This is a genomic window from Microbacterium telephonicum (assembly GCF_003651225.1).
Classification (GTDB): Bacteria; Actinomycetota; Actinomycetes; order Actinomycetales; family Microbacteriaceae; genus Microbacterium; species Microbacterium telephonicum.
In genome coordinates this window covers 801,255-858,925 of sequence record NZ_RCDB01000002.1, presented here as the reverse complement: position 1 = coordinate 858,925, position 57,671 = coordinate 801,255, and the positions used below count along the sequence as shown (strand labels likewise).

General features: G+C 70.4%; 52 protein-coding genes and 1 pseudogene (2 of these 53 cut by a window edge). 43 read left to right on the top strand and 10 right to left on the bottom strand.

Going from position 1 to position 57,671, the window contains the following annotated elements; genetic code table 11:
* The 17 genes and pseudogenes from C7474_RS09035 to C7474_RS08955 form a co-directional block, all read left to right on the top strand.
* On the top strand, nucleotides 1-1,680 hold the 3' portion of the coding sequence (locus C7474_RS09035; protein ID WP_121059083.1) for a peptidoglycan D,D-transpeptidase FtsI family protein. 132 nt of this gene lie to the left of the window's left edge; only the last 1,680 of its 1,812 coding nucleotides appear in the window; its start codon lies off the left edge, out of view; it ends in the stop codon at nucleotides 1,678-1,680.
* Nucleotides 1,681-1,708: 28 nt separating this feature from the next.
* On the top strand, nucleotides 1,709-3,121 hold the full coding sequence (locus tag C7474_RS09030; protein ID WP_121059080.1) for a UDP-N-acetylmuramoyl-tripeptide--D-alanyl-D-alanine ligase: 1,413 nt from the start codon (nucleotides 1,709-1,711) through the stop codon (nucleotides 3,119-3,121).
* Nucleotides 3,118-4,227 carry a phospho-N-acetylmuramoyl-pentapeptide-transferase gene (gene mraY / locus C7474_RS09025; RefSeq protein ID WP_121059078.1) on the top strand — a complete coding sequence of 370 codons (1,110 nt, stop codon included), beginning with the start codon at nucleotides 3,118-3,120 and terminating at the stop codon, nucleotides 4,225-4,227. The genes C7474_RS09030 and mraY overlap by 4 nt, the downstream gene beginning before the upstream one ends.
* Nucleotides 4,209-5,774 (top strand): UDP-N-acetylmuramoyl-L-alanine--D-glutamate ligase, encoded by a 1,566-nt coding sequence (murD, locus tag C7474_RS09020; protein ID WP_241965170.1) that lies wholly within the window; start codon nucleotides 4,209-4,211, stop codon nucleotides 5,772-5,774. The genes mraY and murD overlap by 19 nt, the downstream gene beginning before the upstream one ends.
* The gene (gene ftsW / locus C7474_RS09015) at nucleotides 5,734-7,008 is read left to right on the top strand and encodes a putative lipid II flippase FtsW (RefSeq protein WP_121059074.1); all 1,275 of its coding nucleotides are present in this window, start codon (nucleotides 5,734-5,736) and stop codon (nucleotides 7,006-7,008) included. The genes murD and ftsW overlap by 41 nt, the downstream gene beginning before the upstream one ends.
* Before the next feature lie 10 nt (nucleotides 7,009-7,018).
* Complete coding sequence (locus C7474_RS09010; RefSeq protein WP_121059072.1) at nucleotides 7,019-8,089, top strand: UDP-N-acetylglucosamine--N-acetylmuramyl-(pentapeptide) pyrophosphoryl-undecaprenol N-acetylglucosamine transferase; 1,071 nt, start codon at nucleotides 7,019-7,021, stop codon at nucleotides 8,087-8,089.
* 66 nt (nucleotides 8,090-8,155) lie between these two features.
* Nucleotides 8,156-9,574, top strand: a complete 1,419-nt coding sequence (murC, locus tag C7474_RS09005) for a UDP-N-acetylmuramate--L-alanine ligase (protein WP_121059070.1) — start codon at nucleotides 8,156-8,158, stop codon at nucleotides 9,572-9,574.
* A gap of 2 nt (nucleotides 9,575-9,576) precedes the next feature.
* Nucleotides 9,577-10,587 (top strand): cell division protein FtsQ/DivIB, encoded by a 1,011-nt coding sequence (locus tag C7474_RS09000; RefSeq protein WP_121059068.1) that lies wholly within the window; start codon nucleotides 9,577-9,579, stop codon nucleotides 10,585-10,587.
* A gap of 177 nt (nucleotides 10,588-10,764) precedes the next feature.
* A complete protein-coding gene (ftsZ, locus tag C7474_RS08995) occupies nucleotides 10,765-11,922 on the top strand; it encodes a cell division protein FtsZ (protein ID WP_121059066.1) in 1,158 nt (385 codons plus the stop codon).
* Between the two features lie 22 nt (nucleotides 11,923-11,944).
* Nucleotides 11,945-12,628 carry a YggS family pyridoxal phosphate-dependent enzyme gene (locus C7474_RS08990; protein ID WP_121059064.1) on the top strand — a complete coding sequence of 228 codons (684 nt, stop codon included), beginning with the start codon at nucleotides 11,945-11,947 and terminating at the stop codon, nucleotides 12,626-12,628.
* A 35-nt stretch (nucleotides 12,629-12,663) separates the two neighbouring features.
* A complete protein-coding gene (locus C7474_RS08985; RefSeq protein ID WP_121059062.1) occupies nucleotides 12,664-13,128 on the top strand; it encodes a cell division protein SepF in 465 nt (154 codons plus the stop codon).
* A 2-nt stretch (nucleotides 13,129-13,130) separates the two neighbouring features.
* Nucleotides 13,131-13,433 (top strand): YggT family protein, encoded by a 303-nt coding sequence (locus tag C7474_RS08980; protein ID WP_121059060.1) that lies wholly within the window; start codon nucleotides 13,131-13,133, stop codon nucleotides 13,431-13,433.
* A gap of 120 nt (nucleotides 13,434-13,553) precedes the next feature.
* The gene (locus tag C7474_RS08975; RefSeq protein WP_121059058.1) at nucleotides 13,554-14,171 is read left to right on the top strand and encodes a DivIVA domain-containing protein; all 618 of its coding nucleotides are present in this window, start codon (nucleotides 13,554-13,556) and stop codon (nucleotides 14,169-14,171) included.
* Nucleotides 14,172-14,173: 2 nt separating this feature from the next.
* Nucleotides 14,174-14,827, top strand: coding sequence for a signal peptidase II (lspA, locus tag C7474_RS08970; protein ID WP_199692406.1), 654 nt, complete (start codon nucleotides 14,174-14,176; stop codon nucleotides 14,825-14,827).
* Between the two features lies 1 nt (nucleotide 14,828).
* Nucleotides 14,829-15,749: an RluA family pseudouridine synthase gene (locus C7474_RS08965; RefSeq protein ID WP_121059056.1), complete on the top strand. Its 921-nt coding sequence runs from the start codon at nucleotides 14,829-14,831 to the stop codon at nucleotides 15,747-15,749.
* 51 nt (nucleotides 15,750-15,800) lie between these two features.
* A pseudogene (locus C7474_RS08960) lies at nucleotides 15,801-16,405 on the top strand (N-acetyltransferase family protein).
* Nucleotides 16,406-16,429: 24 nt separating this feature from the next.
* Nucleotides 16,430-18,166: a long-chain-fatty-acid--CoA ligase gene (locus C7474_RS08955; RefSeq protein ID WP_121059054.1), complete on the top strand. Its 1,737-nt coding sequence runs from the start codon at nucleotides 16,430-16,432 to the stop codon at nucleotides 18,164-18,166.
* Nucleotides 18,167-18,181: 15 nt separating this feature from the next.
* On the opposite strand, the gene C7474_RS08950 is transcribed toward C7474_RS08955, so the two are convergent.
* Nucleotides 18,182-18,655, bottom strand: a complete 474-nt coding sequence (locus C7474_RS08950; RefSeq protein ID WP_121059052.1) for an NUDIX hydrolase — start codon at nucleotides 18,653-18,655, stop codon at nucleotides 18,182-18,184.
* 57 nt (nucleotides 18,656-18,712) lie between these two features.
* On the opposite strand from C7474_RS08950, the gene dnaE reads away from it, so the two are divergent.
* From dnaE to C7474_RS08925, 5 genes are read left to right on the top strand one after another with little or no spacing between them, the layout of a single operon-like run.
* Nucleotides 18,713-22,231, top strand: coding sequence for a DNA polymerase III subunit alpha (dnaE, locus tag C7474_RS08945; RefSeq protein WP_121059050.1), 3,519 nt, complete (start codon nucleotides 18,713-18,715; stop codon nucleotides 22,229-22,231).
* 60 nt (nucleotides 22,232-22,291) lie between these two features.
* Nucleotides 22,292-23,356 carry a hypothetical protein gene (locus tag C7474_RS08940; protein ID WP_199692405.1) on the top strand — a complete coding sequence of 355 codons (1,065 nt, stop codon included), beginning with the start codon at nucleotides 22,292-22,294 and terminating at the stop codon, nucleotides 23,354-23,356.
* Nucleotides 23,357-23,361: 5 nt separating this feature from the next.
* Complete coding sequence (hisD, locus tag C7474_RS08935; RefSeq protein ID WP_121059048.1) at nucleotides 23,362-24,669, top strand: histidinol dehydrogenase; 1,308 nt, start codon at nucleotides 23,362-23,364, stop codon at nucleotides 24,667-24,669.
* Between the two features lies 1 nt (nucleotide 24,670).
* Nucleotides 24,671-25,150 carry a transcriptional regulator NrdR gene (gene nrdR, locus C7474_RS08930; RefSeq protein ID WP_121059046.1) on the top strand — a complete coding sequence of 160 codons (480 nt, stop codon included), beginning with the start codon at nucleotides 24,671-24,673 and terminating at the stop codon, nucleotides 25,148-25,150.
* Complete coding sequence (locus C7474_RS08925; protein WP_121059044.1) at nucleotides 25,150-26,175, top strand: quinone-dependent dihydroorotate dehydrogenase; 1,026 nt, start codon at nucleotides 25,150-25,152, stop codon at nucleotides 26,173-26,175. Before nrdR ends, C7474_RS08925 begins: the two co-directional genes overlap by 1 nt.
* Before the next feature lie 182 nt (nucleotides 26,176-26,357).
* Here the strand turns inward: C7474_RS08925 and C7474_RS08920 are convergent, their stop codons facing one another.
* A complete protein-coding gene (locus tag C7474_RS08920; protein WP_121059042.1) occupies nucleotides 26,358-26,924 on the bottom strand; it encodes a DUF3043 domain-containing protein in 567 nt (188 codons plus the stop codon).
* 47 nt (nucleotides 26,925-26,971) lie between these two features.
* Here C7474_RS08920 and C7474_RS08915 point away from each other — a divergent pair, with 47 nt between their 5' ends.
* From C7474_RS08915 to C7474_RS08890, 6 genes are all read left to right on the top strand, one after another.
* A complete protein-coding gene (locus C7474_RS08915) occupies nucleotides 26,972-28,366 on the top strand; it encodes a dipeptidase (protein ID WP_121059040.1) in 1,395 nt (464 codons plus the stop codon).
* Between the two features lie 55 nt (nucleotides 28,367-28,421).
* Nucleotides 28,422-28,781 (top strand): iron-sulfur cluster insertion protein ErpA, encoded by a 360-nt coding sequence (gene erpA, locus C7474_RS08910; protein ID WP_121059038.1) that lies wholly within the window; start codon nucleotides 28,422-28,424, stop codon nucleotides 28,779-28,781.
* A gap of 125 nt (nucleotides 28,782-28,906) precedes the next feature.
* Nucleotides 28,907-29,815, top strand: a complete 909-nt coding sequence (ctaC, locus tag C7474_RS08905) for an aa3-type cytochrome oxidase subunit II (RefSeq protein ID WP_121059036.1) — start codon at nucleotides 28,907-28,909, stop codon at nucleotides 29,813-29,815.
* Between the two features lie 53 nt (nucleotides 29,816-29,868).
* Complete coding sequence (gene ctaD / locus C7474_RS08900; protein ID WP_121059399.1) at nucleotides 29,869-31,557, top strand: aa3-type cytochrome oxidase subunit I; 1,689 nt, start codon at nucleotides 29,869-29,871, stop codon at nucleotides 31,555-31,557.
* Nucleotides 31,558-31,992, top strand: coding sequence for a cytochrome c oxidase subunit 4 (locus tag C7474_RS08895; protein WP_121059034.1), 435 nt, complete (start codon nucleotides 31,558-31,560; stop codon nucleotides 31,990-31,992). It begins immediately after the preceding gene.
* Between the two features lie 5 nt (nucleotides 31,993-31,997).
* A complete protein-coding gene (locus tag C7474_RS08890) occupies nucleotides 31,998-32,801 on the top strand; it encodes a PP2C family protein-serine/threonine phosphatase (protein ID WP_121059032.1) in 804 nt (267 codons plus the stop codon).
* A 77-nt stretch (nucleotides 32,802-32,878) separates the two neighbouring features.
* Here C7474_RS08890 and C7474_RS08885 read toward each other — a convergent pair whose 3' ends face one another.
* The 5 genes from C7474_RS08885 to ctaE form a co-directional block, all read right to left on the bottom strand.
* Entirely contained in the window at nucleotides 32,879-33,286 is a 408-nt protein-coding gene (locus C7474_RS08885) for a rhodanese-like domain-containing protein (RefSeq protein WP_121059030.1), read from the bottom strand.
* A gap of 88 nt (nucleotides 33,287-33,374) precedes the next feature.
* Entirely contained in the window at nucleotides 33,375-35,195 is a 1,821-nt protein-coding gene (qcrB, locus tag C7474_RS08880; RefSeq protein WP_121059028.1) for a cytochrome bc1 complex cytochrome b subunit, read from the bottom strand.
* A complete protein-coding gene (qcrA, locus tag C7474_RS08875; protein ID WP_121059026.1) occupies nucleotides 35,192-36,271 on the bottom strand; it encodes a cytochrome bc1 complex Rieske iron-sulfur subunit in 1,080 nt (359 codons plus the stop codon). The genes qcrB and qcrA overlap by 4 nt, the downstream gene beginning before the upstream one ends.
* A 39-nt stretch (nucleotides 36,272-36,310) precedes the next feature.
* Nucleotides 36,311-37,111 carry a cytochrome bc1 complex diheme cytochrome c subunit gene (gene qcrC, locus C7474_RS08870; protein ID WP_121059024.1) on the bottom strand — a complete coding sequence of 267 codons (801 nt, stop codon included), beginning with the start codon at nucleotides 37,109-37,111 and terminating at the stop codon, nucleotides 36,311-36,313.
* Nucleotides 37,112-37,134: 23 nt separating this feature from the next.
* The gene (gene ctaE, locus C7474_RS08865) at nucleotides 37,135-37,770 is read right to left on the bottom strand and encodes an aa3-type cytochrome oxidase subunit III (protein WP_121059022.1); all 636 of its coding nucleotides are present in this window, start codon (nucleotides 37,768-37,770) and stop codon (nucleotides 37,135-37,137) included.
* Between the two features lie 130 nt (nucleotides 37,771-37,900).
* Between ctaE and trpD the strand changes: the two genes are divergently transcribed.
* From trpD to C7474_RS08850, 3 genes are all read left to right on the top strand, one after another.
* Nucleotides 37,901-38,962, top strand: a complete 1,062-nt coding sequence (trpD, locus tag C7474_RS08860; RefSeq protein WP_121059021.1) for an anthranilate phosphoribosyltransferase — start codon at nucleotides 37,901-37,903, stop codon at nucleotides 38,960-38,962.
* Nucleotides 38,963-39,077: 115 nt separating this feature from the next.
* Nucleotides 39,078-39,569, top strand: a complete 492-nt coding sequence (locus C7474_RS08855; RefSeq protein WP_121059019.1) for an aromatic ring-opening dioxygenase LigA — start codon at nucleotides 39,078-39,080, stop codon at nucleotides 39,567-39,569.
* A 58-nt stretch (nucleotides 39,570-39,627) separates the two neighbouring features.
* The gene (locus C7474_RS08850; protein WP_121059017.1) at nucleotides 39,628-40,614 is read left to right on the top strand and encodes a PHP domain-containing protein; all 987 of its coding nucleotides are present in this window, start codon (nucleotides 39,628-39,630) and stop codon (nucleotides 40,612-40,614) included.
* 34 nt (nucleotides 40,615-40,648) lie between these two features.
* Here the strand turns inward: C7474_RS08850 and C7474_RS08845 are convergent, their stop codons facing one another.
* Nucleotides 40,649-41,563 carry a 5'-3' exonuclease gene (locus tag C7474_RS08845; RefSeq protein WP_121059015.1) on the bottom strand — a complete coding sequence of 305 codons (915 nt, stop codon included), beginning with the start codon at nucleotides 41,561-41,563 and terminating at the stop codon, nucleotides 40,649-40,651.
* Between the two features lie 59 nt (nucleotides 41,564-41,622).
* On the opposite strand from C7474_RS08845, the gene C7474_RS08840 reads away from it, so the two are divergent.
* From C7474_RS08840 to C7474_RS08815, 6 genes are all read left to right on the top strand, one after another.
* The gene (locus C7474_RS08840; RefSeq protein WP_121059013.1) at nucleotides 41,623-41,973 is read left to right on the top strand and encodes a TraR/DksA family transcriptional regulator; all 351 of its coding nucleotides are present in this window, start codon (nucleotides 41,623-41,625) and stop codon (nucleotides 41,971-41,973) included.
* On the top strand, nucleotides 41,970-42,374 hold the full coding sequence (locus C7474_RS08835) for a YchJ family protein (RefSeq protein WP_121059397.1): 405 nt from the start codon (nucleotides 41,970-41,972) through the stop codon (nucleotides 42,372-42,374). The genes C7474_RS08840 and C7474_RS08835 overlap by 4 nt, the downstream gene beginning before the upstream one ends.
* 49 nt (nucleotides 42,375-42,423) lie before the next feature.
* Entirely contained in the window at nucleotides 42,424-43,419 is a 996-nt protein-coding gene (locus C7474_RS08830) for a cation diffusion facilitator family transporter (RefSeq protein ID WP_121059011.1), read from the top strand.
* Between the two features lie 177 nt (nucleotides 43,420-43,596).
* On the top strand, nucleotides 43,597-45,048 hold the full coding sequence (rpsA, locus tag C7474_RS08825; protein ID WP_121059009.1) for a 30S ribosomal protein S1: 1,452 nt from the start codon (nucleotides 43,597-43,599) through the stop codon (nucleotides 45,046-45,048).
* Between the two features lie 107 nt (nucleotides 45,049-45,155).
* A complete protein-coding gene (locus C7474_RS08820; protein ID WP_121059008.1) occupies nucleotides 45,156-46,814 on the top strand; it encodes a sensor histidine kinase in 1,659 nt (552 codons plus the stop codon).
* On the top strand, nucleotides 46,811-47,974 hold the full coding sequence (locus C7474_RS08815; RefSeq protein ID WP_121059005.1) for a diguanylate cyclase: 1,164 nt from the start codon (nucleotides 46,811-46,813) through the stop codon (nucleotides 47,972-47,974). The genes C7474_RS08820 and C7474_RS08815 overlap by 4 nt, the downstream gene beginning before the upstream one ends.
* Before the next feature lie 7 nt (nucleotides 47,975-47,981).
* Here the strand turns inward: C7474_RS08815 and C7474_RS08810 are convergent, their stop codons facing one another.
* Nucleotides 47,982-48,680, bottom strand: a complete 699-nt coding sequence (locus C7474_RS08810; RefSeq protein WP_121059003.1) for a response regulator transcription factor — start codon at nucleotides 48,678-48,680, stop codon at nucleotides 47,982-47,984.
* Between the two features lie 61 nt (nucleotides 48,681-48,741).
* Here C7474_RS08810 and coaE point away from each other — a divergent pair, with 61 nt between their 5' ends.
* Nucleotides 48,742-49,347: a dephospho-CoA kinase gene (gene coaE, locus C7474_RS08805; RefSeq protein WP_121059001.1), complete on the top strand. Its 606-nt coding sequence runs from the start codon at nucleotides 48,742-48,744 to the stop codon at nucleotides 49,345-49,347.
* Nucleotides 49,348-49,391: 44 nt separating this feature from the next.
* Nucleotides 49,392-51,473 carry an excinuclease ABC subunit UvrB gene (uvrB, locus tag C7474_RS08800; RefSeq protein ID WP_121059000.1) on the top strand — a complete coding sequence of 694 codons (2,082 nt, stop codon included), beginning with the start codon at nucleotides 49,392-49,394 and terminating at the stop codon, nucleotides 51,471-51,473.
* 23 nt (nucleotides 51,474-51,496) lie between these two features.
* On the opposite strand, the gene C7474_RS08795 is transcribed toward uvrB, so the two are convergent.
* Nucleotides 51,497-51,730: a hypothetical protein gene (locus tag C7474_RS08795; RefSeq protein ID WP_199692403.1), complete on the bottom strand. Its 234-nt coding sequence runs from the start codon at nucleotides 51,728-51,730 to the stop codon at nucleotides 51,497-51,499.
* 47 nt (nucleotides 51,731-51,777) lie between these two features.
* Between C7474_RS08795 and C7474_RS08790 the strand changes: the two genes are divergently transcribed.
* The 4 genes in view from C7474_RS08790 to rapZ are tightly spaced (at most 49 nt apart) and all read left to right on the top strand, a layout consistent with a single transcriptional unit that may run on beyond the window.
* Nucleotides 51,778-52,254: a MarR family winged helix-turn-helix transcriptional regulator gene (locus C7474_RS08790; protein WP_241965169.1), complete on the top strand. Its 477-nt coding sequence runs from the start codon at nucleotides 51,778-51,780 to the stop codon at nucleotides 52,252-52,254.
* A gap of 43 nt (nucleotides 52,255-52,297) precedes the next feature.
* On the top strand, nucleotides 52,298-55,195 hold the full coding sequence (gene uvrA / locus C7474_RS08785) for an excinuclease ABC subunit UvrA (protein ID WP_121058996.1): 2,898 nt from the start codon (nucleotides 52,298-52,300) through the stop codon (nucleotides 55,193-55,195).
* 4 nt (nucleotides 55,196-55,199) lie between these two features.
* A complete protein-coding gene (gene uvrC / locus C7474_RS08780) occupies nucleotides 55,200-57,095 on the top strand; it encodes an excinuclease ABC subunit UvrC (RefSeq protein WP_121058994.1) in 1,896 nt (631 codons plus the stop codon).
* Nucleotides 57,096-57,144: 49 nt separating this feature from the next.
* On the top strand, nucleotides 57,145-57,671 hold the 5' portion of the coding sequence (rapZ, locus tag C7474_RS08775; RefSeq protein WP_277870593.1) for an RNase adapter RapZ. 385 nt of this gene lie beyond the right edge of the window; the window shows 527 of its 912 coding nt (coding positions 1-527); it begins with the start codon at nucleotides 57,145-57,147; the stop codon falls past the right edge of the window.

Below are 57,671 nucleotides of genomic sequence, written 5' to 3'. Positions count from 1 at the left end.
GAGTCGCAGCGCTACGCCACCGGCGCGAAGGTCGCGCTGCAGGGAATGCGCGGCGAGATCACCGACGCCGACGGCACCGTGCTCGCCTCCTCGACCGTGCTGTACGACGTCGAGATCTCGCCGATGCTGGCCGTGCAGGGCGTCAAGAAGCGCGACGCCGCCGGCGACACCGTGCTCGACGAGAACGGCGATCCGGTGATGCTGCCGTGGCCCGAGCTCGCCGCGAAGATCGCCGAGATCACCGGCCAGACCGCCGACGAGGTCACCGCGATCGCCGACGACGCCGTCGCGAAGGACCCCAGCTCGCAGTTCGCCTACGTGAAGCGGTACGTCTCCACGGAGATGTACCGGCAGCTCGCCACTCTCGGCTACCCGTTCCTGAACTTCCGCCCCACCTCCACCCGCGTGTACCCCGACGGCGCCGTCGCCGGCAACGTGCTCGGCTTCGTCGGCTCGGACGGCAAGCCGCTCGAGGGCGTCGAATCGCTGCAGAACCAGTGCCTCGAGCCCTCGGACGGGGAGCTCACCTACCAGCGCGGCGCCGACGGGGTCATCATCCCGGGCACCGAGGTCGAAGACCCCGCGGAGAACGGCGGCACGCTGAAGCTGACGATCGACGGCGACCTGCAGTGGTACATGCAGCAACTCATCGCCGAGGAGACCGCGCACTACCAGGCCGACTGGGGCGGGATCGTCGTCATGGAGGCCAAGACGGGCAAGATCCGCGCCCTCGCCGAGACGCCCACCGTCGACCCCAACGACCCGGGGGCTTCGCCGGCGGAGGACCGCGCCTCGCGTCTGCTGCGCTACTCGTACGAGCCGGGCTCGACCTTCAAACCGGTGACCGCGGCGACCGCCATCGAGCAGGGCGGCGCGACGCCGACCTCCACGGCGTGGACGCCCGACCGCATGGAGTTCCCCAACGGCGCCGTCATCAACGACTCCGAGAACCACGCCGCCGAGAACATGACCCTCACCGGCGGCCTCGTGAACTCGTCGAACGTCGCGATGTCGCAGTTCGGCGCACTCGTCGACCCGCAGACGCGCTACGACTACCTGCGCAAGTTCGGGGTCGGCGACGGCAGCGCGCTGAACTGGTCGGGTGAGCCGAAGGGCGACATCCACGATCCCGCGACGTGGGACAACCAGACGTACTACACGACCACGTTCGGTCAGGCCTTCACCGTCACCCCCGTGCAGACCACGAGCGTCTTCCAGACGATCGCCAACGGCGGGGTGCGGATGCCGGCCCAGCTCGTCGAGTCGTGCACGAAGGCCGACGGCACGGTCGTCACGCCCGACGTGCCCGACCCGGTCAAGGTCATCGAGCCGGAGACCGCGGCCGAGGTGTCGCAGATGCTCGAGAACGTCTATGCGCAGGGCACGCTGAAGGACGACATCAAGATCCCCGGGTACCGCCTGGCCGTCAAGACCGGCACGGCGCAGATCCCCGACGGCACCGGCGGATACAAGGCGGGACTGTATTTCACCAGCCTCGCCGGGTTCGCCCCCGCCGACGATCCGCAGTACGTTGTTCTGACGGTCTTCGACGAGCCCAAGACGAATCGGATGTCGTCGGCGAACCGCTCCGTCTTCAAGAAGGCGATGACCCAGGTGCTCGCGCACTATCGCATCATGCCGTCCGGCCAGGAGACGCCCCTGCTTCCCGTCACTCAGTGACGCCCGCCCGCCGAAGGAGCATTCCCGCATGATCTCGATGACGTTGGCGGACATCGCCGCGACGGTCTCGGGCGAACTCGTCCCGGCCGCCGGTGACGGTCCCGACACGGTCGTGGCGGGCACCGTCGACACCGATTCGCGGGCGATGACCGGCGGCGACATCTTCGTCGCCAAGCCCGGTGCCGTCACCGACGGACACAACTTCGTCGATACCGCCGCGGCGGCCGGCGCGCGCCTGGCGATCGTGGAGCACACCGTCGAGGCCCCCGTCTCGCAGATCGTCGTCACCGACGCGGTCGCCGCCCTCGCCGACCTCGCACGCGAGGTGGTCGCCCGCGTGCGCGCCCGCGGCGAGCTGAAGATCGTGGGCATCACCGGCTCCAACGGCAAGACGACCACCAAGAACATGCTCGCCCGCATCCTCGAGGGGGAGGGGGCGACCGTCGCGCCGCGCAACTCCTTCAACAACGAGGTCGGCGCTCCCGTGACGATGTTGCGCGTCGACGAGGACACCCGCTACCTCGTCAGCGAGTTCGGCGCGGACCGCATCGGCAGCATCGCGCGCCTGGCGGGTCTCGTGACCCCCGATCTCGGCATCGTGCTGATGGTGGGCCTGGCCCACGCCGGCGGCTTCGGCGGCGTCGAGGCCACCCAGCGCGCCAAGACGGAACTCGTCGAGGCGGTGCGCCCCGGCGGCGTCGCCGTGCTCAACGCCGACGACCCGCGCGTGGCCGCGATGGCCGCCGTCGCCGCCGACCGCGGCGTCGCGGTGCGCTGGTTCGGCCGCTCCACGGCGGCCGAGATCCGCGCCGACGACGTCGAGGTGACCGCCGCCGGCACCACCTGCACCGTCGTCGTGGGCGACGAGCGCCTGCCGCTACGCCTGCAGGTGCTCGGCGAGCACCACGTCATGAACGCCCTCGCCGCGATCACCGCGGCGCGCGAACTCGGCGTCGCGCCCGCGGTCGCCATCGCGCGGCTGGAAACCCTCGAGATCGCCGAGCGCTGGCGGATGCAGCCCCTCGGCTCCGAGCGGGTGCGCATCATCAACGACGCCTACAACGCCAGCCCCGACTCGATGGCCGCCGCGCTGCGCACGCTCGCGCAGATCGCCGAGCCCGGCCAGCGCAAGGTCGCCGTCCTCGGCGCGATGAGCGAACTCGGCGAGTCGGCCGGAGAGGAGCACGACCGCGTCGGGCTGCTCGCGGTGCGCCTGCGCTACGAGCGCATCGTCGTCGTGGGCGCCGAGGCGCGTCGCCTCTTCCTCGCCGCCGTCGGCGAGGGGTCGTGGGACGGCGAGGCCGTGTTCTTCGCGTCGGCCGACGAGGCGTTCGACTACCTGCGCGGCGAGCTCCGCGACGGCGACCGCGTGCTCGTGAAGTCCTCCAACTCGGCCGGGCTCCGGCATCTGGGCGATCGTCTGGGAGAATCGTTCTCGTGAGATCCCTGCTCGCCGCCGCCACGATCTCGCTGACGTTCACCCTCGTCCTGACGCCGCTGTTCATCCGGCTGTTCGCACGGATCGGGTGGGGTCAGGTGATCCGCACGCCCGAAGACGGCCACAACCCGGGTCATCAGGCCAAGCGCGGCACGCCGACCATGGGCGGCATCGTCTTCATCCTCGGCACGCTCGTCGGCTATCTGTCGGGCACCCTGTTCGGTGGCAGCCCACCCACGATCTCGGGCATCCTCGTGCTCTGGATGATGGTGGGACTGGGCCTGGTCGGCTTCATCGACGACTTCATGAAGGTGCGCCAGCAGCGCAGCCTCGGTCTGTCGGGCTGGCGCAAGATCATCGGCCAGGTGCTCGTCGCCGTGCCGTTCGCGCTCGTGGCGCTGAATCTGCCCAACCGCTGGGGCGAGACCCCGGCCGCCGCCTACATCTCCTTCGTCCGCGACATCCCGGCGCTGTCGTTCATGGCCCTCGGCGGCGTCGTCGGCACGATCCTCTACCTCGTGTGGATCTCGTTCCAGGCCGTCGCATGGTCCAACGCCACCAACCTCACCGACGGACTCGACGGCCTCGCGACCGGCGCCGGGATCTTCACGATCTCGGCCTACAGCCTCGTGACGTTCTGGCAGTTCCAGCAGCGGTGCCACAGCGAGGCGCTCGTCGCCGCGTACGCGAACGCCTGCTACCCGACCCGCGATCCCATGGACCTCACGATCGTCGCCGCCTCGTTCGTCGGCGCGCTCGTCGGCTTCCTGTGGTGGAACGCGCCCAAGGCGAAGGTGTTCATGGGCGACGTCGGGTCGATGGCCATCGGCGGCGTCGTCGTCGCGATGGCCGTGCTCTCGCGCACCGAGATCCTCGCCGTCATCATCGCCGGCGTCTTCATCATCGGCCCCGGGTCGGTCATCCTGCAGCGTTACTACTTCAAGGCCACCGGCGGCAAACGCCTGTTCCTCATGAGTCCGTTCCACCACCATCTCGAGATGCGCGGCTGGCCCGAGATCACGATCGTCGTGCGTCTGTGGATCGTCGCCGGCATGCTCGCCGTCACCGGCGTCGGCATCTTCTACGTCGCGTGGCTGGCGGCCCTGTGAGCGTCGCCGGCGCCGCACGCCTCGACGCGCTGACGAGCTGGCACGCCGACTGGAGCGGGCTGCGGGTCGCCGTGCTCGGACTGTCGGTGACCGGGTTCTCGGTCGCCGACACGCTCGCCGAGCTCGGCGCGGAGGTGCTCGTCGTGGCGGAGTCCGCGTCCGACGAGTACGCGCGCCTGATCCCCGTCATCGGTGCGCGGCTGTGGACCGGCTCCCTCGCCGACGTCCCCGACGAGCTGCGCGCCTTCGCCGCCGACGTCGTGGTCGCCTCGCCGGGCTTCCCGCCGCACCACCCCGTGATCCGGTGGGCGCAGGAAGAGGGCATCGCCCTGTGGGGTGACATCGAGCTGGCCTGGCGCGTGCGCGACAAGGTGACCCGGCCGGGCGGCACGCCGGCCGACTGGATCCTCATCACCGGCACCAACGGCAAGACGACGACGACGCAGCTCACGGCGGCGATGCTCGTCGCCGGCGGCCTGCGCGCCGCCCCCGTGGGCAACATCGGCGTGCCCGTGCTCGACGCCGTCCGCGACCCGGCCGGCTTCGACGCGCTCGTCGTCGAGCTCTCCAGCCACCAGCTCTGGTACCTCGGGCTGCAGAGTGGCCCCGACCACCTGTCGCCGCACGCGGCCGTGTGCCTCAACCTCGCGGACGACCACCTCGAATGGCACGGCTCGTTCGCGGCGTACCGCGATGCCAAAGCCCTCGTCTACGAGAACACCCGGGTCGCCTGCGTCTACAACAAGTCGGATGCCGCCACGCGGGAGATGGTCGAGGAAGCCGACGTCGTCGAGGGATGCCGGGCGATCGGCTTCGACCTGGGTATGCCCGGCCCGAGCGACGTCGGCGTCGTCGACGGCATCCTGGTCGACCGCGCGTTCCTCGCCGAGCGGCACACGAGCGCGCTCGAGCTCACGACCGTCGACGATCTCGCCGCTCGCGGGCTCGCCGCGCCCCATGTGGTCGCCAACATCCTGGCCGCCTCGGCACTCGCGCGCTCGCTCGGAGTCGAGCCGGCCGCCATCCGCGCCGCGCTGCAGGACTTCCGTCTCGACCCGCACCGCATCGAGGTCGTCGCGGTCGCCGGCGGGATCACGTGGGTCGACGACTCGAAGGCGACCAACCCGCACGCTGCCGCATCCTCCCTCGCCGCTTATCCCGGCGCGGTCTGGGTCGTCGGCGGGCTGCTGAAGGGCGTCGACATCGCCGAGCTCGTCGCCGCACGCGGCGCCGGGGCGAAGGCCGCGATCGTCATCGGCGTCGAACGCGCCGACATCACGGCGGCGTTCGCGCGACACGCGCCCGCAGTGCCGGTGTTCGAGGTCGACCACACCGAGACTGAAGACGTCATGGCGCAGGTCGTCGACCTGGCGGCGGGCATCGCACGCGACGGAGACGTGGTTCTCCTGGCACCGGCGGCGGCGTCCTTCGACCAGTTCGCGTCCTACGCGGATCGGGGCCACCGGTTCGCGGCCGCAGTGCACGAGCGGATCGGAGGCGGACCCGATGGCCACACCGACGATCGCCCGCACTCCCCGCGGCTCTGACGGCGACGGCACCGACGGCACCGGCCCGTCCCGCGGCTTCGCCGCGCGCGTGTCGCTGGGACGCGCGTTCGCCCCAGTGCCGAGCGAGTTCCTGCTCATCGCCTCGACGGCGCTGATCCTCACAATCTTCGGTCTCGTGATGGTGCTGTCGGCGACGATGGCGACCTCGCTCGCGGCGGGGGAGAGCCCCTTCGAGGTCGTGCTGAAGCAGTCGGTGTTCGCCCTCATCGGCGTGCCGCTCATGTTCGTGGTCAGCCGGTTCCCGCTGCGGTTCTGGAAGCGCATCGCGTGGCCCGCCCTCATCGGCGCAATCGCGCTGCAGCTGCTCATCTTCATCCCCGGGCTCGGTATCACCAACGACGGCAACTCGAACTGGATCCGCATCGCCGGGTTCCAGCTGCAGCCGTCCGAGTTCCTCAAGCTCGCCTTCATCCTGTGGCTGGGCTACGTGCTCTATCGCAAGCACACCCTGCTGGGCACCTGGAAGCACGTGTTCATCCCGGTCGTGCCGGTCGGCATCCTCGTCATCGGCCTCGTCGGCGTCGGCAGCCACGACCTCGGCACCGCCATGATCCTCGCGCTCATCATGCTCGGCTGCCTGTTCTTCTCGGGCGTGAAGCTGCGCCTGTTCCTCATCCCGCTGATCATGCTGGCCGCCGGCGTCGCCTACCTCGCGATCTCGAGCCCCAACCGCATGCGCCGCATCATGAGCCTCTTCGACGTCGACACGCTCTCGTGCTACTCGACGACGTGCTACCAGCCGGTGCACGGCGTGTGGGGGCTCGCGAACGGCGGCATCTTCGGATTGGGACTGGGTAACTCGCGCGAGAAGTACCAGTGGCTGCCGGCCGCCTCCAACGACTACATCTTCGCGATCGTCGGCGAGGAGGTGGGGCTCATCGGCTGCGTCGTCGTGCTGGCGCTGCTGACGCTCTTCGCCGTCGGCGCCTTCCACATCGTGCGAAAGACCCGCGACCCGTTCGTCCGCATCGCCGCGGGCGGCATCACGGTGTGGATCGTGGGTCAGGCCCTCATCAACATCGGCGTCGTGCTGCGGCTGTTCCCCGTGCTCGGCGTGCCGCTGCCGTTCATGTCGCAGGGTGGCACGTCGCTGCTGTCGGTGCTGCTCGCCTGCGGTGTGCTGCTCTCGTTCGCGCGCACGCTCCCCGAGCAGCAGCTCGCCCCGCCCGTCGCGCAGCCGCGCCCCCGGGGAGCGTCCGCACCCGCCCGGTAGGCTCGATCCGGTGACCACGTACCTGCTCGCGGGCGGCGGAACCGCCGGCCACGTGAACCCGCTGCTCGCCGTCGCCGACGCCCTGCGCGAGCGCGACCCCGCCGCGGAGGTGCTCGTGCTCGGCACCCGCGAAGGGCTCGAAGCACGCCTGGTCCCCGAGCGCGGTTACGAGCTGCTGTTCGTCGACAAGGTGCCCTTCCCCCGCCGACCGGATGCCGCGGCCCTCCGCTTCCCGGTGCGCTTCCGCCGCGCGATCGCCCAGGTGCGCGCGCACCTGCGGGACCGTCATGTCGACGTCGTCGCCGGATTCGGCGGCTACGCCTCGGCGCCGGCGTACGTGGCCGCACGACGCGAGCGCGTCCCGTTCGTCGTGCACGAGGCCAACGCCCGCCCGGGACTGGCGAACGTGCTCGGCGCCCGCCGCGCCGCGGGGACGGGGGTCGTCTTCGAGGGCACGCCGCTGAAGGGGGCGAGCGTGGTGGGGATGCCGCTGCGCCGCGAGATCGTGGAGCTCGACCGAGACGCCCGGCGCGCCGAAGCCGCCGAGTTCTTCGGCCTCGATCCCGCCCGTCCCGTCCTGCTCGTCTTCGGCGGATCGCTCGGGGCCCGCCGGCTCAACGACACTCTCGCCGGCGCGTGGGCCGACGTCACCGCGACCGGGTGGCAGATCCTCCACGCCGCGGGGGAGCGCAACGACCCCGTCGACCCGGGCGATCCCGCCTACCGGCTCGTGCCGTACCTCGACCGCATGGACCTCGCCTTCGCCCTCGCCGACGTCGTCGTCTCGCGCGCCGGATCGGCGACCGTGAGCGAGATCAGCGCGCTCGGCATCCCCGCGGTGTACGTGCCGTACGCCGTCGGCAACGGCGAGCAGGCGCTCAACGCGGCCTCGGCGGTGCGCGCCGGCGCCGCGCGGCTGATCCCCGACGCCGAGTTCACCCCCGACCGGGTGCGGTCCGAGGTCGTCCCGCTCCTGCAGGACGCCGACGCGCTGGGGCGCATGCGCGCCGCCGCAGGCCGCGTCGGCACCCGCACCGGCACCGGGAACGTCGTCGCGATGCTCGACGCAGCCCTGGGCTGAACGGCGGCCGCCGGACCCGCGCGCCGGGCGAGCGCACAGCGAGCCGCGACCTAGACTTGTCGGGCCATGATTCGACCCGACCTCACCCTCCCGATCCCCGACGAGATCACCGCCGCACACTTCATCGGCATCGGGGGATCCGGCATGTCGGGGCTGGCCGGGATGTTCCTGGATGCCGGCATCCGCGTGTCGGGTTCCGACCGCGCCGACAGCGCGGCCCTGCGCGCCCTCGCCGCCCGCGGCGCCGACGTGCACGTGGGGCACGACGCCGCGAACCTTCCGGACGACGTCGATACGGTCGTGCACACCGGCGCCATCTGGCCCGAGAATCCCGAGTTCCTCCTCGCGAAGGAGCGCGGCCTGCACGTCATCCACCGCTCGCAGGCCCTGCACTGGCTCATCCGCGGCAGGCGCCTCGTCTCGGTCGCCGGCGCGCACGGCAAGACGACCTCCACCGGCATGATCGTCACCGCGATGAAGGCGCTCGGCGACGACCCGACCTTCGTCAACGGCGGCGTCATCGCGGCGCTCGGCGTCTCCAGCGGCACCGGCTCCGACGACCTCGTCGTCATCGAGGCCGACGAGTCCGACGGCACCTTCCTGCTCTACGACACCGCCGTCGCGCTCATCACGAACGTCGACCCCGACCACCTCGACCACTGGGGCAGCGGCGACGCCTTTTATGCGGGGTTCGCCCGGTTCGCCGACGCCGCGACGGAGGCCGTCGTCATCTCCTCCGACGACGCCGGGGCGCAGCGCGTGCGGGCCGGCCTCACCCACGCGAACGTCGTCACGTTCGGCGAGGCGGCCGACGCCGACGTGCGCGTGCACGACATCGTCGCCGACGGCCCGGTGTCCTTCTCCCTCACCCACGACGGCGTGACCGTGTCGGGGCGCCTCACCGTGCCGGGCGCGCACAACGCGGTCAACGCGGCGGGCGCCGTCGCGGTGCTGCTCACGCTCGGGCACGGGCTGGATGCCGCCGTGCGCGCCGTCGAGGACTTCGGCGGCACCGTGCGCCGGTTCGAACTGCACGGCACGCAGCGCGGGGTCAGCGTCTACGACGACTACGCGCACCATCCGACCGAGGTCGCGGCCGCCCTGGCCGCGGCACGCACGGTCGTCGGCGACGGCCGCATCATCGCGGTGCACCAGCCGCACACGTACTCGCGTACACAGGCCATGCACCGCGAATTCGCCGAGGTGCTCGAGTCACACGCCGACCACACCGTCGTCCTCGACGTCTACGGAGCGCGCGAAGACCCGGTCCCCGGCGTCACCGGGGCCCTCGTGAGCGAGTCGTTCGACGACGCCGACAAGGTGCACTTCGTCGCCGACTGGCAGGAAGCCGCCGACTACACCGCGAGCGTCGCCCGCGACGGCGACTACGTCATCACGCTCGGCTGCGGCAACGTGTACCTCATCATCCCGCAGGTGCTCGAAGCCCTCGCGGCGTCCGCCGAGACCGCCGGGCCCCGGGGCTGAGCGTGCGTCGGCCGACGCCGCTGCCGCAGGCACCGCGGGCCGACGCGTCCGCGGCGCCGCCGCGTCGCTCCCGCGACGAGGTCGCCTTCGGCGACGACGGCGACGTCGACGAGACCGCGGTCGAGCCGGACGCCCTTCCCATCGCGGCCGCGTTCGCGGCGCCGTCCGCCGCAGCGCCGTCGCCCGGCGAGGATGTGGCGACCGGCCCCGACGACGCGGATCCGTTCGTCGACGCGTCCGCACAGGGGCCCGGTCCGCTCCGCGCGCGCGACGTCTGGGCGGCGGCCCGCGCCCGTCGCAAGGCGCTGCGCGCGGAGGTGCGCCGCTTCACGGCGCGGCAGCGGCGCCGCCGCATGATGTGGCTCGGCGCCCTCGGCGCCGTCGTGCTCCTCGTGCTCGGCACCCTCGCCGCCGCGTACGGCCCGCTGTTCGCCGTCGAGCGCGTCGAGGTGGTCGGCACCGCCACCCTCGATCCCGCCGCCGTGGAGCAGGCGCTCGCGGGGCAGATCGGCACGCCCCTCCCGCTCGTGGACTCGAGTGCGGTCAAGGCGGCGCTCGTGGCGTTCCCGCTCGTGGAGTCGTACACCCTCGAAGCCCGGCCGCCGCACGACCTCGTGGTGCGCATCGTCGAGCGCACGCCGGTCGGGGTGTTCGAGAACGCCGCGGGTTTCACGCTCGTCGACGCCGCCGGCGTCGCCCTCTCGACGACACCCGACCGCCCCGAGGGGGTGCCGCTGATCGCCGTCGACGGCGGCCCGCGGTCGGCGGCCTTCGAGGCCGCCGGGCACGTCTACCGCTCCCTCCCGGACGACGTGCGGGCGCGCGTCAGCGACATCTCCGCCACATCGCCCAACGACGTCACGCTGACCCTCGGCGACACCGGGGCGCAGGTCGTATGGGGCAACGCCGACGACTCCGCCGAGAAGGCCGTGCGCCTCGGCAAGATCATGGCCGCGCGTCCCGACGCGAGCCTGTACGACGTGTCCTCGCCCGACGCGATCGTCGTACGCTGACGCCGCGACGCCGACTTGCGGATGCGGATCGGCGACACGCCCGCGCGCCTTCCGGCGGGGGAGCGGCATCCGCTTACCTTCGAGTTCAGGAAATGCATACTCGGCATTTCTTTAAACCTCTGGTTGAGGTTGAAGGTTTAGACAAGACGCGGTTCGGGACGAAAGACGGAGGCCGGCATGAGCCAGAACCAGAACTACCTCGCGGTGATCAAGGTCGTCGGCGTGGGTGGCGGCGGCGTGAACGCCGTCAATCGGATGATCGAGCTCGGCCTGCGCGGCGTCGAGTTCATCGCCGTGAACACCGACGCGCAGGCGCTGCTGATGAGCGACGCCGACGTCAAGCTCGACGTGGGGCGCGAGCTCACCCGTGGGCTCGGCGCGGGAGCCGACCCCGAGGTCGGCCGCCGCGCGGCGGAGGACCACGCCGAGGAGATCGAGGAAGCCCTCACCGGCGCCGACATGGTCTTCGTCACCGCCGGCGAGGGCGGCGGCACGGGCACCGGCGGTGCACCGGTGGTCGCGCGCATCGCGAAGTCCATCGGCGCCCTGACGATCGGTGTCGTCACCAAGCCGTTCTCCTTCGAGGGCCGCCGCCGCCAGCAGCAGGCCGAGCTGGGCGTCGCCAAGCTCAAGGAAGAGGTCGACACCCTCATCGTCGTCCCCAACGACCGCCTGCTCGAGATCAGCGACCGCGGCATCTCGATGATCGAGGCGTTCGCCACGGCCGACCAGGTGCTCCTGGCCGGTGTGCAGGGCATCACCGACCTCATCACGACGCCCGGTCTGATCAACCTCGACTTCGCCGACGTCAAGTCGGTCATGCAGGGAGCAGGTTCCGCCCTCATGGGCATCGGCTCGGCCCGCGGCGCCGACCGCGCCATCAAGGCCGCCGAGCTCGCCGTCGAATCGCCCCTGCTCGAAGCCTCGATCGAGGGTGCGCACGGCGTGCTCCTGTCGATCCAGGGTGGATCGAACCTCGGCATCTTCGAGATCAACGACGCCGCCCAGCTGGTCAAGGAGGCGGCGCACCCCGAGGCGAACATCATCTTCGGCACGGTCATCGACGACACGCTCGGCGACGAGGTGCGCGTGACGGTCATCGCGGCGGGCTTCGACGGCGGCGAGCCGCAGGCGCGCATCGAGCCGATCACGGCCCAGCGCACCGTGCCGGCCGCGCCCGCCCTGCCCGAGCTCAGCGCCGAGGACGCGGCGTCGCCGCGCGCCGAGCGCGAGGTCGAAGAGAAGAAGGAGTCGGTGTCGGTCTCGGTCGCCAGCGACTCGTACGACTCGGTGTTCGGGGACGACGACCTCGACATCCCCGACTTCCTGAAGTGACGGGCGCCACCGCCCACAGCGCATGGATCTGACGGCACGGCTCGCCGACCTCGACGCCCGCATCGCGGATGCGGCGGGGACGGCGGGCCGTGACCCGTCGGAGATCACGCGCATCGTGGTCACCAAGTTCCACCCCGCCTCACTCGTGACCGACCTGCACGCCCTCGGCGTGCGCGACGTCGGCGAGAACCGGCAGCAGGAGCTGAGCGCGAAGCACGCCGAGCTCGCGGCGCTGCCGGGGCTCACCTGGCATTTCATCGGCCAGCTGCAGACGAAGAAGGCGCGGGCGGTGCGCGTCGCCGCCCAGGCGGTGCACTCCGTCGACCGGGACCGCGTCGCCGATGCCCTGCACGCCGCCGACCCCGACGGCGACCCGCTCGACGTCCTGCTGCAGCTGAACCTCACCGACGACCCGGGTCGCGGCGGCGTCGCCCCCGGCCGGCTCGAGGCCCTGGCGACCCACGTGCTGCAGGCGTGCCCCTCGCTGCGGGTGCGTGGCGTCATGGCCGTCGCGCCGCTCGAGGAGAGCCCGGCCGCCGCCTTCGCGCGGGTGGCCGCGGCATCCGACGACCTGCGGCGGCTGATCCCCGACGCGCGCTGGATCTCGGCGGGCATGTCGGGCGACTTCGTCGACGCGATCGCGGCGGGCGCGACACACCTGCGGATCGGCACCGCAATCACGGGACCGCGGCCGGACCGCGGATAACCTGCCAGAAGACGAGCACACACACGGAGGATGCGATGTCGAACCCGCTCAAGAAGACCATGGTGTACCTGGGCCTCGCCGATGAGGAAGAGGCCTACGAACAGGAGCAGGCCGTCGCCGCGCCGCGCCGCGAGAAGCCGCAGCCGGTCGAGAAGCCGGCCGCGCCCGTGACGCCGCTGCACCGCCCCGCCGTCGTGCGCCAGCCGACCGCCGGCACCGTGAGCGAGATCCTCACCGTCCACCCCAAGCAGTACCGTGACGCGCAGGTCATCGCCGAGAACTTCCGCGACGGCATCCCCGTGATCATCAATCTGTCGCAGATGAGCGACGCCGACGCGCGCCGCCTCATCGACTTCGCCAGTGGACTCTCGCTGGGCCTCTACGGTCGCATCGAGCGTGTCACGAGCAAGGTCTTCCTGCTCTCGCCCGAGAACGTCGCCGTGTCCGGTGACGGCTCCGTCGCCCAGGCCGATGCCGAGGGCGCGGCCTTCGTCCAGTAGTCGTGGAGATCGTGCGGATCATCGCGTCCATCGCGAACATCCTGCTCCTGCTGTACATCCTGCTGCTGTTCGGGCGGCTGATCCTCGAGTACATCCCGATGTTCAATCGGGAATGGCGTCCCCGTGGGACGGGCCTGGTCGTGGCTGAAACCGTGTTCACCGTGACCGACCCGCCGCTGAAGCTGTTCCGCCGACTCATCCCGCCGCTGCGTCTGGGACCGGTCGCGATCGACCTCGGTTTCCCGCTGACGATGCTGCTGTGCTTCGTGCTGCTGTCGGTGGTGCGTGCCGTCATGCTGATGTGACGCACGCACGCATCGTTCTCGCGCCCCCCGGTGACGCGGACTATGCTGTGGAGACGGCCCGCCTCCGGGCGGCCCCATCCGATCGGCCCGCGTCGTGAGCCCTGAAAGAGGATTGACACCATGGCTTTGACCCCCGAAGACGTCGTCACCAAGCAGTTCCAGCACGTCCGCTTCAAGGAGGGTTTCGACCCGGACGAGGTCGACGACTTCCTGGACGAGATCGTCGTCGAATGGCGCAAGACGATCGCCGAGAACGATGAGCTGAAGGCGAAGCTCGCGGCCTACGAGTCGGGATCCGCCCCCGTGGCCGCCGCGCCCGCCGAGGTGGAAGAGCCCGCCGTCGTCGACGAGGTCCCCGCGGCCGAGCCCGAGCCGGAGCCCGTCGCCGCCGCCCCGACGCCGGCCGCCGACGCGACCGCCCCGGCGCTCGCCACCGCCGGCATCATCGAGCTCGCCCAGCGCCTGCACGACGAGCACGTCGCCGAGGGTCAGGCCCAGAAGGACAAGCTCATCTCCGAGGCCGAGCTGAAGGCCTCGCAGATCATCGCCGACGCCGAGCAGAAGAGCCGCGAAGAGCTGTCGCGCCTCGACAGCGAGCGTTCGACCCTCGAGAACCGCATCAGCGAGCTGCGCCAGTTCGAGCGTGACTACCGCACGCAGCTGCGCGGCTTCATCGAGGACAAGCTCCGCGACCTCGACGTCGCGGGCACGGGCGCATCGCCCGTCTCGGCCTCCTGATCTTGGCGGCCCGAAAGCCACTGCGTCCTGCGGCGGCCGGCACCCTCGTCGCGGTCCTCGCGATCCTGGTGCTGGCCGCCGACCAGTTCGCGAAGCATTTCGCCCTCGAGAATCTGCCGTATCAGGAGCCGGTCGCCGTCTGGGGCGACTTCCTGCAGTTCTACCTCACCCGCAACCCCGGTGCCGCGTTCTCGCTCGGCGAGGGCGTCACGTGGGTGTTCACGCTGATCCTCGCGGCCGCGGCGGTCACGATCGTCGTGCTGGCGGCGGGCCGCATCCGCTCCCGCGCCTGGGCGATCATCCTGGGACTGCTGCTGGGCGGCATCCTCGGCAACCTCACCGATCGCCTCATCCGCGAGCCCGGATTCCTCATCGGTCATGTCATCGACTTCATCAACACACCGTGGATGTGGACGTGGCTGGGCATGAACCCCGCGATCTACAACATCGCCGACATGTTCATCGTCACGATGATGATCGGCGTCGCGGTGCTCGTGCTGGTGGGACTCCGCTTCGACGGCACCCGTGAGCTGCGCCAGACGGATGCCGACGCCGAAGCGGCCGGCACCGACCCGGCCGTGGCGGGCACCGTCGAGGGCGCCCCGGGCGGGTCCACCGCGACCGACGCCGCCGACGGCATCCCGCCCCGAGGCTGACGTGGACTCGCGATCTCTCGTCGTCCCCGACGGCCTCGACGGCGTGCGCGTCGACGCGGCCCTCGCGAAGATGCTCGGGTTCTCGCGCACGTTCGCGGCCGAGGTCGCCGAGGCCGGCGGCGTGCGGCAGGACGGGCGCACCCTCGCCAAGAGCGACAAGCTGCGGGGCGGCGCGTTCCTCGATGTCGAGTGGCAGGCGCGGCGGGAACCGGAGATCGTGCCGATCGCGGTACCCGACCTCGGCATCGCCTACGACGACGACGACATCGTGGTCGTGGACAAGCCCGCCGGCGTCGCCGCCCACCCGTCCGTGGGGTGGGAGGGGCCGACGGTCGTCGGCGCCCTCGCCGCCGCGGGCTTCCGCATCGCCACCAGCGGCGCCGCCGAGCGTCAGGGGGTCGTGCACCGGCTCGACGTCGGCACGAGCGGCCTGATGGTCGTCGCCAAGACCGAGCGTGCCTACTCCGCTCTCAAGCGGGCCTTCAAGGAGCGCGAGGTCGAGAAGATCTACCACGCCGTCGTGCAGGGACATCCCGATCCGCTCTCCGGCACGATCGACGCGCCGATCGGCCGGCACCCGTCGCACTCGTGGAAGTTCGCCGTCACGCCCGATGGCAAAGACTCCGTCACCCACTACGAGACGATCGAGGCGTTCCCGGGCGCCTCGCTCCTGGAGATCCATCTCGAGACCGGTCGCACGCACCAGATCCGCGTCCACATGGCCGCGCACCGGCATCCGTGCGTCGGAGACCCGCTGTACGGTGGGGACCCGACGCTGTCGGCACGGCTCGGGCTCACCCGGCAGTGGCTGCACGCGCACGAGCTGACGTTCGCGCACCCGGTGACGACCGACCCGGTGACCGTGACGAGCGACTACCCGGCCGACCTCGCCCACGCCCTCGAGGTGCTGCGCGGCGACTGACCGTCGCGCCGCGCCTTGCCGATGTCGGATGCCGGTGGCATCGTGACAGGCATGGCGGGCAAGGGGGCGTCCTCGACCGGCGAGACTCCGATCGAGGTGCGACCGGCGACCTCGTTCGACGACGTCGCGACGATGGTGGGGCCGAAGTCCCGCAGCGCGAACGTGTGCTGGTGCCTGAGCTACCGCCTCACGCGCAGCGCGGAGAACCGCGAGCTGCGGGGGGAGGCGCGGGGCGCGAAGGTGCGCGAGCTGATGGCGTCGGGCCCGCCCGGCGTGCTCGCATACGACGGCGACGAGGTCGTCGGCTGGGCCGCCGTCCACCCGCGCGCCGACACGAGCTTCGCCACGAACCGGCGCATCCCGCACGTCGGCGACGACGAGGGCGTCTGGAGCGTGTGGTGCATCCGGGTGCGACCGGGCCACCGCGGGCAGGGCATCTCGCATGCGCTCCTCGACGGGGCGGTCGCCTTCGCGCGCGACGGCGGCGCGACCGTGGTCGAGGGCTACCCGGTCGACAACAGGGGGAGAAGGTCGACCTCACGATGGCCTACGTCGGCACGCGGAGGCTGTTCCAACGCGCGGGCTTCCGCAAGGCCGCCGACACCGATTCGGTGCTCAACGGCTTCCCGCGGGTGCTGATGCGCAAGAAGCTCTGACGGCGCCGGGAGAGAGTCCGGCGCATGCGGCGACGCGTACATGCCGGTACATACGCTGATCCGGTGAACCCCCTCGCCTCACGTCCCTGGCTCGCGTCCTACGCCGACGGGGTGCCGCACGACATCGCCGCCTCCGACGAGACGCTCGTCGACATGCTGGATGCGGCCGTCGCTGCCCACGGGAAGCGTCCCGCGCTCGACTTCTTCGGGGCGGTGACGACCTACCGTGACCTGGGGGAGCAGGTCGACCGCGCCGCGGAGGCGCTGCGCCGCCTCGGGGTCGGCGCCGGCGATCGGGTGGCCCTCGTCCTCCCCAACTGCCCGCAGCACATCGTCGCCTTCTACGCGGTTCAGCGACTCGGCGCGATCGTCGTCGAGCACAACCCGCGCTACACGGCGCCGGAGCTGCGCCATCTCTTCGAGGTGCACGGGGCGCGCGTCGCGATCGTCTGGGACGCCGTCGCCGACGCGATCGCCGACCTCCCGGCCGACGTCCGTCCCGCGCAGATCGTCGCCGTGCGCATGCCGGACGCGCTGCCCTGGCACCTGCGTGTCGGGTTGCGGCTTCCGCTCCCGTCGGCGCGGCGATCGCGGGCCGCGATGACGGCGGCTCCGACGGCGGCGGGCGTGCTCGACTGGGCGAGGCTCGTGCGTGCGCGGCGGATCTCGCGCCGCGTTCCGCGGCCCGTCGCCGACGACGTCGCGGTGCTCCAGTTCACCAGCGGCACGACCGGCCGTCCGAAGGCCGCCGTGCTGACGCACCGCAACCTGCGCGCCAATGCCGCGCAGTCCGCCGCGTGGGTGCCCGACCTCGTCCCCGGCAGAGAGGTGTTCTACGGCATCCTCCCGCTCTTCCACGCGTACGGACTGACCCTCTGCGTGACGACGGCGGTCTCACTGGGCGCGCGCATCGTGCTGTTCCCGCTCTTCGACGTGCCGATGACGCTCACGGCCCTGCGGCGCACGCAGCCCACCTTCCTCCCCGCCGTCCCGCCGATCTACGACGCACTGGCACGGGCCGCCGGGCGTGCCCGAGTGAACCTCTCCGGCATCCGCCACGCGATCTCCGGGGCGATGGCGCTGCCGGCGGCCACGGTGCGCCGCTGGGAGGAGGCCACCGGCGGCATCCTCGTCGAGGGCTACGGCATGACCGAGTCGTCGCCGATCGCGATCGGCAACCCGATGGGCCCGCAGCGTCGCGCGGGCACCGTGGGGATCCCGTTCCCCAGCACCGACATCCGCGTCGTCGATCCGGACGACCCTGCACGCGACCGGGCCGTCGGCGAACCGGGCGAGCTGCTGTTGCGGGGGCCGCAGGTGTTCCGGGGCTACTGGAACCAGCCCGAGGAGACCGCGCAGGCGCTGACGCCGGACGGGTGGCTGCGCACCGGCGACATCGTCACGGCGGACGCCGACGGATTCGTGGCGATCGTCGACCGCATCAAGGAACTCATCATCACGGGTGGGTTCAACGTGAGCCCGAGCGAAGTGGAGCAGGTCCTCCTCATGCACCCCGACGTGGCCGATGCCGCCGTCGTGGGCGTGCCGCGCGCCGACGGCGGCGAATCCGTCGTCGCGGCCGTCGTCGTCCGCGAGGGGCGCGAGTTCGACGCCGCGGCGATCCGCGCCGCGGCGCGCGAGGGCCTGGCCGCCTACAAGGTGCCGCGCACGGTCGTGCGGTTCGACACGCTGCCGCGCTCGCTCATCGGCAAGGTCCTGCGGCGCGAGGTGCGCGAGGAGATCGTGCGCCGACAGGCCTGAGACGTCCGCCGGAAGTCAGCGCCCGCCGGCGAACGACGTCGGGTCGTCCTCGGCGATCGCGAGCGCGATTTTGCGCACGTGGAACTGCTCGACCTCGACGAGCTCGCCCAGGCCGTACCAGCCGACCTCGGTCAGTTCGCCGTCGGCCGGATGCGGGTCGCCCGCGACCCAGTCGCAGCGGAAGACGAGGTCGAGGTAGTCCACCTCGTCGCCGTTGGCATACGTGATGCGGGGGAGCTGCTGCACGAGGGCGAGGCGGGTCGCCCGCACCTCGACGCCGGCCTCCTCGCGGCACTCGCGCACCGCGGCATCCGCGGGCTCCTCACCCGGATCGACGATGCCCGAGACACACTGCCACGCGCCGTTGTCGGCGCGCTTGCCCAGCAGCACCTTCTCGTCCTTGAAGACGACGGCGGTCACCCCCACCAGCGGCAGCGGTGCATGCCCGATCTTCTCGCGCAGCGACAGGACGAACTCCGGAGTGGCCATGCGACCAGCCTAAGCGCGCGCCGACCCGGCGTCGGAGGCCGCACGTAGACTCGATCCGTGGCATCCGACTCCTTCGTTCACCTGCACGTGCACAGCGAGTACTCCATGCTCGACGGAGCCGCGAAGATCGGCGCGATGACACAGGCGGCCGCCGAATACGGCATGCCGGCGATCGCCGTCACCGACCACGGCAACACGTTCGCGGCGTTCGAGTTCTACCGCGCCGCGCAGGCGGCCGGGGTCAAGCCGATCATCGGCCTCGAGGCCTACGTCACCCCCGGCACGCACCGCAGCGACAAGTCGCGCGTCGCGTGGGGCACGCCCGAGCAGAAGAGCGACGACGTGTCGGGCTCGGGCGCCTACACCCACATGACGTTGTGGAGCCAGAGCACGCAGGGCATGCACAACCTGTTCCGGCTGAGTTCCCTCTCGAGCATGGAGGGCTACTACTTCAAGCCCCGGATGGACCGCGACCTGCTGCAGACCTACGGCAAGGGGCTCATCGCGACGACCGGATGCCCCTCCGGCGAGGTCCAGACCCGGCTGCGCCTCGGCCAGTACGACGCGGCGCGGGCCGCGGCGGCGGAGTTCCAGGACATCTTCGGCAAGGAGAACTACTTCGCCGAGATCATGGACCACGGCCTGTCGATCGAGCGCCGCGTCATGACCGATCTCATCCGGATCGCCAAAGACCTCGACATCCCGCTCGTCGCCACCAACGACTCCCACTACACGCACCAGCACGAGGCCGACGCGCACGCGGCTCTGCTGTGCGTGCAGTCGGGCTCGACCCTCGACGACCCGAACCGCTTCAAGTTCGACGGCGACGGCTACTACATCAAGACCGCCGCCGAGATGCGGCAGATGTTCCGCGACCACCCCGAGGCGTGCGACAACACACTGCTCATCGCCGAGCGCTGCGAGGTCGAGTTCAACACCTCCGCCAACTACATGCCGCGCTTCCCGGTGCCGGACGGCGAGACCGAGGACAGCTGGCTCATCAAAGAGGTCGAGAAGGGCCTCCACTACCGCTACCCCGGCGGCATCCCCGACAAGGTGCGGGCGCAGGCCGAGTACGAGACCGGCATCATCCTGCAGATGGGGTTCCCGGGCTACTTCCTCGTCGTCGCCGACTTCATCAACTGGGCCAAGGACAACGGCATCCGCGTCGGCCCCGGCCGCGGTTCGGGTGCCGGCTCGATGGTCGCCTACGCGATGAAGATCACCGACCTCGACCCCCTCGAGCACGGCCTCATCTTCGAGCGCTTCCTCAACCCCGACCGCGTCTCCATGCCCGACTTCGACGTCGACTTCGACGACCGGCGCCGCGGCGAGGTGATCGACTACGTCACCGAGAAGTACGGCTCCGAGCGCGTCGCCCAGATCGTCACCTACGGCACGATCAAGTCCAAGCAGGCCCTCAAGGACGCCGGTCGCGTGCTCGGGTTCCCGTTCAGCATGGGCGAGAAGCTCACGAAGGCCATGCCGCCCGCCGTGATGGGCAAGGACATGGAGCTCGGGGGCATGTTCGACCCCGAGCACAAGCGGTACAAAGAGGCCAGCGAGTTCCGCGCGCTCATCGAGAGCGACCCCGAGGCCAAGACCGTCTTCGACCGCGCACTCGGCCTCGAGGGACTCAAGCGCCAGTGGGGCGTGCACGCGGCGGGCGTCATCATGTCCAGCGAGCCTCTGCTGGACATCATCCCGATCATGCGCCGCGAGCAGGACGGTCAGATCGTCACGCAGTTCGACTATCCGTCGTGCGAGACCCTCGGCCTCATCAAGATGGATTTCCTGGGGCTGCGCAACCTCACGATCATCTCCGACGCCCTCGACAACATCCGCATGAACCGGGGGCAGGAGCTCGACCTCGAGCACCTCGCCCTCGACGACCGTGCCGCCTACGACCTGCTCACCCGAGGCGACACCCTCGGCGTCTTCCAGCTCGACGGCGGCCCGATGCGCTCGCTCCTGCGCCTCATGAAGCCCGACAACTTCGAAGACGTCTCGGCCGTCATCGCGCTGTACCGTCCCGGGCCCATGGGCGCGAACTCGCACATCAACTACGCGCTGCGCAAGAACGGGCAGCAGGAGGTCACCCCCATCCACCCCGAGCTCGAGGAGCCGCTCAAGGACATCCTCGACATCAGCTACGGCCTGATCATCTATCAGGAGCAGGTCATGGCGATCGCGCAGAAGGTGGCCGGGTTCTCGCTCGGTCAGGCCGACATCCTGCGCCGCGCGATGGGAAAGAAGAAGAAGTCCGAGCTCGACAAGCAGTACGAGGGCTTTTCCGGAGGGATGAAGGAGCGCGGATTCGGTGACGGCGCCATCCAGGCGCTCTGGGACATCCTGCTGCCCTTCTCCGACTACGCCTTCAACAAGGCCCACTCGGCGGCGTACGGTCTGGTGTCGTACTGGACCGCGTACCTCAAGGCCCACTATCCCGCCGAGTACATGGCCGCGCTGCTGACGAGCGTCGGCGACTCGAAGGACAAGATGGCGGTCTACCTCAACGAGTGCCGCCGCATGGGCATCAAGGTGCTCCCGCCCGACGTGAGCGAGTCGATCCGCTACTTCGCCGCCGTCGGCGAGGACATCCGCTTCGGTCTCGGCGCCGTGCGCAACGTGGGCGCGAACGTCGTCGACGGCATCGTGCAGGCGCGCACCGACAGGCCGTACACGTCGTTCCACGACTTCCTCGACAGAGTGCCGATGCACGTCGCCAACAAGCGCACCGTGGAATCGCTCATCAAGGCGGGGGCGTTCGACTCGCTCGGCGACACCCGCCGCGCGCTGCTGGAGATCCACGAGGACGCCACCGAGGCCTCCGTCGACCGCAAGCGCAACGAGGCGCAGGGGGCCATCGGGTTCGACTTCGACAGCCTGTACGACGCGGCCGAAGAGGTGGTGCCGCCGAAGGTGCCGGCGCGCCCGGAGTGGACGAAGAAGGACAAGCTCGCCTTCGAGCGCGAGATGCTGGGACTCTATGTCTCGGACCATCCGCTCGCAGGGCTCGAGATCCCGCTCGCCAAGCACGCGTCGACGTCGATCCACGACCTGCTCGCCTCGGAGACGGTCGACGACGGCGACCAGGTCACCGTCGCGGGCCTCGTCACGAGCGTGCAGCACCGCGTCGCGAAGCAGAGCGGCAACCCGTACGGCATGATCACCGTCGAGGACTTCGACGGCGAGGTGACGGTCATGTTCATGGGCAAGACCTACACCGAGTTCCAGTCGATGCTGCAGCAGGACGCCATCCTCGTCGTGCGCGGCCGGGTTTCGCGGCGCGACGACGGCCTGAACCTGCACGGTCAGTCCGCCTTCGCCCCCGACCTCGGGACGGTCGACGCGTCTGGCGCCCTCGTGCTGCTCATGCCGGAGCACCGCGCGACCGAGACGACGATCGAGCGACTCGCCGAGACGCTGCGCCGTCATCCGGGTGACACCGAAGTGACCCTGCGCCTTCACAAGGGCGGCATGGCGAAGGTGTTCGAGGTGCCGCTCCCGGTGTCGGTGACCGTCGACCTGTACGGCGAGCTGAAGGGGCTGCTCGGGCCGGGGTGCCTCGGCTGAGCGCGGGGGCGGACAGGTAGGATCGTGACCACGGCCTACCGAGATCCGAGAGGAACCATCGTGAGCGACGACACCCGCGATAACGCCACGCCCACCGGGGATGAGACCGGAGACGACCTCGGTCAGAGCACCGACCGCTTCGACCGCGAGACCCTCGCGGCGGCCGCATCCTCCGACGAAGTCGCCGCGGATGAGTACGCGGCCGAGCACACGGCGCCGGAGTCCGCATCCGCCACGGTCGACGCCGACGGCGAGCCGACGCTCGGTCCCGCCGCGCAGCCGTCCGTCGCCGAGCCGGGGGAGGCGTCGGTGCAGTACGGCGTCGGCCCGTTCTCGATCCGCGAGGTCGCACTCCTCGGAGTGTGGGCGGTCGCCTTCGTCGTCTCGTTCTTCTCGATCTACGGCGACGCGCGCTTCATGCAGGCGCTCGGCGTGGGCGGCACGGTGTGGACCTCCGGCATCTCGTGGATCCTCACGATCGGCGCACCCACGGTGGCCGTGGGGCTCCTCGTGCTGCGCCGGTTCTCGCCGGACGGCATCCGTCGCGTCGGGTCGCTCGGCATCGACCAGTTCGCCTCCGTGGCGTTCTCGGTCGCGACGCTGGTGTGGCTTGGCATCCTCTGGGAAGAGATCGCCCGCGCCGCCCAGGGCGGACTGTGGCTGCACAGCTGGGTGATCTGGGTAGAGTTCTTCCTCATGCTCGCCGGTGTGCTCCTCACGGTCTTCGCGCCGTTCATCGCCCCGTTCGACCAGGACTTCCGCGGACGTCCGCAGGTCACCGCGCATGCGCTGGCCAGCCCCGCACGTCCCGTGACCGCGCGTCCCGCCACCGTTCCGGTCTCCCGTCCCGCGGCGGACGACGATGCCGACCCGTGGGCCGCGCCCGCCGCGCAGACCGCCGCGGCCGAGGAGCCCGTCACGACGGCCCCCGCCGCGAGCCAGGCGTTCTGGGCGCTCGCGCCCGTCGAGCGCGACGTCGTCGACGAGAGCGGCGCGCCGCTGTTCACGGTCGGCCCGACCGCGTGGGCCCTCGTCATCGAGGACCGCGGTGACACGTTCGTGGTGCGTCACGAGGACGGCCGGATCGGCTACCTGCACGACGTCTCCGGCGTGACCCGCGGCTGACCCGGATGCGCACCATCGACCTGCGCGGGCGCACGCTCACGCCGGCGGAGCTGCTCGCGGCCGTGCCACGGGCCACCGCCGCCCGCGACGAGGCGCTGGCGACCGCCGCGCGCATCGTCGACGACGTCGCGACCCGTGGTGAGGTCGCCCTGCGCGAGCAGGCCGCCCGCTTCGACGGAGCCGAGGGGCACGCCGTGCGCGTCCCGCGCGCCCACCTCGACGAGGCCCTCGCGACGCTCGACCCCGCGGTGCGCCGCGCGCTGGAGGAGGCCATCCGCCGCGTGCGTGCGGCATCCGCGGCGCAGGTGCCCGACCCTCGGGTGACTGAGCTGGAACCCGGCGCGCGCGTCGAGCAGCGCTGGCGCCCGGTGCGGCGCGTCGGTGTGTACGTGCCGGGCGGCAAGGCCGTCTACCCGTCGAGCGTCGTCATGAACGTGGTACCCGCCCAGGTCGCCGGGGTCGGGCAGGTCGCCCTCGCCTCGCCGCCGCAGCGTGACCACGACGGCCGCGTGCACCCGGTGATCCTCGCCGCCGCGGCCCTCCTCGGCATCGACGAGGTGTACGCGATGGGCGGCGCCGGCGCGATCGGCGCCTACGCCCACGGCGTCGAGTCGCTGGGCCTCGACCCGGTCGACGTCATCTCGGGCCCGGGCAACAACTTCGTCGCCCTCGCCAAGCGCGTCGTCGCCGGCATCGTCGGCACCGACTCCGAGGCCGGTGCGACCGAGATCCTCGTCGTCGCCGATGCGAGCGCCGACCCCGACCTCGTCGCCGCCGACCTGGTCAGCCAGGCCGAACACGACGAGCAGGCCGGCGCCGTGCTCGTCACGCCCTCCGCAGCGCTCGCGGATGCCGTGGCCGCCGCTGTCGAGGCGCGCGCGTCCGCGACGCTGCACGCCGACCGCGTGGCGGTGGCCCTGGCGGGGCCGCAGTCGGCCATCGTGCTCGTCGACGATCTCGACGCGGCGACGGCGTTCAGCAACGCGTACGCGCCGGAGCACCTCGAACTGCACCTGGAGGATCCCCGCGTCGACGACTTCGTCAACGCGGGCGCCGTCTTCGTGGGGCCGTGGTCGCCGGTGAGTCTCGGCGACTACCTCGCCGGAAGCAACCACGTGCTGCCCACCGGAGGTCAGGCCCGGTACGCGGCGGGTCTGTCGGCCTCGACGTTCCTGCGCCCGCAGCAGGTCATCGTCTACGACCGCGACGCCCTCGCCGCGGTGCACGACGACATCGTCGCGCTGTCCAGTGCCGAGGTGCTGCCCGCCCACGGCGAAGCGGTCACCGCGCGCTTCGCGGACCGGGAGGCCTGACGTGCACTGCCCGTTCTGCCGCCACGCCGACTCGCGCGTCATCGACTCCCGCACGAGCGACGACGGCCTCAGCATCCGCCGCCGCCGGCAGTGCCCCCAGTGTGGCGGCCGCTTCTCGACGATCGAGACGGCGAGCCTCAACGTGATCAAGCGCTCCGGCGTCACCGAGCCGTTCAGCCGCGAGAAGGTCATGTCGGGCGTGCGCAAGGCGTGCCAGGGCCGCCCCGTGACCGAGGGCGACCTCGCACTGCTCGCGCAGGAGGTCGAGGAAGCGGTGCGCCAGACCGGCACGTCGCAGATCGACACGAACGAGATCGGCCTCGCCATCCTCGAGCCGCTGCGCACCCTCGACGAGATCGCGTACCTGCGGTTCGCGAGCGTCTACCAGGCCTTCGACACCCTCGACGACTTCGAGGCGGCGATCGGGCAGCTGCGCGCCGACCACGCGGCGGCGGCCGCTGCCGCGACGGACGAGGTGTGATGTACCCCTTCATCTTCCGAACGGTGTTCGCGCGCATGGACGCCGAGCGTGCGCACCACCTCGTCGTGCCGGTCATCCGGCTGCTGGGCGTGCGCCCGTTCGCGGCGATCGTCCGCGCCGTCACGAAGCCGGATCCGTCGCTGCGCACCGAGGCGCTCGGGCTGGTGTTCGACTCCCCGTTCGGGGTCGCCGCCGGGTTCGACAAGAACGTGCGGATGACGGCGGGCCTCCACGCCCTCGGCTTCGGACACGTCGAGGTCGGGACCGTCACCGCGATCGCGCAGGACGGCAATCCGAAGCCGCGCCTGTTCCGTCTCGTCGCCGACCGTGCGCTCGTCAACCGGATGGGGTTCAACAACGACGGGGCCGCGGCCGTCGCCGCGCGTCTCGTGGCCGCCCGCCGCCGTCATCCGCGGGCAGTCATCGGCGTGAACATCGGCAAGAGCCGGGTCGTCGACGTGGCCGACGCGACCGAGGACTACCTCGTCAGCGCCCGGCTGCTCGCTCCGCTGGCCGACTACCTCGTCGTCAACGTGTCCTCCCCGAACACGCCGGGCCTGCGCGGCCTGCAGGCCGTCGAGACGCTCCGTCCGCTGCTGTCGGCGGTCCGCGCGGCGGCCGGGACGACGCCGCTGCTCGTCAAGATCGCGCCCGACCTCCCCGACGACGAGGTCGAAGCGGTCAGCCGTCTCGCCGTCGACCTGGATCTCGCCGGGCTCATCGCGACGAACACGACGATCTCGCGCGACGGCCTGGTCAGCGACCCTGCGCGGATCGAGGCCGCCGGTGTCGGCGGGCTGTCGGGTGCCCCGCTGAAGGGGCGGTCGCTCGAGGTGCTGCGGATCGTGCGTGCGGCGGTCCCGGCGGAGTTCTGCGTGATCGCCGCCGGGGGAGTGGAGACCGCGGCCGATGTGCGCGAGCGGCTCGACGCCGGCGCGACCCTCGTGCAGGGCTACTCCGCCTTCATCTACCGCGGGCCGCTCTGGGCGCGGCAGATCAACCGCGGCCTCGCCGCGTCCCGCTGAGTCGCCGCCATCCGGCATCCGGATGCCGCGCAGCGGCGCGCGAGCGCGAACGGCGACCGTGTCACACGATGTGCCGGTGCGGCCTCCCCGTGACGGCCGTATGCGTGACACGCGCGGAGACCGTGTCACACGAAAGACCGGTGCGGAGGCGTCGGGACGGCGTGTCGTGTGACATGCCCGATTCAGGCGGGCTTCTGCCCCCGCTTGACCTGGGGCTTCGGCAGTCGCATGAAGCGCATCTGGATCGTGCGCATCGCGCCGTACCAGCCGAGACCCTTCTCGACGCGGGAGCCCCACTTCTCGCGGGCGAGCTTCTTGACGCGCATGCTCGTGAAGATCATGTCCGCCACGACGAGCAGGATGAACGCCCACAGGCCGATGAAGCCGTAGTACATGATCGCCGGGTTCGGGATGAGGCTCAGCAGGATCACGACCACCATGAGCGGCATCATCAGCTCGCCGAAGTGCCAGCCGGAGTCCACCCAGTCGCGCACGAACTTGCGCTGCGGACCCTTGTCGCGCAGCGGGAGGTACTTCTCCTCGCCGTTGGCCATGCCGATGCGGGCTTTCTCGCGCTGCGCCGCCATCTCGGTGCGAACCCGGCGCTTGGCCTCTTTGGTGTCGGCCACCAGGGGACGCTTGCGTGCCGCCTCCTGCTCGGCCCGCGACGGGGTCGGGCGGTTCTTGCCGACGCCCTGCGGGGCATCGGCGGAAGCGTCGGGGACGGGGGCAGCGGGAGTCTTTGCCACGGGAGGGACCTCAAGTCGGCGGAAACGTGCGTTCTAAGATTACCCGCATGACCTCAGCTTCGTCCCGGGCCTCGGCCGTGCACGAGGCGGCCACCGCTGCCGTCCCCGCCGCCCTCGCCGACCTCGGTGCCCTCGTGCGCATCCCGTCCGTCGCGTTCCCCGGCTTCGACCGCGCCGAAGTGGAACGCAGCGCGGCCGCGGTGAAGGCGCTCCTCGACGACCTCGGCATCTTCGACCGGGTCGAGGTCAAGACCGCGAACGTCCCCGCGACGGGCGAGCCCGGGATGCCGGCCGTGCTGGCCACGCGGGCCGCGCGCAACGGGCGGCCCACCATCCTGCTCTACGCCCACCACGACGTGCAGCCCGTGGGTGACGAGTCGCTGTGGGAGAGCGCGCCGTTCGAGCCGACGCTGCGGGGTGGCCGCCTCTACGGCCGCGGCGCGGCCGACGACAAGGCCGGCGTCATGGCGCACATCGGGGCGCTGCGCGCGCTCGTCGAGGTGCTCGGCACCGATTTCGACCTCGGGGTGAACCTGTTCATCGAGGGCGAGGAGGAGGCGGGGTCGGCCTCGTTCGCCGCGTTCCTCGCCGACAACGCCGACGCGCTGCGCGCCGACGTGATCGTCGTCGCCGACTCGGGCAACTGGGATGCCGTCACGCCGGCGCTCACGGTGTCGCTACGCGGGAACGCCCGCTTCACGATGACCGTGAAGACCCTCGACCACGCCTCCCACTCGGGGATGTTCGGGGGAGCGGTGCCCGACGCGATGCTCGCCACCGCCAAGCTGCTCGCGACGCTGTGGGACGACGACGGCGCGGTCGCCGTCGCGGGGCTCCACGAGCGCGACGCCGAGACGCCCGAGTACACCGAAGAGACGCTGCGCAGCGAGGCGGGCCTGCCCGACGGCGTCAGCCCCATCGGCCGCGGCACGATCCTCAGCAGGCTGTGGAACAAGCCGACCGTCACCGTGACGGGCATCGACTTCCCGAGCGTGCGCAACGCGTCGAACACCCTGACTCCGGAGCTGTCGGTCGTCATCAGCTCGCGCGTCGCACCCGGGCAGCGCGCCGCCGACGCCTACGCCGCGCTCGAGGCGCACCTGCGTGCCCACGCACCGTTCGGCGCGCAGCTCACCTTCAGCGACGTCGACCTCGGCGACGCCTTCCTCGTCGACACCTCCGGCTGGGCCGTCGAGAAGGCGCGGGACGCGCTGGAGAGCGGCTACGGCGTCTCGCCCGTCGACATCGGGGTCGGCGGCTCGATCCCGTTCATCGCCGACCTCGTGCGCGAGTTCCCGGCGGCGCAGATCCTCGTCACCGGCGTCGAAGACCCGCACGCGCGGGCCCACAGCCCCAACGAGTCGCTCCACCTCGACACCTTCCGGCACGCCCTCATCTCAGAGGCGCTGCTGCTCGAGAGCCTCGACGCCTCGACGCTCTGACGATGCCTCCGCGCGGTCGGCCCTCCACCAGGGTCGGCCGCGTAGAATCAACGCCATGACCGACATCGCCACGTCCACCGACATCCAGACCCACGGCGTCGCGCTGACCGACGCGGCCGCCGCCAAGGTCAAGAGCCTCCTCGAGCAGGAGGGCCGCGACGACCTGCGTCTGCGCGTCGCCGTCCAGCCCGGCGGATGCTCGGGCCTCATCTACCAGCTCTACTTCGACGAGCGCTTCCTCGACGGCGACGTCGCGGTCGACTTCGACGGCGTCGAGGTCATCGTCGACGACATGTCGGTGCCCTATCTCGACGGCGCCAAGATCGACTTCCAGGACACGATCTCGCAGCAGGGCTTCACCATCGACAACCCCAACGCGGCGGGCAGCTGCGCCTGCGGCGACTCGTTCCACTGACCCTCCGGGGCGGGGCTTCGCGCCCCCTCCGAGAGTCGGGACATCCTGGGCGGATGGCCTGAATCGCGTGGGAGGTTGCCCTAGACTGGCGGGAGTCGAACCTTCAAGACCCCGAAAGGTGAAACGTGCGCGTCAAACGTCGCCTCCGCCTCGCTGCCATCCCCCTGGGCATGGCCACAGCGGTCGCCCTCGCAGCCTGCACCCCCACTGAGCTGAACGGCTTCCTCCCGGGGTTCACCGAGGACGGCACGCAGGCGACCAACCACACCGAGATGATCTCGGCACTGTGGGTCAACTCCTGGATCGTGCTCCTCGCCGTCGGTGTCATCACGTGGGGCCTCATGGCCTGGGCGGCGATCGCGTACCGCCGCCGTCGCGGCCAGTCCGGCCTGCCGGTGCAGCTGCGCTACAACATGCCGATCGAGATCTTCTACACGGTCGTGCCGCTCATCCTCGTCATCGGCTTCTTCGCCTTCACGGCGCGCGACCAGACGATCCTCGAGACCCAGTACGACGACCCCGACGTGTGCGTCACGGCCATCGGCAAGCAGTGGGCCTGGGACTTCCAGTACAACGACGACACCCAGAACTGCGAGGCCGGCGACGACGCCGTCTGGTCGATGGGCGTCCAGGCGCAGACGGATGCCGTCGGTGACATCACCAACGAGATCCCCACGCTGTACCTCCCGGTCGACAAGGAGGTGAAGATCAAGCTCGCCTCGCGCGACGTGATCCACTCCTTCTGGATCATCGACTTCCTGTACAAGAAGGACATGTACATCGGGAAGGACAACTACTGGTCCTTCACCCCGACCCGCATCGGCGAGTACGACGGCAAATGCGCCGAGCTGTGCGGCCAGTACCACTCGATGATGCTGTTCAAGGTCAAGGTCGTCTCGGAGGCCGATTACGAGGACTACCTCGAGACGCTGCGCGACGCCGGCCAGACGGGCGACATCGACAACGCCTACGACCGCCTGCAGAACCTGCCGGGCACCACGGGTGACGCCGCATCCACCGAGGGAGAGCACTGATGACCCAGGTATCCGAGCGCCCGCAGACGATCCCCCCGCGCCAGGCGGCTCTCATGAGCTCCTCGCGTGTGGAGCAGAAGGGCAACATCGTCGTCAAGTGGATCACCTCCACCGACCACAAGACGATCGGCTACATGTATCTGATCGCCTCCGTGCTGTTCTTCCTGCTCGGCGGTGTGATGGCCCTCATCATCCGCGCCGAGCTGTTCGAGCCGGGCATGCAGGTCATCCCGACCAAGGAGCAGTACAACCAGCTGTTCACGATGCACGGCACGATCATGCTGCTGATGTTCGCGACGCCGCTGTTCGCGGGCTTCGCCAACGCGATCCTGCCGCTGCAGCTGGGTGCCCCCGACGTCGCCTTCCCGCGTCTGAACGCGTTCGCGCTGTGGCTGTTCATCTTCGGATCGATCATCGCGATCGCCGGCTTCCTCACCCCGCAGGGCGCCGCCGCGTTCGGATGGTTCGCCTACCAGCCGCTGGCCAACGCCTCGTTCTCACCGGGCGCGGGCGGAAACCTCTGGATGCTGGGTCTCGGCATGAGCGGTTTCGGCACGATCCTCGGTGCCGTGAACTTCATCACGACCATCATCACGATGCGTGCGCCGGGTATGACGATGTGGCGTCTGCCGATCTTCTCGTGGAACGTGCTCATCACGAGCATCCTCGTGCTGATGGCCTTCCCGGTGCTGGCCGCCGCGATCCTCGCCGCCGCCGCCGACCGCGTGCTCGGCGCCCACATCTACGATCCCGCCAACGGCGGCGTGCTGCTGTGGCAGCACCTGTTCTGGTTCTTCGGTCACCCCGAGGTGTACATCATCGCGCTGCCGTTCTTCGGCATCGTCTCGGAGATCTTCCCGGTCTTCAGCCGTAAGCCGATCTTCGGATACAAGACCCTCGTCTACGCGACCATCGCGATCGCGGCGCTGTCGGTGTCGGTGTGGGCGCACCACATGTACGTCACCGGCGCGGTGCTGCTGCCGTTCTTCGCCCTGATGACGATGCTCATCGCGGTGCCGACGGGTGTGAAGATCTTCAACTGGATCGGAACGCTCTGGCGAGGCTCGGTCACGTTCGAGACGCCGATGGTCTTCGCGCTCGGCTTCCTCGTGTCGTTCGTCTTCGGTGGCCTCACTGGTGTCATCCTCGCCTCGCCGGCGCTGGACTTCCACCTCTCCGACTCGTACTTCGTCGTCGCGCACTTCCACTACGTCGTCTTCGGCACGGTCGTGTTCGCCATGTTCGCGGGCTTCTACTTCTGGTGGCCCAAGTGGACCGGCAAGATGCTCAACGAGCGCCTCGGCTACGTGCACTTCTGGCTGCTGTTCATCGGCTTCCACATGACCTTCCTCATCCAGCACTGGCTCGGCGTCGACGGCATGGTGCGTCGCTACGCGGACTACTCCGCGGCCGACGGCTGGACGTGGCAGAACCAGGTCTCGACGATCGGCGCCATCATCCTCGGCGCGTCGATGATCCCGTTCTTCCTGAACGTCTGGATCACCGCGCGCACCGCCCCGAAGGTGACCGTCAACGACCCGTGGGGTTACGGCGGATCGCTCGAGTGGGCGACCAGCTGCCCGCCGCCGCGTCACAACTTCACCTCGATCCCGCGCATCCGCAGCGAGCGTCCGGCGTTCGACCTCGCCCACCCCGAGGCCGCGCTGCCGGTCGGCGTGGGCCCGGCCAAGGACGCCCCCGATGCGCCCGTCGTCGATCTCGCCCAGGGAGAGGTCAAGTAAGTGAAGACCAACGTCAACCTCTGGTGGATCCTGGGCGGGTTCTTCCTGCTCATGGCGATCGTGTACACCTGGTGGAACATCATCGAGCACTCGTCGCGGCCGTGGTACAACGCGATCGAGTGGGTCGGCACCGTGGGCCTGCTGTTCAGCGTGTTCATGGCCGTCATGATCGGGTTCTACGTCGACCGCGTGCACCGCGCGCAGGGCGGCGAGCTGCCCGAGGACGTGTTGACGGCAGACATCGACGACGGTGACCCCGAGATGGGCGAGTTCAGCCCGTGGTCGTGGTGGCCGCTCGTGCTGGCCTTCTCGGCGTCGCTGGCCATGATCGGTCTCGCCGTGGGCACCTGGATGGTCCCGATCGGCTTCGGCGTGTTCGTCGTCGCGATCGTGGGCTGGGTCTACGAGTACTACCGCGGATACTTCGCCCGCTGACATCCATGTCGTGGGGCTTACGGGCCGGCGTCTCCAGTGACGTCGGCCCCTTCCGTTCGGTGAACCAGGATGCCGCTTTCGCGGCGTCCTGGGGCGCCGCCGTCGCCGACGGGGTCGGCGGCGGTCCCGCCGGCGACCTGGCGTCGGCGGCTCTCGTGCACCGCCTGGTCGCGGGCGGGCGGCAGGTGGCGGACGCCGAGGCGCTCGCGCTGCGGCTGCGGGGCGCGAACTGGGATCTGGGCGCACACGTGCGGCGCGACCCGTCGCTCGCGGGCATGGCGACGACGTTCACCGGTCTGTGGATCGCCGACGACGAGGCGACGCTGCTGCTGGCGCACACCGGCGACTCGCGTGCCTACCTGCTGCGCGACGGTCACCTCATCCGTCAGACCCGCGACGACTCCTTCGTGCAGGCGCTCGTCGATCAGGGGCTCGTCTCGCCGGAGGACGCGATGACGCACCCGCGGCGAAACATCATCACGGCGTCGCTGCGCGGCGACGCCCGCGATGTCGTGCGCGTCGTCGAGCGCGTGCCGGTCGTCGGCGACCGTTGGCTGCTGTGCAGCGACGGCGTGAGCGACTACCTCCCCGACGACGTCATCCGCGAGGAGTTGGCCCTGGAGTCGGACCCCGTGCGCGCCGCGCACGCGCTCGTGTCGCAGGCGCTGGACGCGGGGTCGCGTGACAACGTCACCGCCGTCGTCTGCGACGTCGCGACAGACGTCGCCGATGAGCTGTCCGCTCCCGTGTTCGCGGGCGCGGCGGCGGCGCGGTTCCTCGAGGGCCTCGACACCCCGCGCGCGGGCTGACCCCGGCATCCTCTCACCAGTCACGAATGGTGGCGCTGGAGGCCTTCCAGGCCACCATTCGTGACTGGTGAGGAGGGTCAGCGTCGGACGACCATCACCTGCGGGTCGAACACCCGGGGGAGGGGACCGTCGGCGTTGTCGGTGGGCTGGCCCTCGCGCACCCAGTATTCGTAGCCGCCGATCATCTCGCGCACCGTGAAGCCCTGCTTCGCGAACTCCAGGGCGCCCTTCGCGCCCGCGTTGCAGCCGGGGCTCCAGCAGTAGACGACGACGGGCACGGCCGGGTCGAGCTCGCGCGGTGCGCGCTCGGCGACCTCGCGGTACGGCATGTGCACGGCCCCCGAGACATGCCCCTGCGCCCACGCCTCGTCGCCCCGCACGTCGACGAGCACGAAGGCGTCGCCGGCCTTCTGCGCGGCGTAGACGTCGGAGGCGTCGGTCTCGTGGGTGAGCTTGGCGGTGAAGTAGGCGAGTGCGTCGGTCATGGGGACGACGCTACGCGAACACGAAAGCGGCGAGGGCGACCGTGTCGGTCACTCCTCGCCGCTTTCCTGCCGATGCGGATCGGCGGTGTCAGTGCTTCTTGTCGTCCTCGTCGGGGACGATGATGTTCGACGGGCGGTTGGCGGTCTCGGACCCCTTGCCGTCCTCGATCGGGTGCAGCGGAGCATCCGGGACCCCGGCGCGCTCGTGGGCGCCCTGCAGCTCCTCGGCCTCCTCGTGGGCGATGTGCTCCAGCGTGTGGTGCTGGTGGGCACGCGCCGCCTCGATCTCGGTCTGCGTGACCGGGGTGAGACGGTCCTCGAAGAACCACCGCGACAGCCCCGAGCGCATGTTCTCGTGCCACGGGATGCGGCCCTTGTCGTTGGGGCGGACCACGAGGGGCGCGTTCGTCTCGAAGTCGACGAGCTTCATGAGCTCGTACTCGTCGACGGGCTGGTGCACCTCGATGTACTCGCCGCCGGGGAGGCGGACGATGCGACCGGACTCGTAGCCGTGCAGCGCGATCTCACGATCCTTCTTCTGCAGGGCGATCGCGATGCGCTTGGCGACGAAGTAACCGAGCACGGGGCCGATGATCAGCAGCGCCTGCAGCGTGTGGATGACGCCTTCCATCGTGAGATGGAAGTGGGTCGCGATGATGTCGGACGAGGCCGCGGCCCACAGCACCGCGTAGAAGATGACGCCGGCCACGCCGATGCCGGTGCGGGTGGGCGCGTGACGCGGACGCTGGGCGATGTGGTGCTCGCGCTTGTCGCCCGTGATCCACGACTCGATGAAGGGGTACAGCGCCACCAGCACGATGAACAGGCCGAGCACGCCGAGCGGGATGAGGATGTTGAACGACCAGGTGCGGTCGAACAGCACGAACTCCAGGTGCGGCGGCACGAGACGCAGCGCGCCGTCGGCGAAGCCGATGTACCAGTCGGGCTGGGTGCCCGCCGAGACGGGGGAGGGGTCGTACGGGCCGTAATTCCAGATCGGGTTGATCGTGAACAGCGAGGCGATCAGCACGATCACACCGAAGACGATGAAGAAGAAGCCGCCCATCTTCGACATGTAGACCGGCATCATCGGGTAGCCCACGACGTTGCTGTTCGTGCGGCCGGGGCCGGCGAACTGCGTGTGCTTGTTGACGATCATGAGCATGAGGTGCACGGCCAGGAGCGCGACGAGGATCGCCGGCAGCAGCAGGATGTGCAGCGTGTAGAGGCGGCCGACGATCGCGGTGCCGGGGAATTCGCCGCCGAACAGCAGGAACGAGGTCCACGTGCCGATGAGCGGGATGCCCTTGATCATGCCGTCGATGATGCGCAGACCGTTGCCGGAGAGCAGGTCGTCGGGGAGCGAGTAGCCGGTGAAGCCCTCGCCCATCGCGAGGATGAACAGCACGAAGCCGATCACCCAGTTCAGCTCACGGGGCTTGCGGAACGCGCCCGTGAAGAACACGCGCAGCATGTGCACGCCGATGCCGGCGACGAACACGAGCGCCGCCCAGTGGTGGATCTGGCGCACGAGCAGACCGCCGCGGATGTCGAACGACAGGCGCAGCGTGGAATCCAGCGCGGCCGACATCTCGACGCCACGCATCGGCGCGTAGGCGCCGGTGTAGTGCGTCTCGACCATCGAGGCCTGGAAGAAGAAGGTCAGGAACGTGCCCGACAGGAGCACGACGACGAAACTCCACAGCGCGATCTCGCCCAGCATGAACGACCAGTGGTCGGGGAAGATCTTGCGCCCCAGCTCCTTGACGAAGCCGGAGATCGAGGTGCGCTCGTCGATGTAGTTCGCGGCGCCGGCGACGAAGCGCCCGCCCAGCGGCTTCTCGTTCTTCGACGAGGTGGCGCCGGGTGCCTGCGCCGTGCCCGGCTCGGTGACGGTGGCGGTGCTCAATGGCGCTCCCAGAAGCTCGGGCCGACAGGTTCGGTGAAGTCGCTGCGCGCGACGAGGTAGCCCTCGGCGTCGACGGTGATCGGCAGCTGAGGCAGCGGACGGGCGGCCGGGCCGAAGATGACCGCGGCGCCGCGCTCCACGTCGAACTGCGACTGGTGGCAGGGGCAGAGGAGGTGGTGGGTCTGCTGCTCGTACAGGGCGACGGGGCAGCCGACGTGCGTGCAGACCTTCGAGTACGCGACGATGCCGTCGTACGACCAGTCCTTGCGGTCCTCCTCCTCGACCAGCTGCTCGGGCAGCAGGCGCATGAGCAACACGATCGCCTTGGCCTTCTCCTCGAGGTAGCCGTCGTGGTGGCTGAGGTCGGCGAGGGACTCCGGGATGACGTGCACGGCCGAGCCGAGCGTCAGGTCGGCGGCGCGGATGGGCTCGCCGCTGGGGTCGTGCGCGAGGCGCTCGCCCTCCTTCCACATGGTGTGGCTGAGGAGCGCGACCGGGTCGCCGGCCATGGGCTTGGCTTCGCTGTTGTGCGGTGCGAGACCGCGGAACAGCGTGATGCCGGGGACGATCGAGGCCACGAGGGCGGCGATCAGCGAACCGCGGATGGCGGTGCGGCGGCCGAAGCCGGACTCCTCGTTCGCGTCGCGGAACGCCTGCACGGCCGCTTCGCGCGTCGTGTCACGACCACGGGTCGCGTGACGCGGCTCGATGAACTCCTTGTCGGACATGATCGCCTTGGACCAGTGGATCGCGCCGAGGCCGATCGCGAGCAGGGCCAGGCCGATGCCGAGACCGATGAAGAGGTTGTTGTGCCGGATGTCGATGATCCGGCCGCTCTCGATCGGGAACAGCATGTAGGCGGCGACCGCCCAGATGCTGCCGGCCAGCGACAGGTAGAACAACGTGTAGACCGTGCGCACGGCGCGCGTCATCGCCGCCGGGTCCTGGTCGGTCACGCGGTGCCGGTGCGGGGGAAGCCCCGGGTTCTGCACGGGGTCGGGAACCGCGACAGCGAGCCCGGCGGAAGGCTTCCATGAAGCCCTCTCGTGCTCGAGCGCGTCTTCCTCGTGTGCCATGGTGCTCCTCGTCGCTTTCCTACGTCTACGTCAGTGTGATCAGTTCGACTTCGCCGTGATCCACACGGTGAGGCCGATGAGGGACCCGATGCCGAAGATCCAGATGAACAGGCCCTCGGAGACGGGGCCGAGCGAGCCGAGGTTGAAGCCTCCGGCCGACTCGTTCTGCTGCATCCACATGAGCGCGGAGATGATGTCGCGCTTCTCGTCGGTGGTGAGGGTCATGTCGTTGAAGACCGGCATGTTCTGCGGGCCGGTGACCATCGCCGCGTAGATGTGCAGCGGGCTGGTCGTCGTCAGCGCGGGGGCGTACTTGCCCTCGGTCAGGGCGCCGCCGGCGGCGGCGACGTTGTGGCACATCGCGCAGTTGATGCGGAACAGCTCGGCGCCGTTGGCCACGTCGCCCTCGCCGTCGAGGGTCTCGTCCGACGGGTAGGACGGGCCGGGGGAGGTGGACTGCACCCACGCCGCGACGGCCTTGATCTGGTCTTCGGTGAACTGCACCGGCTTCTGTGGAGCCTGCGGCCCCTGCATCTGCAGCGGCATGCGCCCCGTCGACATCTGGAACTCGACCGCGAGCTCGCCGACGCCGTACAGCGACGGGCCGTCCGCGGTGCCCTCCATGTTGAGGCCGTGGCACGTGGCGCAGTTGGCCTGGAAGAGCTTCTTGCCGTCTTCGACGGTCAACGACGCGGCCGAGGACTGGGTCGGCTCGGTCGCGGCCATCGCCGCGGAGGCGCCGGCGTAGATGCCGCCGCTGACGAGCAGGCCGATGCCGATGAGGGCGGCGGCCGCCCACTTGCTGCGGCGGCCGGTCTGGCGCTGTTTCTTGGATGCCATGGACGTACTCAGCTCCGCTCTCGTCACTTGACGAAGTAGATGACGACGAACAGGACGATCCACACGACGTCGACGAAGTGCCAGTAGTAGGAGACGACGATCGAGGAGGTCATCTCCTTGCGGCCGAAGTTCTTGACCGCGTAGGCCCGCCCGATCACGAGCAGGAACGCGATGAGACCGCCGGTCACGTGCAGGGCGTGGAAACCGGTGGTGAGGTAGAAGGCCGACGCGTAGGAGTCGGCGCTGATGGGCATGCCCTCCAGCACGAGCGTCGCGTACTCCCAGACCTGGCCCGAGACGAAGACCGCACCCATGACGAAGGTGAGGAAGAACCACTCGACCATGCCCCACTGACGGAATTGCCAGATGGAGCCCTTGCGGTAGGGCTGGAAGCGCTCGGCGGCGAAGACGCCGGCCTGGGCGGTGAACGACGAGAGCACCAGGATGAGCGTGTTGACGGCGGCGAACGGGATGTTCAGCAGCTCGGTGCGCTCGGCCCACAGTTCGGGCGAGGCGTTGCGCAGCGTGAAGTAGATCGCGAACAGACCGGCGAAGAACATCACCTCGCTGCCGAGCCACACGATGGTGCCGACAGCGACCGGATCCGGCCGTTTCACGGATCGCAAGGCCTGGGAATAGGTCGCAGGAGTCGTCGTCACGTCCCCATTATGGCTGATTCGGCGACGGCTTTCCGCATCACTGAAGGTGGGTTCGACTTTCGGAGGGGATCCGAGCTCGCTCGGAGTCTCCCGCGAGTTCGCTGTGCGCGCCCCGATAGGATCGGGGGCCATGACGGAGCTGTACTCCTGGCCCGAGATCCTCACCGCACTGCTGTCGCGACGCGACCTGAGCGTCTCCGAGTCCACGTGGGCGATGCGCAAGGTGATGGCGGGGGAGGCGACCCCGTCGCAGCTGGCCGGGTTCCTCGTGGCGCTGCGTGCGAAGGGGGAGACCGTCGACGAGGTCGTGGGCTTCCGGGACGCGATCCTCGAGGCGGCGCTGCCCCTCCCGGTGCCCGCCGACGTCCTCGACATCGTCGGGACCGGCGGCGACCGCTTCGGCACCGTCAACGTGTCGACGATGTCCTCGATCGTCGCGGCTGCCACCGGCATCCCGGTCGTCAAGCACGGCAACCGCGCCGCGAGTTCCGCATCCGGCTCGTCGGACGTGCTGGGGGCGCTCGGGATCGACCTGACGCTGCCGCCGGAGCGCGTCGCCTCGGTACTGGCCGAGACGGGCATCACCTTCGCCTTCGCCTCCGCTTTCCATCCCGGATTCCGCCACGCCGGTCCGACGCGGGCCGAGCTCGGCGTGCCGACGGTGTTCAACTTCCTGGGGCCGCTGTGCAACCCGGCCCGGGCCGAGGCCAACGCCGTCGGCGTCGCGAGCGCGGACCGCGTGCCCCTCATCACGGGCGTCTTCCGCACCCGCGGGGCGACCGCCCTCGTCTTCCGCGGAGACGACGGGCTCGACGAGCTGACCACGACGGGCCACAGCCGGCTGTGGGAGATCAGCCGCGGCGACGTGCGTGAGCACGATCTCGATCCGCGCGACCTCGGCATCCCGCTCGCGCGCATCGACGATCTGCTCGGGGGCGACGCCGCGCACAACGCGAGCGTTGTCCACCGGGTGCTCGCGGGGGAGTCGGGCCCGGTGCGCGACATCGTGCTGCTGAACGCGGCGGCGGGGATCGTCGCCTACCGGCTGTCGCAGGATGCCGCCCAGGCGCAGATCGCGATCGTCGAGAGGCTGGTCGCCGCGATGGCCGACGCGGCCGCGGCGATCGATTCGGGAGCGGCGGCGAACACCCTGTCGGCGTGGATCGACGCGACGTCCCGTCCTGTGGTCTGACCAGCTTTCAGCTGATTCCCATTTTTCCCGGCGCGACCCTTCCCCCGCTATGAAGGCGCTCGATAGCGTGAAGTCATCCACCGGCTCGGAAGAGCCCCCGAGAGGAATCGCTCCCATGTCTGAAGCAGCTGTCACTACCGCGGACACCGTCGCGCCCCCCGAGAAGAAGGTCGGCCTCGTCAAGGCCGCCGGCATCCTCGGCATGCTGGGCGGAGTCGCGCTCATCGTCGTCGGAATCGTCGTCTGGATCATGGTCTCCACCCAGCTCCAGGCCGAGAACATCGTCGTCCCGGACGACGCCGCCGCCTTCCAGGGCCAGACCGTGTCCGGCCCGTTCACCGCCTACGTCCAGGCCGACATCATCCAGCACCACGCGCTGGAGATGTCCGACGGCAAGACCTACGCCCAGCTCGACCGCGAGGACCCCGTACGTGCGACGCTCATGAACGCCTCGTTCCTGCGCTCGTCGCTGTTCACCTCGGTCGTCTCCTTCGGTGTCGCCGCGTTCGCGATGGGTGTCGGTGTCCTGTCGATCCTGTTCGGTTGGGCGATCCACCGCCTCGCGTCGATCCCGGTCGTCGTTCGCCGCGCCAGCGTCGCATCCTGACCCGCATCGAAAAGGCCCGCACCGTGTGTGCGGGCCTTTTCGGCGTTACGGTGCCGTCATGGATCCGATCGACGCGCTGACCGAGATCGCGACGCTGCTCGAACGCGAACGGGCCTCGCGCTACCGGTCGAAGGCGTTCCGTGCCGCGGCGCGGGCGATCGAGGACTTCACGCCCGACCAGCTCGCCGACAGCGCCCTGCTGCGACGCACGGCCGGCGTCGGGGACACCTCGCTCGCCGTCATCCAGGAAGCGGTGGCCGGCGAGGTGCCCGCCTACCTCGCCGAGCTGCGGGCCCGCTACGCGCCGGCCGTCTCGTCGCTGCGGGCCGCGCTGCGCGGCGACCTGCACTGCCACTCGGAGTGGTCGGACGGGCAGACCCCGATCGAGGCGATGGTCGCCGCCGCCCGGGCGCTCGGGCACGAGTACCTGGCGCTCACCGACCACTCGCCGAGGCTGCGCGTCGCACGCGGGCTTTCCGCGGAGCGTCTGCGCGAACAGCTCGACGTCGTCGCGGGCTTCAGCGGCGGCGGGTTCACGCTGCTCAGCGGCATCGAGGTCGACATCCTCGAGGACGGCGCCCTCGACCAGGAGCCGGACCTGCTCGACGAGCTCGACGTCGTCGTCGCATCGGCGCACTCGAAGCTTCGGATGGAGCGCGGCCCCATGACGCGGCGCCTGATCGCGGCGGTGTCGGACTCGCGCGTCGACGTACTGGGGCACGTCACGGGTCGCCTCATCCGCGGCGAGCGCGGGACGCGTCCGCCGTCGACGCTCGACGCGCGCGCCGTCTTCGCCGCCTGCGCCGCGCACGGCGTCGCGGTCGAGATCAACGCGCGTCCCGAGCGCGAGGATCCGCCGGACGAGCTCATCGCCGTCGCGCTCGAGGAGGGCTGCCTGTTCTCGATCGACTCCGACGCGCACGCGCCCGGTCAGCTCGGTCTGCTCGACGAGGGCGCCGCCCGGGCCGAGCGCGCCGGCGTGCCCGCCGAGCGCATCGTCACGACCTGGCCGCTCGAGCGGTTGCGGGAGTGGCTCGCGCGCTGAGCGCTCCCACGCTGACCGCTCTCGCTCTCGGCGCTCAGGCCCGCGCGTGCAGGGCGGCCGCGGCGCGCTCCGCGGACGAGCCCAGTGACCAGCGCGTCGCGAGGGCGTCGACGGCGGCGGCATCCGGCGCCGTGATGCGGGGGACCGGCGGGAGGTCGAGATCGCGCACGACCGCCACCACCGTCGGGGCGACGTCGAGGTAGTCGGCCGCGGCGAGCACCTTGGCGCGCACGCCCGCGGCGATGCCCTCGCCCGTCGCGGCGGCCGCACGGATGCCGGCGAGATCGCCGTGCGCGGCCAGAAGCGACGCGGCGGTCTTGTCGCCCACCCCGGCGACCCCCGGCAGGCCGTCGGACGCGTCGCCGCGCAGTGTGGCGAAGTCGGCGTACTGCGACGGGAGGATGCCGTACTTGGCGACGACGGCGGCGTCGGTGAGCACTTCGAGGTTGCTCATGCCGCGACCCGTGTAGACCACGCGCACGTCGCGCGCGTCGTCGACGAGCTGGAACAGGTCGCGGTCGCCGGTCACGACGTCGACGGGCATGGACGCCTGCGAGGCGTAGCTGCCGATGACGTCGTCGGCTTCGTGCGCGGCGCGACCGACCACCGGGACGCCGAGGGTGGCGAGGGCCTCGCGGATCACCGGGACCTGTGTCTCGAGCGGATCGGGCACCTCTTCGACGTCGGGTGCGCCGGCGACGACCTCCGCGACGCGGTGCGTCTTGTACGTCGGGATCAGGTCGACGCGCCACTGCGGGCGCCAATCGTCGTCCCAGCACGCCACCAGGTGCGTCGGCTCGTACGTCGTCACGAGCTTCGCGATCATGTCCAGGAAGCCGCGGACAGCATTGACGGGACGGCCGTCGGGGGCCTCCACCGTGTCGGGAACGCCGTAGAACGCGCGGAAGTACAGGCTCGCGGAATCGAGCAGCATCAGTCGATCGGACACGGGGTCATCCTGTCACGGCCGCGCGCGCCACGCCCGGGTCCCCGACTACCCTGAGGACGATGGACACCGACGTGCCGGCGGGGCTGCGGGCGGCCGCCTCCCTCCTCGACGCGCGGATCGCGCGGCTCGACGAGGAGCTGGCCGGGCTGCGCCGGGCGCGGGGTGAGGACGCCGCCGACGACGAGCACGACCCCGAGGGGGTGACGCTCTCGTCGGAGTGGTCGAGGCTCGCCGGCGTGCGCGACGACCTGCGCGGCGAGCGGCGGGCGCTCGCCGAGGCGCTCGTCCGCGCGGAGGCGGGGGAATACGGCGTGTGCGCGGACTGCGGCGCGGCGATCCCGTCGGCGCGGCTGGCGGCCCGGCCGGAGGCCACACGCTGCGTCGCGTGCGCGCAGCGGGCGGGCCGATGACCGGCGCCACGCGGGCGATCGCGGATGCCGCCCCCTGCCCGTGCGGTGGCGGCGCGCGTTTCGGCGACTGCTGCGGACCGGTGCTCGCCGGGACCCCGGCGCGCACGGCGGAGGCGCTCATGCGGTCGCGCTACACCGCCTTCGCGCTCGGCGACGCCGCACACCTCGCGGACTCCTGGCATCCGGGGACTCGGCCGGAGAGCCTCGACCTCGAGGCGGGCCTCCGCTGGGTGGGACTGGAGATCGTCGACGTCGTGGCAGGGCAGCCGGGCGACCGGCGCGGCGTCGTGGAGTTCCGGGCACGCTGGCGGCAGGGACGGGACGCCGGCGAGCTGCACGAGCGCAGCCGGTTCGCGTTCCAGTCCGGCCGCTGGTGGTACCTCGACGGCGCGGTGCGCTGAGGGGCTGACGCCCCACCAGACCCCGCGGGGCGGGCGTAGGGTGTGCGCCATGTCCCCCTCGCGTCCGCGTCACGACCGTGCGCACACCGACGACGCGCCCGAATCGCTCACGACCGTCCTGGTCGCCCTCGGCGCGAACCTGCTGGTCGCCGTCGCCAAGACCGTCGCCGCGGCCCTCACCGGTGCAGCGAGCATGGTCGCGGAGGCCGCCCACTCCTGGGCGGACACCGGCAACGAGGTGTTCCTGTACGTCGCCGCCCGACGCAGCGTGCGGCCCGCCGACGCCCGGCATCCGCTCGGCTACGGCCGTGACGCGTACGTGTGGTCGATGTTCGCGGCGTTCGGTCTGTTCGCGGTCGGCGCGGTCGTCTCGGTCATGCACGGCGTGAGCGAACTGCTGGATCCGGAGCCCGCCGATCGGTTCGGCGTCTCCTATGCGGTGCTCGGCGTCGCCTTCGTGCTCGAGGGCGTCTCCTTCCTGCAGGCGCTACGCCAGTCGCGACGCCGGGCGCGCGCGGCCGAGCGCGACCTCTTCGACCACGTCATGCGCACCTCGGACCCGACACTGCGTGCCGTCTTCTTCGAGGATGCGGCCGCGCTCATCGGGCTCGTCATCGCCTTCGCCGGCATCCTGCTGCACCAGATCACCGGATCGGCGGTTCCCGACGCGATCGGATCGATCCTCGTCGGCGTGCTGCTGGCCGTCGTCGCGCTCACCCTCATCCGGCAGAACAGCCGATATCTCGTCGGCGTCGTCGTCGACCCGTCGGTGCGGGCCGCCGCCCTGCGGCGGCTGCAGGCGCACGCGGACGTCGCGGCGGTGACGTACCTCCACATCGAGTACGTCGGACCCGGCCGCGTGTTCCTGCTCGCCGCGGTCGACCTGGCCGGCGACGGCCCCGAGCACGAGGTGGCGGCGCGCCTCAACGCGATCGAGGACGACCTCGCCGCGAGCCCCCGTGTCGCGTGGTCGGTGCTGACCCTCTCGCGGCCGGATGCCGAGCCGCTGGATCCCGAGGCACCCGCCGAGCCGATGCGCGGCTGAGCGGCCTGCGACGCGCGCCCGGATTCTGATACCCTGGAGTGTCACTCGTGTGGCTCTGATGCCATGCCTCGGTGACGAGCAATCCTACCCACCGCTTCGGCTCCGGCATCCGATCGCGTTCGCGCGGCCGGGGAGTGCGAAGCCCGACACCCACCCTCAACAAGGACAACCCACTACATGACTACCGCAACGACCGCCCCGGCTACCAAGCAGATCGCGATCAACGACATCGGATCCGCTGAGGACTTCCTCGCCGCGGTCGAACTCACCATCAAGTCCTTCAACGACGGCGACCTCATCGAAGGAACCGTCGTGAAGGTCGACCGCGACGAGGTCCTCCTCGACGTGGGCTTCAAGACCGAGGGCGTCATCCCCTCGCGCGAGCTTTCCATCAAGCACGACGTCGACCCCAACGAGGTCGTCAAGGTCGGCGACGAGGTCGAGGCCCTGGTTCTCCAGAAGGAGGACAAGGAAGGTCGTCTCATCCTGTCCAAGAAGCGCGCCCAGTACGAGCGCGCCTGGGGCGACGTCGAGAAGATCAAGGAGAACGACGGTGTCGTGACCGGTTCGGTCATCGAGGTCGTCAAGGGCGGTCTCATCGTCGACATCGGCCTCCGCGGCTTCCTGCCGGCCTCGCTCATCGAGCTGCGCCGCGTCCGCGACCTGACGCCGTACCTCGGCCAGGAGATCGAGGCGAAGATCCTCGAGCTCGACAAGAACCGCAACAACGTCGTGCTCTCGCGCCGCGCCCTGCTCGAGCAGACGCAGTCCGAGTCGCGCACCACGTTCCTCAACAACCTGCACAAGGGCCAGGTCCGCAAGGGCGTCGTCTCGTCGATCGTCAACTTCGGTGCGTTCGTCGACCTCGGCGGCGTCGACGGTCTCGTGCACGTCTCCGAGCTCTCCTGGAAGCACATCGAGCACGCCTCCGAGGTCGTCGAGGTGGGCCAGGAGGTCACCGTCGAGATCCTCGAGGTCGACCTCGACCGCGAGCGCGTCTCGCTCTCGCTCAAGGCGACGCAGGAGGACCCGTGGCAGGTCTTCGCCCGCACGCACGCGATCGGCCAGGTCGCTCCGGGCAAGGTCACCAAGCTCGTCCCGTTCGGCGCGTTCGTCCGCGTCGCCGACGGCATCGAGGGCCTCGTGCACATCTCCGAGCTGTCGGGCAAGCACGTCGAGCTCGCCGAGCAGGTCGTGTCGGTCGGCGAAGAGGTCTTCGTCAAGATCATCGACATCGACCTCGAGCGTCGCCGCATCTCGCTGTCGCTGAAGCAGGCCAACGAGTCGGTCGACCCCAACGGCACCGAGTTCGACCCGGCGCTGTACGGCATGGCGACCGAGTACGACGAGAACGGCGAGTACAAGTACCCCGAGGGCTTCGACCCCGAGACCAACCAGTGGCTCGAGGGCTTCGACGCCCAGCGCGAGAAGTGGGAGCAGGAGTACGCCGCCGCCCAGGGTCGCTGGGAGGCGCACAAGGCCGCCGTCGCCAAGGCGCTTGAGGCCGAGGCTGCCGCCCCGGTCGAGACCGGCGCGTCGTCCTTCTCGTCCGACTCGAACTCCTCGGGCGGCACGCTGGCCGACGACGAGGCGCTCGCCGCTCTGCGCGAGAAGCTGTCCGGCCGCTGATCGGCTGACACACCGTACGAACGGGTCGGGACCGCGAGGTCCCGGCCCGTTCGCCGTTCCCGGGCGTCGCGGCGCGCGAGGGGTGCCGCACCCGCTAGCGTCGAGACGTGACCGATGACCGCGCCGCCGAGAGGCCCACGCCCGCATGGCTGGACCGGCTCTTCTCGGACCGGGCCGGATCGCGCACCGTGCGCATCAACCAGCTGCTGCTGGCCGCGGCCGTGCTCGTGGTCACCCTGTTCGTGGTCGGCGCCGTCGCCGGGGACGACCAGGACGAGTTCTTCGTCGGCGTCGCCCTCGTGTGGCTGCTCACCGCAGCGGCGTTCGCGGTGCCCTGGCATCGCCTGCCCGCGATCTTCGCGATGCTCATCCCGCTGCTGGACATCGTCGCGATCACGCTCATGCGCCTGTCCGACCCGACCGCGGGCTACACGCTGCTGTGGTTCTTCCCGCTGCTGTGGCTGTGCACGTCCTTCGCGGCGACGGGATACCTCCTGGGCCTCGGCTTCACCCTCGCGTGCTATTTCGGCTCGTCGCTGATCCAACCCCGCCAGGGGACCGTCTTCTCGCTCGTGCTGCTGCCGGTCGCGTTGATCGTCGTCGGGACCGCGACCTACCTCGCTTCCCGCCGGGCGCGGGCGCAGGAGCGGCTTCTCGACACGCAGGCCGCGATGCTGCGGACGTCTCTCGAGCGCGCGCGCCGCCACGAGCAGCTCGTGACCGATGCCCTGGACGGTGTCGACTTCGGCATCGTGCGCATCGAGTCCGACGGCACGATCTCGATGGCCAACGAGGCGCACACCGAGTTCAACAGCGCACGCGAGCGCGCGACGATCTATGCGGATGCCGCCGCCACGACCCCGCTCGGCCGCGACGACTGGCCCATCGCGCGGGCCCGGCGCGGGGAGGCGTTCGACGACCATCGCGTGTGGCTGCGGTGGCCCGACGGGTCGGAGAAGGCCGTGAGCGTGTCGGCGCGACGCGTCGTCGAAGGCGGGCGCGACACCGGGGCGGTGCTGGTCACGCGCGACGTCACGGCCGAGACCGCCGCCCTGCGCGAGCGCGACGCGCTCGTCGCATCGGTTTCGCACGAGCTGCGCACCCCCCTCACGTCGATCCTCGGCTTCGTCGAGCTCGCCGCCGACGTCCCGGGCCTGCCGCAACAGGCGTCCGAGTACCTCGAGATCGCCGATCGCAACGCGGAGCAGCTGCTCGCGCTCGTCGGCGACGTGCTCGCCGCCTCCAGCACGGCCCAGGCCGGTGCCCAGCTGCCGCTGACCCCCGCCGACGTCGACGCCGCCGCCGTCGTGCGTGCGGCGGTCGAGTCGCTGCGGCCCGCCGCCGCCGAGCGGGACGTCGCGATCGACGCGACCGGCATCCTGCCCGCGCGGGTGCACGCCGACCCGGTGCGCCTGCAGCAGGTGTGCCACAACCTGCTCTCCAACGCCGTCAAATACAACCGCCCGGGCGGTCACGTCTCCGTCGTGACGCGCATGGACGGCGAGGCGACCGAGATCATCGTCGCCGACACCGGGGTGGGCCTCAGCGAGGAAGATCTGGCAGGCGTCTTCCAGCGGTATTACCGCGGAGCCGCAGTGGGGCGCTCCGACGTGAGCGGCAACGGCCTCGGGCTCGCGATCAGCCGGGACATCGTGCGACGCCACGGCGGCGACATCACCGTGACCAGCACGCTGGGTCTCGGCGCCACCTTCACCGTGACGCTGCCGACCTCGCGTCCGACCGGGCGCGGGCGGGAGCACGCATGATCGTCGATCCCTTCACCGTCGCGGCCTTCACCGCGCTCGTCATCGTCGTCAGCGCGACGCTGTTCCTCATCGACACCGTGCGCCGCCACGATGCGGCTCCGGGGCAACTCTGGTCGCTCGGCTACCTGGCGGCCGTGCTCACGACGGTGTCCTACCTCGTCTGGGCCTGGCAGCCGGAGACATGGTGGGCGGTGTCTGCCGGAAACGCCGCGTACATCGTCGCAACGGGCGGCATGTGGCTCGGATGCCGGGCGTTCAACCGCAAACCCGTCGGACTGGCCGGGATCTTCGTCGCGGCGACGAGCGTGCTGGTCGGTGCCGCCACTTCCTGGGAATGGGAAGACCTCGGCGACTGGGCGGGTGCGGTCTGGATGTTCGCAGCGCTCATGGTGCTGGCGGGGATGGCCGCCGTCGAGTGCTTCACCGGCGAGCTGCATCGCGCGCGCGTCGCCAGGCCGCTCGGCATCGTGTTCTGCGTCCAGTCGGCCTATTACCTGGCCCGGAGCATCGCGTTCCTGGCGGCGGGGCCGCACTCCGCACTGTTCCAGACGTGGTTCTCCACCGCCATCACGAGCGTGCTGACGGTGACCCTCACCATCACGGCGGTCGTGGCCACGTCGGTGCTGCAGTCCACCCGTTCACGCATCCGCGGCGGGATCGGCGCGGCCACCGTCGACGCTGCGTTCGCCGTACGCCCGCGCGACGTCTTCCGCCGGGATCTCGACGAGCTGTGCGCCCGGGCGCAGCGGCGCGACGAGCTCGTCGCGGTCGCCATCGTGCACTTCGACGATCTCGCCTCGATCGAGCGGGCCTACGGCGCCGACGTCTCCGACGAGCTCTGGGAGGCGCTGCGGGCCGGCGTGCTCGACGGATCGCCGGCGCTCGTGCTGGTCGGCGAGACCGACGGCGATTCCCTCGGGGTCGCATGGGTCGCCGCATCCGCCGCCGATGCCCGACGTCACGCGATGGCACTGTACCGGTCGCTGCTGACGGGACTGGATGCCGTCACCGGCGGCGCACTTCCGGGCGTCGGTGTCGGTGTCGCGCTGAGCGACGTCAACGGGTACGGAGCCTCGGGGCTGCTGACCGCCGCGGCCGGCGCGGCCGAGCGCGGCGCGGCCGGCTGGACCACGGCGGTCGTGCTGGCCGACCCGCTCTGACCTCCGCTCAGCGTGGGACGAGACGATACGACGCGCCCAGCACCGACTCGATCGTCGCGGTCGACCCCGCCGCGTCGAGGCGGGCACGCAGACTGCCGACCGCCTTCTCCACGGCGAGCAGCTCGTCGGTGCCGGGCTCGCTCTCCCGTGAACGGTCGCCGCGCAGCAGCAGCGCGAGGTCGGTCTTGGGCACACGGCGTCCGGGGGCGCGCACGAGCGCGCGCAGCACAGCGGTCTCGGCGGGGTCCGGACGCACCGGCACCCCCGCGATGCGGGCGCCGTACGCATCCACCTCGACATCGGCGAACGCGACCGACGTCGACCCGGACGCCTCGACGGGCACCCTACCCTGCGCGGGGAGGGCGGTGACCCGGGCGCGCAGGTCGCGGGGACGGAAGGGCTTGCCGAGGTACTCGTCTCCGCCGGCGGCGCGGGCGCGCTCTGCGTCGCCCGGCTCGACGAAGGCGGAGATGAAGATGATGTAGGTGTCGCTGAACGCCCGGATGCGGCGCGCGACCTCGAGGCCGTCGATGCCGGGGATGTTCACGTCCAGCGTCGTCAACTGCGGCTCCACGCGGCGGATGAGCTCGACCGCCGACAGTCCGTCGGCGGCGGCGTGCACCTCGTACCCGCACGACTCGAGCACGGTGGTGATGAGCCCGCTGATGTCCGATTCGTCTTCGACGACGACGGCGGTGGGTGCCATGGGTCCTCCCCGAGGTGCGGGCGGCAAGCCTCCATGCTAACCGTCGTGGCACGATGGCCTCGTGTCCCTCATCGCGCTCACCGGCGGCATCGCGTCGGGTAAGTCCACCGTCGCGCAGCTGCTGGCGGCGCGCGGCGCCGTGATCGTCGACGCCGACGCCATCGTCCGGGACGTGCAGCAGCCGGGCACGCCCGTGCTCGCCGCGATCGTCGGCGCTTTCGGCGAGGACGTGCTGGGGGAGGACGGTGCGCTCGATCGCGCGGCGCTCGGCGCGAGAGTGTTCGGCGACCCGGAGGCGCTGCAGCGGCTCAACGCGATCGTGCATCCCAAGGTGCGGATCGAATCGCAGCGTCGTTTCGAGGCCGCGGCCGCGGCCGACCCGGATGCGGTCGTCGTCTACGACGTCCCGCTGCTGGTCGAGGCGCGCGTCGACGATCCGTGGGACCTCGTCGTCGTCGCCCACGCGCCCGCCTCCCAGCGCCGTGAGCGGCTGGTCGCGCTGCGGGGGATGGCGCCGGCGGACGCCGACGCCCGCATCGCGGCGCAGGTCTCCGACGAGCGACGGCTCGCCATCGCCGACGTCGTGATCGACACCACGGGGACCATGGGCGACACCGAGCGCCAGGTCGCCGAGTTGTGGGAGCGCCTGGCCGCGCGCACGGACTGAGTGGACGCCGCCCCGGTGTCGGTGGTCCCGCCTACGCTGGAAGGATGCAGACCACGCGATCCGTGCGGCCCTTCGAGGTCGTGAGCGAGTACGCCCCGAGTGGCGATCAGCCGCAGGCGATCGCCGACCTCGCGGCGCGCATCAACGCCGGCGAGACCGACGTCGTGCTGCTGGGCGCGACCGGAACCGGCAAGTCGGCCACGACGGCCTGGCTCATCGAGCAGGTGCAGCGGCCCACGCTCGTGCTCGCGCACAACAAGACCCTGGCCGCCCAGCTGGCCAACGAGTTCCGCGACCTCATGCCGCACAATGCGGTCGAGTACTTCGTCAGCTACTACGACTACTACCAGCCCGAGGCCTACGTGCCGCAGACCGACACCTTCATCGAGAAGGACTCCTCGGTCAACGCCGAGGTCGAGCGGCTGCGCCACTCCACGACCAACTCGCTGCTGAGTCGCCGCGACGTCGTCGTCGTCTCCACCGTCTCGTGCATCTACGGCCTCGGTTCGCCCGAGGAGTACCTGCGCGCGATGGTCGCACTGCAGGTGGGGGAGCGGTACGACCGCGACGCCCTGATCCGCAAGTTCATCGCGATGCAGTACAACCGCAACGACGTCGACTTCTCGCGCGGCAACTTCCGGGTACGCGGCGACACGATCGAGATCATCCCGGTCTATGAGGAGTACGCCATCCGGGTCGAGATGTTCGGCGACGAGATCGAGGGTCTCTACATGCTGCATCCGCTCACCGGAGACGTGGTGCAGAAGCTCGACAGCGTCCCGATCTTCCCGGCGACCCACTACGCCGCGGGCACAGAGACCGTGCAGCGCGCCATCGGCACGATCGAGCACGAACTGGGCGAGCGCCTGAAAGAGCTCGAAGGGCAGGGCAAGCTGCTCGAGGCGCAGCGGCTGCGGATGCGCACGACGTTCGACCTCGAGATGCTGCAGCAGCTCGGCTTCTGCTCCGGCATCGAGAACTACTCGCGCCACCTCGACGGTCGCGGGCCGGGAGAGCCGCCGCACACGCTGCTGGACTTCTTCCCCGACGACTTCCTCATGGTCATCGACGAGTCGCACGTGACGGTGCCGCAGATCGGAGCCATGTACGAGGGAGACGCTTCGCGCAAGCGCACCCTCGTCGACCACGGATTCCGCCTGCCCAGCGCGATGGACAACCGCCCGCTGCGCTTCGACGAGTTCAAGCAGCGCGTCGGCCAGACGGTGTATCTGTCGGCGACACCCGGTCGCTACGAGATGGGGATCGCCGACGGTGTGGTCGAGCAGATCATCCGCCCGACGGGCCTCGTCGACCCGCAGATCCTCGTCAAGCCCTCCAAGGGGCAGATCGACGACCTCCTCGAGGAGATCCGCGTCCGGGTCGAGCGCGACGAGCGCGTGCTCGTGACCACGCTGACCAAGAAGATGGCCGAGGAGCTCACCGACTTCCTCGGCGAGCACGGTGTGCGCGTGCGCTACCTCCACTCCGACGTCGACACGCTGCGGCGCGTCGAGCTGCTCACCGAACTGCGCAGCGGCGTGTACGACGTCCTCGTCGGCATCAACCTGCTGCGCGAGGGCCTCGACCTGCCGGAGGTGTCGCTCGTGGCGATCCTCGATGCCGACAAAGAGGGGTTCCTGCGCAGCGGAACGTCGCTCATCCAGACGATCGGGCGCGCGGCGCGCAACGTCTCCGGCGAAGTGCACATGTACGCCGACACGATGACCGATTCGATGGCGGCGGCGATCGAGGAGACCGACCGGCGCCGCGAGAAGCAGATCGCCTACAACCTCGCCAACGGCATCGACCCGCAGCCGCTGCGCAAGAAGATCGCCGACATCACCGACGTGCTCGCCCGTGAGGCGGCCGACACGCGTGATCTGCTCTCGGGCAAGGCCTCTGCCAAGAACAAGTCCGGAAAGGGCAAGAGCCCGACACCGCAGCTAAGGCGCGAAGGCATCGCGGCTGAGGGGGCGGCGCAGCTGGAGGCGACGATCGAAGACCTCTCCAACCAGATGCTCGCGGCCGCCGGAGAGCTGAAGTTCGAGCTCGCCGCACGGCTGCGCGACGAGGTACAAGACCTCAAGAAGGAGCTGCGGGCGATGGAGCGCGCCGGGCACGCATAGGCGGCGGCGATTCGTCCCGTTGCTCAGGCGGGGCAGTGCATGAGCGGCTTGGGGCCGGTGCGGTCGAACGTGTGCGCCGACATCGGCGCGCCGCAGAGCGGACAGGCGCGCTCGGTTCGCACCGGCTCCGGCTCCGAGTCGTACGGACCGACGGATGCCGGGCCCGCCGCGCGGATGAGGCGCGAATTGAGATAGGCGTACCAGCCGCCGGCATCCTGCACCCGCTGACGCAACGGCGATCGCTCTTTTCGTGCCATGAAGATTAGTGTACTAATCAAATCTGGTCGATGGGAGGATGGAGACCGTGGATCTGCGTGAGGTGCCCGGAGACGACCTGTTGAAGTTGGAGAACCAGCTCTGTTTCGCGCTGGTCACCGCCGCGCGCAACGTCGTCTCGATCTACCGGCCCGTGCTCGAGCCGCTCGGCCTCACCCACCCCCAGTACCTCGTGATGCTCGCGCTGTGGGAGGACTCACCGCGCGCTCTGGGGGAGCTCGCCGCCGAGCTCGCGATGGAGCCGGCGACGCTCTCGCCGCTCGTCAAGCGCCTGGAGGCGCAGGGTCTCGTGAGCCGCGCGCGCAGCGCCGCCGACGAGCGCGTGCTGCGGATCGGTCTCACCGAGGCCGGACGGGCGCTGCGCGCACGGGCGCTCGAGGTGCCCGTGCAGATCATGGCGCGCGTCGGTGTCGACGCCACCGCGCTCGTCGCGCTGCGTGACGCCCTGGCGCCGTTCGCCGGTCGGCGCGCGATGCCCACCGGGCCGTCCGAACCGGGAGAGTGAGCGCAGCGGAGCCGGTGTCGGAGGCCCGACCTAGACTTGTGCGGTGCCCATCGTCCCCGTTCCCACCGACTCCACGCTCAGCGTCCGCGGCGCCCGCGTGCACAACCTCAAAGACGTCGATCTCGACATCCCGCGCGACGCGCTCGTCGTGTTCACGGGCCTGTCCGGTTCGGGTAAATCGAGCCTCGCGTTCGACACGATCTTCGCCGAGGGGCAGCGCCGCTACGTCGAGTCGCTGAGCTCGTATGCGCGGCAGTTCCTCGGTCAGGTCGACCGTCCCGACGTCGACTTCATCGAGGGCCTCAGCCCCGCCGTCTCCATCGACCAGAAGTCGACCAACCGCAACCCGCGCTCGACCGTCGGCACGATCACCGAGATCCACGACTACATGCGTCTGCTGTGGGCACGCGTGGGCATCCCGCACTGCCCCGAGTGTGGCGAGCAGATCCAGCGTCAGACCGTGCAGCAGATCGCCGACCAGCTCATGGAGCTGCCCGATCGCACCCGCTACCAGATCGTCGCCCCCGTCGTCACGCAGAAGAAGGGCGAGTTCGTCGACCTCTTCAAGGAGCTCTCCGCCAAGGGGTACGCGCGCGCCGTCGTCGACGGCGACCTCGTGCAGCTCGCCGAGCCGCCGACGCTGAAGAAGAGCTACAAACACGACATCGCGGTCGTCGTCGACCGCCTCGTCGCCGCCCCCGGCATCCTCGGCCGCGTGACCGACTCCGTCGAGACGGCGCTGGGCCTGGCCGGCGGTGTCATGCAGGTCAACTTCGTCGACGAAGAGGGCGACGACGCGTGGCAGAGCTTCAGCGAGAAGCTCGCCTGCCCCAACGGCCACCCGCTGCAGCTGACCGAGATCGAGCCGCGCACGTTCTCGTTCAACGCGCCGTTCGGCGCGTGCCCGGCCTGTTCCGGACTGGGCACCCGGATGTCGGTCGACGTCGAGCTCATGCTCGGCGACGAAGACCTCTCGATCAACGAGGGCGTCATCCTGCCGTGGACCACGCAGGGCAAGGGACTGTTCCAGTACTACGAGCGGCTGCTCGTGGGTCTCGCCGACGACCTCGACTTCTCGCTCGACACCCCGTGGCGCAAGCTGCGCCAGGAGGTGAAGGATGCGGTCCTCCGCGGCGAGAACTACAAGGTCACGGTGCGGTGGAAGAACCGCTACGGACGCGAGATGCGCTACTCGTCGGGCTTCGAGGGTGTCATCCCCTACATCGAGCGGCAGTACACGCAGGCCGAGTCCGACACCCAGCGTCAGCGCTGGTCCGAGTATCTGCGCGAGGTGCCGTGCCCCGTGTGCGACGGGGCGCGCCTGAAGCCCGAGGTGCTCGCCGTGCAGGTGCACGGCCACTCGATCGCCGACGCGTCGCGCCTGAGCCTCGGCGACGCGCAGGCGTTCTTCGCCGACCTCGAGCTCACCGACCGCGAGGCGAAGATCGCCGCCGCCGTGCTGCGCGAGATCCGAGCGCGTCTCGACTTCCTCATCCAGGTCGGCCTCAACTACCTCAGCCTCAGCCGCTCCGCCGGCTCGCTCTCGGGAGGCGAGGCGCAGCGCATCCGCCTCGCGACGCAGATCGGCTCGGGGCTGACCGGCGTGCTGTACGTGCTGGACGAGCCGTCGATCGGCCTGCACCAGCGCGACAACCGCCGGCTCATCGAGACGCTCGTGCGTCTGAAGGGGCTCGGCAACACGCTGATCGTCGTCGAGCACGACGAGGAGACCATCCACGCCGCCGACTGGGTCGTCGACATCGGTCCGCGCGCCGGGGTCAACGGCGGCGAGGTCGTCCATTCCGGACCGCTCGCCTCACTCCTCGAGGACCCCCGCTCTCTCACCGGCGACTACCTCAGCGGTCGCCGCGCGATCGAGACGCCCACCAAGCGGCGCCGCATCGACAAGAAGCGTCAGGTGACCGTCGTCGGCGCCCGCGAGAACAACCTCAAGAACGTGACCGTCGACTTCCCGCTGGGCGTGCTCACGTCGGTCACCGGCGTCAGCGGCTCGGGCAAGTCGTCGCTCGTGAACGGCATCCTGTACGAAGTGCTCGCGACCCGCCTGAACGGGGCGCGTCGCGTCGCCGGCAAGCACACGCGCGTCACCGGACTCGACAACCTCGACAAGGTCGTGCACGTCGACCAGGCGCCGATCGGGCGCACGCCGCGCTCGAACCCCGCCACATACACGGGCGTGTTCGACCGCATCCGCACGCTGTTCAGCGAGACGCCCGAGGCGAAGGCGCGCGGCTACCAGCCCGGGCGCTTCTCGTTCAACGTCAAGGGCGGTCGCTGCGAGGCGTGCTCGGGCGACGGCACGATCAAGATCGAGATGAACTTCCTGCCCGACGTGTACGTCGACTGCGAGGTCTGCCACGGCAAGCGCTACAACCGCGACACGCTCGCCGTGCACTACAAGGGCAAGAACATCGCCGAGGTGCTCGAGATGCCGATCTCGGAGGCCGCGGAGTTCTTCGAGCCGATCCAGGCGATCCATCGCTACATGAAGACGCTCGTCGACGTCGGCCTCGGCTACGTGCGCCTCGGTCAGTCGGCGACGACCCTGTCGGGCGGCGAGGCGCAGCGCGTCAAGCTCGCCACCGAGCTGCAGCGTCGCTCGAACGGACGCAGCATCTACGTGCTCGACGAGCCGACGACGGGCCTGCACTTCGAAGACGTGGCGCGCCTGCTCGAGGTGCTGAACGGCCTCGTCGACAAGGGCAACACGGTGATCGTGATCGAGCACAACCTCGACGTGATCAAGTCCAGCGACTGGATCATCGACCTCGGACCCGAGGGCGGCGCCGGCGGTGGCGAGGTCATGGCCACGGGCACGCCGGAGCAGGTCGCGATGGTCGAGGGCAGCCACACCGGCGCGTTCCTCGCCGAGATCCTCGGCGGACCCGCTCTGGAGCAGCGCGCGCGCAAGGCCGGGTGAGGCGGTGGCCGACCAGCTGCCCTACAAGCCGAAGCAGGGCGAGATCCCGACGAACCCGGGCGTCTACCGGTTCCGCGACGCGGACGGCCGCGTGCTGTACGTCGGCAAGGCGAAGAACCTGCGGGCGCGCCTGTCGAACTACTTCGCGCCGCTGCACACGCTCCACGAGCGCACGCGCCGGATGGTGCTCACCGCCGCCTCCGTCGAATGGACCGTCGTCGCGACCGACGTCGACTCGCTGCAGCTCGAGTACACCTGGATCCAGGAGTTCTCGCCGCCGTTCAACGTGCGCTACAAGGACGACAAGTCCTATCCCTACATGGCGGTGACGCTCGCCGACGAGGCGCCGCGCGTCATCGTCACCCGCAACCGCCGCATCCCCGGTGCGAAGTACTTCGGCCCGTATCCGAAGGTGTGGGCGGTGCACGACACGATCGACCTGATGATCAAGGTCTTCCCGATCCGCACGTGCAGCGACGCCTCGTACAAGAAGGCGATGGCGACCGGGCGTCCCTGCTTCCCGGGACAGATCGGCCGGTGCGGTGGGCCGTGCTCGATGCGGGTCACCGTCGAGGAGCACCGCGCGATCGTCGACGACTTCGTCGCCTTCCTCTCCGGGGGCGACAAGCGCTTCACGCGGGAACTCACCGCGCGGATGCGGGAGTCCGCCGCCGCCATGGACTACGAATCGGCGGCCCTGTACCGCGACCGCCTGCAGGCGATCGACGCCGTCCTGAACCGCTCGGCGCTCGTGCTGAGCGAAGACACCGACGCCGACCTGTTCGGGATCGCCGAGGACGAGCTCTCCGCCGCCGTGCAGCACTTCGTCGTCCGCGGCGGTCGCGTGCGCGGCGTGCGCGCACTCACGATCGACAAGGAACTCGACATCTCCGGTGCTGACCTCGTCGACCAGGTGCTGCAGCGCACCTACGGGCAGGCACCGGCATCCGACATCCCGCGGCAGGTGCTCGTGCCGTCACTGCCCGACGACGCCGCCGAGCTGGAGGCCTGGCTGCAGGAGCGTCGCGGCAAGCGCGTCTCGCTGCAGCTCGCGCAGCGCGGATCGAAGGCCGAGCTGCTCAAGACGGCGACGATCAATGCGCAGCAGGCCCTCATCCTCCACAAGACGCGGCGCACGAGCGACTATACGGCGCGCACGCGGGCACTGAACGACCTGCAGGAGGCGCTCGGCCTCGACGAGGCGCCGCTGCGCATCGAGTGCTACGACGTGTCGCACCTGAGCGGCACCAACGTCGTCGCCTCGATGGTGGTCTTCGAAGATGGGTTGCCCCGCAAGGACCAGTACCGCTCGTTCGGCGTCGCCGAGACGACCGACGACACCGACTCGCTCTATCAGGTGCTCACCCGGCGCCTCGCCCGCGTCGACGAGCCCGAAGACGACGAACCCGTGCCCGACGCGACCGCCGACGGCGATGTCGTCACGACGCGCAAGCGGCCCCGATTCGCCTACCGTCCGCAGCTGCTCGTCGTCGACGGCGGCAGGCCGCAGGTCGAAGCCGCCGCCCGAGCCCTCGAGGATGCCGGCCACACCGAGATCGCGCTGTGCGGCATCGCCAAGCGGCTCGAAGAGGTGTGGCTGCCGGGGGAGGAGTACCCCGTCATCCTGCCGCGCACGTCCGAGGCGCTGTACCTGCTCCAGCGGCTGCGCGACGAGGCGCACCGGTTCGCGATCACGCACCAGCGCAAGCGCCGCAAGCGCGACATCACCTCGGTGCTGTCCGAAGTGCCGGGACTCGGCGAGACCCGCATCCGGGCCCTCCTGAAGCACTTCGGCTCGGTCGCCCGCCTCAAGCAGGCGACGCCGGCCGAGATCGCGGAGCTGCCCGGGATCGGCCCGACCCTCGCCGAGGGGATCCACCGGCACCTCGCCGCGCGCTGAGGCGATCGTCCTGGATAGGCTGGAACCCCGAGCCGAGAGGACAGCGAGCGTGGCAGAGCACGGGGACGACCCCCACCCGGAACCGCAGGACGACACGCAGGCGCCCGGCGAGGTGCTCATCGTGACCGGCATGTCCGGCGCCGGACGCACCACCGCCGCCAACGCGCTCGAGGACCTCGGTTGGTACGTCGTCGACAACCTGCCGCCGCAGATGCTGCGACCGCTGCTCGAGCTCTCCAGCGCGGCGGGCAGCGCCATGCCGAAGATCGCCGCCGTCGTGGACGTGCGCGGCCGCGACCTCTTCCGCGAGCTGCCCGCGATCACCCGCGCCCTGCGTGACGCCAGCCAGCTGCGGGTGCTGTTCCTCGACGCCTCCGACGATGCCCTGGTCCGGCGCTTCGAGGCGGTGCGCCGCCCGCACCCGCTGCAGGGCGACGGGACGATCCTCGACGGCATCCGTCGCGAGCGGGAGCGGGTCGCGATCATCCGCGAGGCCGCCGACGTCATCGTCGACACCAGCACCCTCAACATCCACCAGTTGTCCACCCGCATCGTCGACGTCTTCGCCGTCGACGG

What these genes read in the sequence shown, in the direction of transcription:
- ftsW (WP_121059074.1), top strand. Translation starts at nt 5,734, where the DNA reads ATGGCCACACCGACGATCGCCCGCACTCCCCGCGGCTCTGACGGCGAC.
- ftsZ (WP_121059066.1), top strand. Translation starts at nt 10,765, where the DNA reads ATGAGCCAGAACCAGAACTACCTCGCGGTGATCAAGGTCGTCGGCGTG.
- C7474_RS08985 (WP_121059062.1), top strand. Translation starts at nt 12,664, where the DNA reads ATGTCGAACCCGCTCAAGAAGACCATGGTGTACCTGGGCCTCGCCGAT.
- C7474_RS08815 (WP_121059005.1), top strand. Translation starts at nt 46,811, where the DNA reads ATGATCGTCGATCCCTTCACCGTCGCGGCCTTCACCGCGCTCGTCATC.
- C7474_RS08810 (WP_121059003.1), bottom strand. Translation starts at nt 48,680, where the DNA reads ATGGCACCCACCGCCGTCGTCGTCGAAGACGAATCGGACATCAGCGGG.
- C7474_RS08830 (WP_121059011.1), top strand. Translation starts at nt 42,424, where the DNA reads ATGTCCCCCTCGCGTCCGCGTCACGACCGTGCGCACACCGACGACGCG.
- qcrC (WP_121059024.1), bottom strand. Translation starts at nt 37,111, where the DNA reads ATGGCATCCAAGAAACAGCGCCAGACCGGCCGCCGCAGCAAGTGGGCG.
- C7474_RS08990 (WP_121059064.1), top strand. Translation starts at nt 11,945, where the DNA reads ATGGATCTGACGGCACGGCTCGCCGACCTCGACGCCCGCATCGCGGAT.
- C7474_RS08975 (WP_121059058.1), top strand. Translation starts at nt 13,554, where the DNA reads ATGGCTTTGACCCCCGAAGACGTCGTCACCAAGCAGTTCCAGCACGTC.
- C7474_RS08950 (WP_121059052.1), bottom strand. Translation starts at nt 18,655, where the DNA reads ATGGCCACTCCGGAGTTCGTCCTGTCGCTGCGCGAGAAGATCGGGCAT.
- C7474_RS08795 (WP_199692403.1), bottom strand. Translation starts at nt 51,730, where the DNA reads ATGGCACGAAAAGAGCGATCGCCGTTGCGTCAGCGGGTGCAGGATGCC.
- C7474_RS08855 (WP_121059019.1), top strand. Translation starts at nt 39,078, where the DNA reads ATGTCTGAAGCAGCTGTCACTACCGCGGACACCGTCGCGCCCCCCGAG.
- ctaD (WP_121059399.1), top strand. Translation starts at nt 29,869, where the DNA reads ATGAGCTCCTCGCGTGTGGAGCAGAAGGGCAACATCGTCGTCAAGTGG.
- C7474_RS08840 (WP_121059013.1), top strand. Translation starts at nt 41,623, where the DNA reads ATGGACACCGACGTGCCGGCGGGGCTGCGGGCGGCCGCCTCCCTCCTC.
- C7474_RS08890 (WP_121059032.1), top strand. Translation starts at nt 31,998, where the DNA reads ATGTCGTGGGGCTTACGGGCCGGCGTCTCCAGTGACGTCGGCCCCTTC.
- C7474_RS08885 (WP_121059030.1), bottom strand. Translation starts at nt 33,286, where the DNA reads ATGACCGACGCACTCGCCTACTTCACCGCCAAGCTCACCCACGAGACC.
- C7474_RS09030 (WP_121059080.1), top strand. Translation starts at nt 1,709, where the DNA reads ATGATCTCGATGACGTTGGCGGACATCGCCGCGACGGTCTCGGGCGAA.
- C7474_RS08925 (WP_121059044.1), top strand. Translation starts at nt 25,150, where the DNA reads ATGTACCCCTTCATCTTCCGAACGGTGTTCGCGCGCATGGACGCCGAG.
- rpsA (WP_121059009.1), top strand. Translation starts at nt 43,597, where the DNA reads ATGACTACCGCAACGACCGCCCCGGCTACCAAGCAGATCGCGATCAAC.
- hisD (WP_121059048.1), top strand. Translation starts at nt 23,362, where the DNA reads ATGCGCACCATCGACCTGCGCGGGCGCACGCTCACGCCGGCGGAGCTG.
- uvrB (WP_121059000.1), top strand. Translation starts at nt 49,392, where the DNA reads ATGCAGACCACGCGATCCGTGCGGCCCTTCGAGGTCGTGAGCGAGTAC.
- C7474_RS08835 (WP_121059397.1), top strand. Translation starts at nt 41,970, where the DNA reads ATGACCGGCGCCACGCGGGCGATCGCGGATGCCGCCCCCTGCCCGTGC.
- C7474_RS08955 (WP_121059054.1), top strand. Translation starts at nt 16,430, where the DNA reads ATGCGGCGACGCGTACATGCCGGTACATACGCTGATCCGGTGAACCCC.
- C7474_RS08915 (WP_121059040.1), top strand. Translation starts at nt 26,972, where the DNA reads ATGACCTCAGCTTCGTCCCGGGCCTCGGCCGTGCACGAGGCGGCCACC.
- murC (WP_121059070.1), top strand. Translation starts at nt 8,156, where the DNA reads ATGATTCGACCCGACCTCACCCTCCCGATCCCCGACGAGATCACCGCC.
- C7474_RS08850 (WP_121059017.1), top strand. Translation starts at nt 39,628, where the DNA reads ATGGATCCGATCGACGCGCTGACCGAGATCGCGACGCTGCTCGAACGC.
- erpA (WP_121059038.1), top strand. Translation starts at nt 28,422, where the DNA reads ATGACCGACATCGCCACGTCCACCGACATCCAGACCCACGGCGTCGCG.
- trpD (WP_121059021.1), top strand. Translation starts at nt 37,901, where the DNA reads ATGACGGAGCTGTACTCCTGGCCCGAGATCCTCACCGCACTGCTGTCG.
- qcrA (WP_121059026.1), bottom strand. Translation starts at nt 36,271, where the DNA reads ATGGCACACGAGGAAGACGCGCTCGAGCACGAGAGGGCTTCATGGAAG.